The sequence below is a fragment of the Sporosarcina ureae DSM 2281 genome (genome assembly GCF_000425545.1).
GTDB lineage: Bacteria > Bacillota > Bacilli > Bacillales_A > Planococcaceae > Sporosarcina > Sporosarcina ureae.
In genome coordinates this window covers 1-57,671 of record NZ_AUDQ01000017.1, presented here as the reverse complement: position 1 = coordinate 57,671, position 57,671 = coordinate 1, and the positions used below count along the sequence as shown (strand labels likewise).

General features: G+C 41.1%; 57 protein-coding genes and 1 tRNA gene (1 of these 58 running past the window's edge). 4 read left to right on the top strand and 54 right to left on the bottom strand.

Features of this window, described 5'->3' with window-relative positions; all coding sequences use genetic code 11:
* The 7 genes from cysK to H605_RS18035 form a co-directional block, all read right to left on the bottom strand.
* Positions 1–355: the 5' end (the start) of a cysteine synthase A gene (gene cysK, locus H605_RS0114540; protein WP_029054893.1), read on the bottom strand. It extends 572 nt beyond the left edge of the window; only the first 355 of its 927 coding nucleotides appear in the window; it begins with the start codon at positions 353–355; the stop codon falls past the left edge of the window.
* Between the two features lie 299 nt (positions 356–654).
* A complete protein-coding gene (hslO, locus tag H605_RS0114535) occupies positions 655–1,524 on the bottom strand; it encodes an Hsp33 family molecular chaperone HslO (RefSeq protein WP_029054892.1) in 870 nt (289 codons plus the stop codon).
* 12 nt (positions 1,525–1,536) lie between these two features.
* Positions 1,537–2,301 (bottom strand): type III pantothenate kinase, encoded by a 765-nt coding sequence (locus tag H605_RS0114530; RefSeq protein ID WP_029054891.1) that lies wholly within the window; start codon positions 2,299–2,301, stop codon positions 1,537–1,539.
* 138 nt (positions 2,302–2,439) lie between these two features.
* Positions 2,440–4,452: an ATP-dependent zinc metalloprotease FtsH gene (ftsH, locus tag H605_RS0114525; protein WP_029054890.1), complete on the bottom strand. Its 2,013-nt coding sequence runs from the start codon at positions 4,450–4,452 to the stop codon at positions 2,440–2,442.
* Positions 4,453–4,583: 131 nt separating this feature from the next.
* Positions 4,584–5,126 carry a hypoxanthine phosphoribosyltransferase gene (gene hpt, locus H605_RS0114520; protein WP_029054889.1) on the bottom strand — a complete coding sequence of 181 codons (543 nt, stop codon included), beginning with the start codon at positions 5,124–5,126 and terminating at the stop codon, positions 4,584–4,586.
* Between the two features lie 19 nt (positions 5,127–5,145).
* Positions 5,146–6,555, bottom strand: coding sequence for a tRNA lysidine(34) synthetase TilS (tilS, locus tag H605_RS0114515; protein ID WP_029054888.1), 1,410 nt, complete (start codon positions 6,553–6,555; stop codon positions 5,146–5,148).
* Between the two features lie 35 nt (positions 6,556–6,590).
* On the bottom strand, positions 6,591–8,990 hold the full coding sequence (locus H605_RS18035; protein WP_051210614.1) for a SpoIIE family protein phosphatase: 2,400 nt from the start codon (positions 8,988–8,990) through the stop codon (positions 6,591–6,593).
* 208 nt (positions 8,991–9,198) lie between these two features.
* Here H605_RS18035 and H605_RS0114505 point away from each other — a divergent pair.
* A tRNA-Met gene (locus tag H605_RS0114505) sits at positions 9,199–9,272 on the top strand.
* Between the two features lie 533 nt (positions 9,273–9,805).
* Here the strand turns inward: H605_RS0114505 and H605_RS0114500 are convergent.
* The 32 genes from H605_RS0114500 to metG form a co-directional block, all read right to left on the bottom strand.
* Positions 9,806–10,231, bottom strand: a complete 426-nt coding sequence (locus H605_RS0114500) for a S1 domain-containing RNA-binding protein (RefSeq protein WP_029054887.1) — start codon at positions 10,229–10,231, stop codon at positions 9,806–9,808.
* 121 nt (positions 10,232–10,352) lie between these two features.
* The gene (locus tag H605_RS0114495) at positions 10,353–10,766 is read right to left on the bottom strand and encodes an FtsB family cell division protein (protein WP_029054886.1); all 414 of its coding nucleotides are present in this window, start codon (positions 10,764–10,766) and stop codon (positions 10,353–10,355) included.
* 29 nt (positions 10,767–10,795) lie between these two features.
* Positions 10,796–11,281, bottom strand: a complete 486-nt coding sequence (yabQ, locus tag H605_RS0114490) for a spore cortex biosynthesis protein YabQ (RefSeq protein WP_029054885.1) — start codon at positions 11,279–11,281, stop codon at positions 10,796–10,798.
* Positions 11,278–11,574 carry a sporulation protein YabP gene (yabP, locus tag H605_RS0114485; RefSeq protein WP_029054884.1) on the bottom strand — a complete coding sequence of 99 codons (297 nt, stop codon included), beginning with the start codon at positions 11,572–11,574 and terminating at the stop codon, positions 11,278–11,280. The genes yabQ and yabP overlap by 4 nt, the downstream gene beginning before the upstream one ends.
* A gap of 164 nt (positions 11,575–11,738) precedes the next feature.
* Positions 11,739–12,029 carry an RNA-binding S4 domain-containing protein gene (locus H605_RS0114480; protein ID WP_029054883.1) on the bottom strand — a complete coding sequence of 97 codons (291 nt, stop codon included), beginning with the start codon at positions 12,027–12,029 and terminating at the stop codon, positions 11,739–11,741.
* Positions 12,026–13,486, bottom strand: coding sequence for a bifunctional methyltransferase/pyrophosphohydrolase YabN (gene yabN / locus H605_RS0114475; RefSeq protein WP_029054882.1), 1,461 nt, complete (start codon positions 13,484–13,486; stop codon positions 12,026–12,028). The genes H605_RS0114480 and yabN overlap by 4 nt, the downstream gene beginning before the upstream one ends.
* Before the next feature lie 5 nt (positions 13,487–13,491).
* Positions 13,492–15,084, bottom strand: a complete 1,593-nt coding sequence (locus H605_RS0114470; RefSeq protein ID WP_029054881.1) for a putative polysaccharide biosynthesis protein — start codon at positions 15,082–15,084, stop codon at positions 13,492–13,494.
* A gap of 51 nt (positions 15,085–15,135) precedes the next feature.
* Complete coding sequence (ytaF, locus tag H605_RS0114465) at positions 15,136–15,729, bottom strand: sporulation membrane protein YtaF (RefSeq protein ID WP_029054880.1); 594 nt, start codon at positions 15,727–15,729, stop codon at positions 15,136–15,138.
* Between the two features lie 191 nt (positions 15,730–15,920).
* Positions 15,921–16,178: a hypothetical protein gene (locus H605_RS19255; RefSeq protein ID WP_029054879.1), complete on the bottom strand. Its 258-nt coding sequence runs from the start codon at positions 16,176–16,178 to the stop codon at positions 15,921–15,923.
* Positions 16,179–16,242: 64 nt separating this feature from the next.
* On the bottom strand, positions 16,243–17,448 hold the full coding sequence (locus tag H605_RS18030; RefSeq protein WP_037562171.1) for an NAD(P)-dependent malic enzyme: 1,206 nt from the start codon (positions 17,446–17,448) through the stop codon (positions 16,243–16,245).
* A 575-nt stretch (positions 17,449–18,023) separates the two neighbouring features.
* Complete coding sequence (gene spoVT / locus H605_RS0114450; RefSeq protein ID WP_029054878.1) at positions 18,024–18,560, bottom strand: stage V sporulation protein T; 537 nt, start codon at positions 18,558–18,560, stop codon at positions 18,024–18,026.
* Positions 18,561–18,643: 83 nt separating this feature from the next.
* The gene (gene mfd / locus H605_RS0114445; protein ID WP_029054877.1) at positions 18,644–22,177 is read right to left on the bottom strand and encodes a transcription-repair coupling factor; all 3,534 of its coding nucleotides are present in this window, start codon (positions 22,175–22,177) and stop codon (positions 18,644–18,646) included.
* Between the two features lie 103 nt (positions 22,178–22,280).
* The gene (locus H605_RS18730; RefSeq protein WP_081657957.1) at positions 22,281–22,499 is read right to left on the bottom strand and encodes an anti-sigma-F factor Fin; all 219 of its coding nucleotides are present in this window, start codon (positions 22,497–22,499) and stop codon (positions 22,281–22,283) included.
* A gap of 53 nt (positions 22,500–22,552) precedes the next feature.
* Entirely contained in the window at positions 22,553–23,119 is a 567-nt protein-coding gene (pth, locus tag H605_RS0114440; RefSeq protein ID WP_029054876.1) for an aminoacyl-tRNA hydrolase, read from the bottom strand.
* Positions 23,120–23,199: 80 nt separating this feature from the next.
* Positions 23,200–23,829, bottom strand: a complete 630-nt coding sequence (locus H605_RS0114435) for a 50S ribosomal protein L25/general stress protein Ctc (RefSeq protein ID WP_037562170.1) — start codon at positions 23,827–23,829, stop codon at positions 23,200–23,202.
* 81 nt (positions 23,830–23,910) lie between these two features.
* Positions 23,911–24,864 (bottom strand): ribose-phosphate diphosphokinase, encoded by a 954-nt coding sequence (locus tag H605_RS0114430; protein WP_029054874.1) that lies wholly within the window; start codon positions 24,862–24,864, stop codon positions 23,911–23,913.
* Positions 24,865–24,891: 27 nt separating this feature from the next.
* Positions 24,892–26,250 carry a bifunctional UDP-N-acetylglucosamine diphosphorylase/glucosamine-1-phosphate N-acetyltransferase GlmU gene (gene glmU, locus H605_RS0114425; RefSeq protein ID WP_029054873.1) on the bottom strand — a complete coding sequence of 453 codons (1,359 nt, stop codon included), beginning with the start codon at positions 26,248–26,250 and terminating at the stop codon, positions 24,892–24,894.
* A gap of 471 nt (positions 26,251–26,721) precedes the next feature.
* Complete coding sequence (gene spoVG / locus H605_RS0114420) at positions 26,722–27,009, bottom strand: septation regulator SpoVG (RefSeq protein WP_029054872.1); 288 nt, start codon at positions 27,007–27,009, stop codon at positions 26,722–26,724.
* 254 nt (positions 27,010–27,263) lie between these two features.
* Positions 27,264–27,638 (bottom strand): RidA family protein, encoded by a 375-nt coding sequence (locus H605_RS0114415; RefSeq protein ID WP_029054871.1) that lies wholly within the window; start codon positions 27,636–27,638, stop codon positions 27,264–27,266.
* A complete protein-coding gene (purR, locus tag H605_RS0114410) occupies positions 27,626–28,468 on the bottom strand; it encodes a pur operon repressor (RefSeq protein ID WP_029054870.1) in 843 nt (280 codons plus the stop codon). Before purR ends, H605_RS0114415 begins: the two co-directional genes overlap by 13 nt.
* A gap of 58 nt (positions 28,469–28,526) precedes the next feature.
* Positions 28,527–29,393 carry a 4-(cytidine 5'-diphospho)-2-C-methyl-D-erythritol kinase gene (gene ispE, locus H605_RS0114405; protein ID WP_029054869.1) on the bottom strand — a complete coding sequence of 289 codons (867 nt, stop codon included), beginning with the start codon at positions 29,391–29,393 and terminating at the stop codon, positions 28,527–28,529.
* A 191-nt stretch (positions 29,394–29,584) separates the two neighbouring features.
* Positions 29,585–29,935, bottom strand: a complete 351-nt coding sequence (locus H605_RS0114400; protein WP_029054868.1) for a DUF2200 domain-containing protein — start codon at positions 29,933–29,935, stop codon at positions 29,585–29,587.
* 14 nt (positions 29,936–29,949) lie between these two features.
* Entirely contained in the window at positions 29,950–31,017 is a 1,068-nt protein-coding gene (locus H605_RS0114395) for an NAD(P)H-dependent flavin oxidoreductase (RefSeq protein WP_029054867.1), read from the bottom strand.
* Between the two features lie 29 nt (positions 31,018–31,046).
* The gene (locus H605_RS0114390) at positions 31,047–31,250 is read right to left on the bottom strand and encodes a hypothetical protein (RefSeq protein WP_029054866.1); all 204 of its coding nucleotides are present in this window, start codon (positions 31,248–31,250) and stop codon (positions 31,047–31,049) included.
* Between the two features lie 175 nt (positions 31,251–31,425).
* Positions 31,426–32,472 (bottom strand): S-layer homology domain-containing protein, encoded by a 1,047-nt coding sequence (locus H605_RS18470; RefSeq protein ID WP_029054865.1) that lies wholly within the window; start codon positions 32,470–32,472, stop codon positions 31,426–31,428.
* A gap of 358 nt (positions 32,473–32,830) precedes the next feature.
* The gene (locus H605_RS0114380; RefSeq protein ID WP_029054864.1) at positions 32,831–33,004 is read right to left on the bottom strand and encodes a small, acid-soluble spore protein, alpha/beta type; all 174 of its coding nucleotides are present in this window, start codon (positions 33,002–33,004) and stop codon (positions 32,831–32,833) included.
* 141 nt (positions 33,005–33,145) lie between these two features.
* On the bottom strand, positions 33,146–33,412 hold the full coding sequence (gene veg, locus H605_RS0114375; protein WP_029054863.1) for a biofilm formation stimulator Veg: 267 nt from the start codon (positions 33,410–33,412) through the stop codon (positions 33,146–33,148).
* Positions 33,413–33,555: 143 nt separating this feature from the next.
* The gene (gene rsmA / locus H605_RS0114370) at positions 33,556–34,449 is read right to left on the bottom strand and encodes a 16S rRNA (adenine(1518)-N(6)/adenine(1519)-N(6))-dimethyltransferase RsmA (protein ID WP_029054862.1); all 894 of its coding nucleotides are present in this window, start codon (positions 34,447–34,449) and stop codon (positions 33,556–33,558) included.
* Complete coding sequence (rnmV, locus tag H605_RS0114365) at positions 34,442–35,008, bottom strand: ribonuclease M5 (RefSeq protein ID WP_029054861.1); 567 nt, start codon at positions 35,006–35,008, stop codon at positions 34,442–34,444. The genes rsmA and rnmV overlap by 8 nt, the downstream gene beginning before the upstream one ends.
* 133 nt (positions 35,009–35,141) lie before the next feature.
* Entirely contained in the window at positions 35,142–36,395 is a 1,254-nt protein-coding gene (locus tag H605_RS0114360) for a G5 and 3D domain-containing protein (RefSeq protein ID WP_037562166.1), read from the bottom strand.
* A 132-nt stretch (positions 36,396–36,527) separates the two neighbouring features.
* Positions 36,528–37,295 carry a TatD family hydrolase gene (locus H605_RS0114355; protein WP_029054859.1) on the bottom strand — a complete coding sequence of 256 codons (768 nt, stop codon included), beginning with the start codon at positions 37,293–37,295 and terminating at the stop codon, positions 36,528–36,530.
* Between the two features lie 455 nt (positions 37,296–37,750).
* Positions 37,751–39,745 (bottom strand): methionine--tRNA ligase, encoded by a 1,995-nt coding sequence (gene metG / locus H605_RS0114350; protein ID WP_051210612.1) that lies wholly within the window; start codon positions 39,743–39,745, stop codon positions 37,751–37,753.
* A 267-nt stretch (positions 39,746–40,012) separates the two neighbouring features.
* Here metG and H605_RS0114345 point away from each other — a divergent pair, with 267 nt between their 5' ends.
* Positions 40,013–40,288 carry an AbrB/MazE/SpoVT family DNA-binding domain-containing protein gene (locus H605_RS0114345; RefSeq protein WP_029054857.1) on the top strand — a complete coding sequence of 92 codons (276 nt, stop codon included), beginning with the start codon at positions 40,013–40,015 and terminating at the stop codon, positions 40,286–40,288.
* Positions 40,289–40,331: 43 nt separating this feature from the next.
* Here H605_RS0114345 and rsmI read toward each other — a convergent pair whose 3' ends face one another.
* The 15 genes from rsmI to H605_RS0114265 form a co-directional block, all read right to left on the bottom strand.
* Positions 40,332–41,207, bottom strand: a complete 876-nt coding sequence (gene rsmI / locus H605_RS0114340) for a 16S rRNA (cytidine(1402)-2'-O)-methyltransferase (protein ID WP_029054856.1) — start codon at positions 41,205–41,207, stop codon at positions 40,332–40,334.
* Positions 41,207–41,470 (bottom strand): GIY-YIG nuclease family protein, encoded by a 264-nt coding sequence (locus H605_RS0114335; RefSeq protein WP_029054855.1) that lies wholly within the window; start codon positions 41,468–41,470, stop codon positions 41,207–41,209. Before H605_RS0114335 ends, rsmI begins: the two co-directional genes overlap by 1 nt.
* The gene (locus tag H605_RS0114330; RefSeq protein WP_029054854.1) at positions 41,457–42,200 is read right to left on the bottom strand and encodes a tRNA1(Val) (adenine(37)-N6)-methyltransferase; all 744 of its coding nucleotides are present in this window, start codon (positions 42,198–42,200) and stop codon (positions 41,457–41,459) included. Before H605_RS0114330 ends, H605_RS0114335 begins: the two co-directional genes overlap by 14 nt.
* Positions 42,201–42,255: 55 nt before the next feature.
* Positions 42,256–42,615 carry a DNA replication initiation control protein YabA gene (gene yabA / locus H605_RS0114325; RefSeq protein ID WP_029054853.1) on the bottom strand — a complete coding sequence of 120 codons (360 nt, stop codon included), beginning with the start codon at positions 42,613–42,615 and terminating at the stop codon, positions 42,256–42,258.
* Positions 42,616–42,628: 13 nt separating this feature from the next.
* Positions 42,629–43,456 carry a PSP1 domain-containing protein gene (locus H605_RS0114320; protein ID WP_029054852.1) on the bottom strand — a complete coding sequence of 276 codons (828 nt, stop codon included), beginning with the start codon at positions 43,454–43,456 and terminating at the stop codon, positions 42,629–42,631.
* Positions 43,449–44,459 carry a DNA polymerase III subunit delta' gene (gene holB, locus H605_RS0114315; RefSeq protein WP_037562164.1) on the bottom strand — a complete coding sequence of 337 codons (1,011 nt, stop codon included), beginning with the start codon at positions 44,457–44,459 and terminating at the stop codon, positions 43,449–43,451. Before holB ends, H605_RS0114320 begins: the two co-directional genes overlap by 8 nt.
* Positions 44,460–44,527: 68 nt before the next feature.
* Positions 44,528–44,968, bottom strand: a complete 441-nt coding sequence (locus H605_RS0114310) for a YaaR family protein (protein ID WP_029054850.1) — start codon at positions 44,966–44,968, stop codon at positions 44,528–44,530.
* Between the two features lie 17 nt (positions 44,969–44,985).
* A complete protein-coding gene (locus H605_RS0114305) occupies positions 44,986–45,315 on the bottom strand; it encodes a cyclic-di-AMP receptor (RefSeq protein ID WP_029054849.1) in 330 nt (109 codons plus the stop codon).
* A gap of 53 nt (positions 45,316–45,368) precedes the next feature.
* The gene (gene tmk / locus H605_RS0114300; RefSeq protein WP_029054848.1) at positions 45,369–46,010 is read right to left on the bottom strand and encodes a dTMP kinase; all 642 of its coding nucleotides are present in this window, start codon (positions 46,008–46,010) and stop codon (positions 45,369–45,371) included.
* A gap of 15 nt (positions 46,011–46,025) precedes the next feature.
* A complete protein-coding gene (locus tag H605_RS0114295) occupies positions 46,026–47,450 on the bottom strand; it encodes an aminotransferase class I/II-fold pyridoxal phosphate-dependent enzyme (RefSeq protein ID WP_029054847.1) in 1,425 nt (474 codons plus the stop codon).
* 419 nt (positions 47,451–47,869) lie between these two features.
* Positions 47,870–49,144, bottom strand: coding sequence for a helix-turn-helix domain-containing protein (locus H605_RS18015; RefSeq protein ID WP_051210611.1), 1,275 nt, complete (start codon positions 49,142–49,144; stop codon positions 47,870–47,872).
* A gap of 34 nt (positions 49,145–49,178) precedes the next feature.
* The gene (locus H605_RS0114280; protein WP_029054846.1) at positions 49,179–50,897 is read right to left on the bottom strand and encodes a polysaccharide deacetylase family protein; all 1,719 of its coding nucleotides are present in this window, start codon (positions 50,895–50,897) and stop codon (positions 49,179–49,181) included.
* Positions 50,898–50,929: 32 nt separating this feature from the next.
* Positions 50,930–52,567: a glycosyltransferase family 2 protein gene (locus H605_RS18010; protein ID WP_248681217.1), complete on the bottom strand. Its 1,638-nt coding sequence runs from the start codon at positions 52,565–52,567 to the stop codon at positions 50,930–50,932.
* A gap of 174 nt (positions 52,568–52,741) precedes the next feature.
* Complete coding sequence (locus tag H605_RS0114270) at positions 52,742–54,061, bottom strand: nucleotide sugar dehydrogenase (RefSeq protein WP_029054845.1); 1,320 nt, start codon at positions 54,059–54,061, stop codon at positions 52,742–52,744.
* Between the two features lie 18 nt (positions 54,062–54,079).
* The gene (locus tag H605_RS0114265) at positions 54,080–55,450 is read right to left on the bottom strand and encodes a polysaccharide deacetylase family protein (protein WP_232321182.1); all 1,371 of its coding nucleotides are present in this window, start codon (positions 55,448–55,450) and stop codon (positions 54,080–54,082) included.
* Between the two features lie 931 nt (positions 55,451–56,381).
* Here H605_RS0114265 and H605_RS18005 point away from each other — a divergent pair.
* Together H605_RS18005 and H605_RS0114255 are read left to right on the top strand one after the other, a co-directional pair.
* Entirely contained in the window at positions 56,382–56,765 is a 384-nt protein-coding gene (locus tag H605_RS18005; RefSeq protein ID WP_051210609.1) for a helix-turn-helix domain-containing protein, read from the top strand.
* A 234-nt stretch (positions 56,766–56,999) separates the two neighbouring features.
* Positions 57,000–57,230 (top strand): hypothetical protein, encoded by a 231-nt coding sequence (locus H605_RS0114255; protein WP_029054843.1) that lies wholly within the window; start codon positions 57,000–57,002, stop codon positions 57,228–57,230.
* The last annotated feature ends 441 nt before the right edge of the window (positions 57,231–57,671 follow it).

Genomic DNA, 57,671 nt, shown 5'->3' with positions numbered 1-57,671 from the left:
CTGGAGTTAGTACTAAATCAGCTCCGTATGCGCGGAGTAAGTTGCGTCGCTCTAAACTCATCGTGTCAGGCATAACAAGTACAGATTTATACCCTTTAGCCGCTGCGATCATCGCAAGTCCAATTCCTGTGTTTCCGCTTGTCGGTTCAATGATTGTGCTACCTTCTTTTAATTTACCGTTTTTTTCCGCTGCCTCGATCATAGCAAGCGCGATACGGTCCTTGACGCTTGAGCCAGGATTGAAAAATTCTAGTTTCAAATACACATCTGCATCATCTGCACCTGTTAAACGATTTAATTTTACTAATGGTGTGTTACCTACTAAATCAATAACTGAATTTCCCACTCTACTCATTTGTCATCCGCTCCTAATACCCAGTATTTTAATATGTTTTATTGACTTAATGTTACTACCTTCTATTTCACTTGTCAATAATATCATTCAGAAGATTACAGTTTATCACTTTCTCACTAAACAGGTTGAACGCCAAGTCCTTTGTCGATGTATATATAAGTCTGTATTCATTTATGCTTACAATACTTGTGCGGATATTGGTAGCGCTTTCTATATTGAATTTATAAGTTTGCATAGATTATTAAATTACCCGCCACCGTAAAACACGAACGGTAACGGGTGAGTAATTTAGATTCTGATTAAAGTAATTCTTGTAGTTCTTGCTCAGAGAATTCATACTTTTCCAGACAGAAGTGGCATTGCGCTTCTGCACCATGATCTTCATCTATCATCGCTTGGATTTCTTCAGCCCCAAGTCCTTTAATCGCTTCGCTAAAGCGTTCTTTGGAACACTCACAATCAAATTTCACATCTACTTTAGAGAGGAATTCTACGTTTTCCTGACCTAGTACTTCTGTTAGGATTCCTTCAGGTGTCAGTCCATTGTCAATCATAGTGGAAATTGCCGTCATGTTTGCGATTCTTCCTTCCAGCAATTCAATTGTCTCTTCCGTAGCTCCTGGCATGACTTGCAGAATAAATCCGCCTGATGCTTTAACCGTGTTATCTGGATCCACGAGTACCCCTAAAGCAACAGCCGATGGCACTTGTTCAGATACTACCATATAGTGGGTGAAGTCTTCAGCAATTTCCCCGGAAATAATCGGTACTTGCCCTGTAAAGTAATCTTTCAACCCTAGATCCTTTACGATAGACAGCATACCTTCCGTACCCACTGCTCCACGAACGTCTAATTTCCCTTGTTCATTCAATGGCAAGTGCGTTTGTGGGTACGTTGCATAACCACGAACTTCTCCTTTTGCATTAGCATCCACAACAATCGGGCCTAGTGGACCATCGCCTTGGATTTTCACTGTAATGCTGTCATCACCTTTTAACATAGCACCCATCATGACCGCTGCTGAAATCGTACGCCCAAGAGCAGCAGTCGCTGTCGGCCACATTTGGTGACGACGTTGCACTTCTCCTACCGTTTCTGTTGAACGTACTGCATATGCACGAATTTGCCCCTCAAAGGCTAATGCTTTTACTAAATAATCTGTTGTCATTTTATTCTCTCCTTACAAATTTCTTTCATAAATCAGATGTAATCCTTTAAGCGTCAGGAAGTCATCCACAATATCAATCACTTTGGTTTCAGATGCAATTAAATCCGCCATCCCACCTGTTGCGATCACAGTAGGTTGTACTTCGCAATCTTCTTTTATACGGTTGACGATTCCTTCTACTTGGCCAACGTATCCAAATATTATACCCGACTGCATGGCAGCAACCGTATTTTTACCTACTACATGTTCCGGCCGAGCGAGTTGAACGCGCGGTAATTTAGAGGCACGATCAAACAATGCTTCCATAGATATCTTAATACCAGGCGCAATAGATCCGCCCATGTATTCGCCATGTTCATTAACATAGCAATACGTAGTCGCCGTTCCAAAATCTACGATAATGAGCGGGCTACCGTATTCCCTAATGGCTGCCACCGCATTAACAATTCGGTCCGCACCAACTTCGCGGGGATTTTCATATTTGATATTTAATCCTGTTTTCACACCCGGTCCAACGACCATCGGCTTTTGATTAAAGTACTTTTTACACATTTGCTCTAAAGGGAACATAACAGGCGGCACTACAGAAGAAATAATAATGCCTGTGATGTCAGTAAATGAAAGCCCCACATGCTGGAACATCGCCTTTACTTGCATAGCGTATTCGTCTTCTGTCTTATGTCGATAGGTTTCCATCCGCCAGTGGTGCTTCAATTGATCCCCTTCATATACACCTAACACAATATTCGTATTGCCTGTATCTAATACTAATAACATAGTCGCTGTCCCCTCTTACTTTGACTTTTTCCCGTACATCATATCATAATTTCACATGCAGATACTGTGAATGTGTACCGAACGCACTTCCCTTCATAAGAAAACAGCCGACTGTATACAGTCGGCTGTTGGGTTCGCTTAGTCTCTGCGTTCTTCGTCAATAGATGGCAGCGTCTTATCTACCGCTCCACCTTCACTTGGCAAGTCACCGATTGACGGGTCAGATGGTGCACCCGTGCTATCCGGAGTTGTAGTTTCCACAGGGGATTCTTCTACAACTTTCTTGTCAACATTACTACCCTCGTTGTTTTCGTATGGACGGTCAGGCAAGGTACCGTGATCTTTCAAGTGATTGATTTGTTCCGCATCCAACGTTTCGACTTCCAATAAAGTCGTAGCGATCAGATTAAGCAAATCTCGGTTTTCAGTTAAAATTTGTCTTGTGCGTTCGTATTGTTCTTTAATTATTGTTTGCATTTCAGAGTCAATCTCGTATGCGATCGCTTCAGAATAGTTTTGCTCAGAGTTGAAGTCACGTCCAAGGAATACTTGACCGCCTTGCGTCTGACCAAACTGCATCGGACCGATTTTATCGCTCATTCCGTATTCTGTAACCATCGAACGGGCAATACCTGTAGCACGTTGGAAGTCATTATGTGCACCGGTTGATACTTCGCCAAGGACGATTTCTTCTGATACACGCCCACCTAGAAGACCTGCAATTTTGTCGAGGAGTTCAGGTTTTGTCATAAAGTAGCGATCTTCTTTCGGAAGCATAACTGCGTATCCGCCAGCCTGCCCACGAGGTACAATAGTTACTTTATGGACGATTTCTGCGTCATCAAGCATTAAGCCCACGACTACGTGACCCGCTTCGTGGAACGCGACAATGTTTCGTTCCTTTTTCGAAATGACACGATTTGTTTTCGCAGGGCCTGCAATAACGCGATCCGTTGCTTCATCAATATCGGACATATCGATTTTCTGTTTATTTCTTCTCGCCGCTACAAGAGCCGCTTCGTTCAATAAGTTCTCAAGGTCTGCACCAGAGAATCCTGGAGTACGTTGAGCAAGAGCTTTCATATCAACTGTTTCATCAAGCGGTTTGTTACGCGCGTGAACTTTCAACACAGCTTCTCTTCCTTTAACATCTGGACGACCAACCGTAATTTGACGGTCAAAGCGTCCCGGACGAAGAAGTGCCGGGTCTAAAATATCCGGACGGTTTGTAGCAGCAACGATAATAATACCTTCGTTTCCTTCAAAGCCATCCATTTCTACTAGCAACTGGTTCAACGTTTGCTCACGCTCGTCGTGACCGCCGCCTAAGCCGGCTCCGCGTTGACGTCCAACCGCGTCAATTTCATCGATAAAGATAATACATGGTGAGTTTTTCTTGGCATTCTCGAACAAGTCACGCACTCGGGAAGCCCCTACACCTACGAACATCTCTACGAAATCAGAACCTGAAATCGAGAAGAATGGTACACCTGATTCACCTGCAACTGCACGCGCAAGCAATGTTTTACCTGTACCTGGAGGTCCTACTAGCAAAATCCCTTTTGGAATTCGTGCACCTAACTCCACAAACTTACTGGCATCTTTCAAGAAGTCCACGACTTCTTCGAGCTCAGCTTTTTCTTCATCTGCACCTGCAACATCATTGAAACGTACTTTCTTTCGATCGTCTGATTGCAGTTTCGCTTTACTTTTCCCGAAGTTCATCACCTTGCCGCCACCGCCGCCTTGTGATTGGTTCAGCAAGAAGAAGAAAAGGATAATAATAATTATGAATGGTACGAGTCCTGTAAAGAACGATACCCACGCGCTTGTTTCTTTTGGCGGTAGGATGTCAATCTCGGTACTTGTCGTTTTGACAATCTCACCAATACTGTCCATATCATTTTCTGGAATATTCGTTACGAAAGTTTCACCTTTTTCGTAGCCGGCCATTTCCCCTTTTACTTCATACACAAGCTGCAATGGCTGAAAAGTTGCATTTTCAACTTTCCCCTGTTCCAGCGCTGTGACGAATTCATCATACCGAATTGGTTTCATCTTCGGATTTGGATTGTTAAGCGAACTGAAAATCCCCATTATTGCTAGGAAGATTAATCCATATAAAAGAAAGTATCGAAGTATTCGATTCATCCCAAGCCTCCTCATCTCATTCAACAAAAACTAAACAGAAAACTATTGTAAATTTTAGCATAGATTGACACTACTTAACAAAAGAAATGCCTTTTAAAAAACAGCCTTCAATTCGGTTCATTACACTCCTGTTAGAAAGAGTAGATTTCCTTTTTCAATACGCCGATATACGGTAAGTTGCGGTATTTCTCCGCATAATCCAACCCATACCCCACTACGAATGCGTCTAGTACATCAAAACCTACATAATCTGCTTTTAAATCTACTTTACGTCCTGTCGGCTTATCCAACAACGTAACAATCTTGATGGAATTTGCTTTTCTGTATTTAAACAGTTCCACTAAGTAATTCAATGTTTTTCCGCTGTCGATAATATCTTCAATAATCAACACATCGCGGCCTTCTATGCTTGTGTTCAAATCTTTGATGATTTTCACTTCACCTGATGAAACTGTCGCATTTCCATAGCTAGAAACATCCATGAAATCTAATTCGATATACGTATCAATGCGTTTGATCAAGTCACTCATGAATGGTAATGCACCTTTAAGTACAACCACTGCTAATGGGAATTTTTCACGGTACTCTTCAGTCAATGTTGCTCCGAGTTCTCGGACTTTCTCTTCTAGTTGCTCTTCTGAAATTAAAACATGCTCGATATCTTGCGCGATCATCGGCCCGTCCCCCTCTATTTTATCTTGTCTCGCCTTCTCGCGTAATCCATATGTATGAATCGCCTTCTAGTTGGCGGTGTGAAAACATCTCACTGTACCGTACACCGGGTACTGCACACACAGTACCGCTTGCCGTCGTAATGACAGGCTGCTGTTGCCTTTGCCTAATTCCTATCTTTTCATCAATCAATATCCGCTTGACACGTTTTGTCTCGGACATTCCTTTGATCAACATTCTGTCTCCGGTCATCCGAAGCCGTACAGTTAACGGAAGTTCTGACTCAGGTAATTGGAAATACCTGACCTCATCTGATGGTAAGAGTTCTTCGATCATATGTGCGTTGGCATGATGCCAGTAAAACTGAATATTCCCCCACGTATGCCAAGTACCTTTCGCAAGTACTTTTGGACGAAGAGACGCTGTATCTATATCCATTTTTGTAATTAGCAGTTTATCATATTCCCTGACAAACCGATAGCCATACGCCAAATCAATTGTGATATTCCCAGCCGAGTTCGTAATGTGTTGTAACAGTTCATCCACTAATGCAAAATGCCACTCAGCGTTCTCTGTTGCTGGGTTAGTTAGACATTTTAATAGTAGTTGAATCACGCGCTTTTGTAAAGCGTAGGGAATAGCAAGAAATGCCTCCCGTTGAAAAGAGGGAAGCTGCTCATCCGTATACGTAACAATCGATCGCCAATGTTGATCGGCTAGCTCATTTAGCAAAAGTTCATCCGCTTGCTGTTGTTCTGTTTGTCTGACTGTATTGACCGCGACGGATGGATTTTCGTCTATCAAGATTGGTAGTATGTGATGCCGCATACGATTACGCAGATAATTATCTTGCTGGTTACTTGGATCTTCTCGGAAGTTTATTTTGTGATATGACGCATACGTGTACAATTCGCTCTTTTTTAATGGAAGGAATGGACGTATAATTTTCCCCGAATGAAACAACCGCTGGATCGGCATACCATTTAATGATTGCCCTTTACTTAATTGAATCAGCACTGTCTCCAGTTGGTCTTCCGCATGATGGGCCGTTGCGAGAACGGTAAACCGCTCACTTTCCATTGTTTGTTCGAAACACGCATAACGCTGTTGCCGACACACTTGTTGCATATTACCGCCCTGGCTTTCTAAGATAGCCGGAATAGGTACTTGTTCAGAATAAAAGGGTAGCCCGAATTCCTTGCACAGTTGCTTCACAACAGACGCATCTTCAGCAGATTCAACCCCACGTAACATATGATCTACATGGATGGCCGCCACTTCAATGACCAAAGATTGCTGGTGCGTCGCAAGAAAGTGAAGCAGTGCCATGGAATCCACACCACCCGAACACGCGACTAATACACGAGAGCCGGGAGGAATCAACGTTTGCTTGTCGATAAACTTCAATACCTTTTGCTGCAAACTTTTCATGATCCATCTCCCTCCTCTCTCTATTCTAACATTGTTTAGCTAGAAATGATTCGAGGTTGCTTATTAGCTTTTGACCACTTTGGCACAATATGGCCAACCTTCATTACAAGAATCGTACGATCATCTTCCACTGACTCAAATACACGCTCCATCTCCATCATTACTTGATCGGCAATCGTTCGGCAATCCATATCTTTAAAACGTTCTATCGTTTGATTCATCACGTCTTCCTGGATATCAAGCGGTATATCTCCATTAAATATTCCATCCGTTGTCATAACGACGATATCACCTGACTTTAGCTTTTCATTCTTTGCCTCTATTGAAAATGATGGCAAGAAGCCAAATGGTACGGTTTTGCTGTCTAACCGGATACACTCGTCACTTCTTTTAATGTAAGTACTCATCGAACCAGCTTTCCACGACCACAGTCGCCCTTCCTGTAAATCAATTAACGCCAAGTCGAGCGTTGCATACATATCATCCAGTCCATTCAATGCCATCATATAATGCAATGTGTGGATAGCAGTTTCAGGATCCATTTTTTGACCCAAGCATTCCCGCATCAGTCGGATTACCTTTCTACTTTCGTGGTATGCATTGATATCCTGTCCCATTCCGTCTGATAACAGTACAGCTGACAATCCGTCATGAATCTTGAATAACTCATACGCATCACCACCGTTGAACGATCCTTTTCCTGCCGTCGTGACGATATCATATTCGAGCGAAAAACGAACGGCAGAACTAAAGGTCAATTGTACGTGCGGAAATGGAAACGGCTGATAAGTCGATTTTGAAATATGCATCGGCTCTTCGTACATTTGCTCCAAGATCGGCAGTAATAAATACTCTCCAACAGTCGTTTCCGCTTCAAAATCCGCCTTTTTTTCCGGTACAGAAATTACAATTCTGCAGGCACCCCGTTCTTCCGATAAAATATCGATTTGGAAAAACTCTATTGCTTGTGATTGTAAACGATTCGCAAGCTCTTCTTCAGCCAACTTATACGTAGTTAGGTCTTCCTTTACCTCTCTCATAACTTTTTCAATATGAGTACTCATATCGCGCAATTGCAAGGCTAACATTTTTCGTCCATGTTGTAACTGCCCCATCAATAACTTATTGGCCCCTCTCTCTTCCAATTCATTCATTAGTCCCTTAAAACGTAGACATTTGTACTTCATCTGCTGTTCAACTCGTACACGAGCCGCCTTTTTCGTTGCTGAATAGGTTGTTTCCCATTCATCAATCAATGGTTCTATACCGTCCTCTTCGTTCTCCCAACACTTTCGGTAACGAAAACAGGATTGACAAATAGACGGCACTTGACTTGTCGCCGCAACTTCCTCTTCAGGAGACAGACGATCATTCACGAGCGTTGACATGAAATGAGCAAATTGCTGGAACTCCGCCAACTGACCATCTAGTTTATCCGCCAGCCATTGCTGTCGTTTTTCGGATATTCCTTCTTGTTTCGGCAATAAAACTTGTCGTATTTGGCTTAATTTGCGTGAAGGAATCAATATGAACAGTAAGGCCGCAGCACCAACCGTGGAAAAGTGAACGGTATCCAGAGGCAGTGTCGCATCATATAGAAGGAAGAAGAGCGAAACAAAGACACTGCCGGTGATGACTCCAAGCTTTCCAAAGCGTTTTAATGAACCCGCTAGTAATCCCGTCATACCATATAACGCCATCATGCCCGTAAAGGACAACTCTGATACACCTATTATCAATGCGATAATCATACCGACAGTTGTAGCGAACGGTACTCCCCCTACTACGGCGGCTACAAATATCGCTAAAAATAAGAAGACCCCCGCAACAGATACCGCACCAATTTGGAATCCTCCCATCCCGGTAGCTGCCAGCGCTCCCACAATACACATCGCACTGATCTGCTCAGGATTCCATGGTCCATACAGCATTCTTTCTATAGAAGGAAAAGCTAGTAACATGAAAATTGTCATGAACAATGCAAGCAATGCTTCTAACCCTATCGACAACTGAATCGCCAAAGGCAACATCCCGTCACCGTACTTTACAAGCTGCCAGACTAATTGCGGTATAATCATTGCTCCTGCCACAGCGATCGGAATGGATCTCTTCACGACTGGAATTTTAATGATTGAATGAAACAGTAACAATTGTGCTAAATGAATGACAGCTTGTCCCACCCCAAGAAACGCGCTGCCCGCCATGCCCCCTATAAATACATAGATCATGTGTTGACGGTAACGCATACTAGCCAACGCCCAAATCGGCAAGAAGAATGGTACTGCCATATCGAATACTACTGCTTGCGATAGAAAGAATGATCCTACTAAGAATAGAAGAGCAGTTAACAAGTATACTTTTCTATTCATCAGTTCTTGCCAGTAAGCCCTGAACATCTGCACAATTGGTCTCTCCATATTGTCAATCATTTTCATTTCCCATACCCCCTATGTTCTCTTACATAAAACTATACATGGGATTCGCGAGAAATTTTGTCTGTTCGTGGCGGCATATTCACAAAACATTTCGACGTATTCCGTATGTTTATTTTTAAGCAAAAGAGGTGTTGACAGTTGTTCAAATGCCTAGTATGATAAGAGACGTTGCGTTGGAAATTGTATAATATCAACGTGCGTATGTCTTGGCGGTGTAGCTCAGTTGGCTAGAGCATTCGGTTCATACCCGAAAGGTCGTGGGTTCGAATCCCTCCGCCGCTATAATAGAAATGCAAAAATCCTCTTGCCTAGGCAGAGGGTTTTTTGTTTGGAAGAATAGTCTGAGGAATGGATATGCACTAATTTTAACGTTGATGAAGTGCTTGTTGGATTACAATTCTGTTAAGCGTGTGTAAGATGCAGCTCCGGGTTGTGGTTCTTGCACGTGCTTTTTGTGTTTGATCTAGGTTTTGCTTGTAGCATAAGTGGTAATTTCACTGTCACCATTTATGCTCTAGCGGTTGGCCTTCGCGAGAGCCACAACTGCTGGGAGCCGTGGTCATGAGACAAATGGTAGCACTACCCACAGCTGGCTCATGGCTGGAGGCAATCCCCTGCGGAAGGGCGGGTCGAGAACATGAATACTCACTAATGTTAGTATTAAACGACCTGTCGAACGCTGAGCTATAACATTAATCAAAGATGCCTAACTTTCGCCTCTTAATTTTCGGCATACAAAAACGCATGCTCCATAGTGCGGAACATACGTATAGGATGTCATCTAATTTTAGTTTACAGTTGAATCAGTCAGCAAGTTATCCTCTTCTGGCTCCACGACCGCCACGCTTGGACTCTGTCGCTCTCTTTAAGGTAGTTAGACGTTCTTCGCTGTCCTTCATGAATTTTGCCATCTTCTGCTCAAAATTCTCTGGTCGTTCAAAGCTCGGTTTGCTTCCTTGACGAGGTCTAGTTGGACGTTGTGGACGCTGTGGACGTTGTTCTGACTCAGGTTTAGCCTTACGGATGGAAAGCCCGATTTTACCGTCAGATCCCACATTCATTACTTTGACTTCAACCATATCGCCGACTTTTAAATGATCATTAATATCTTTGACATAATTGTCAGCTACTTCACTAATATGGACTAATCCTGTGGATCCGCTTGGCAATTCAACAAATGCCCCAAAATTTGTGATCCCGGTTACTTTACCTTCTAACTTGCTGCCTACTTCAATTGACATAAAAAAAATGCTCCTCCTTAAGTTTTAAGCGGCTCGTAAGCCTATCAACCATATTGGCAGTGCCTGTATTTTACAGGCTCCTACCTATATTATAGCCAACAAAAAAAGAGTGTCAACATGACTACTCTTTTCTTATGTCTTTTTCTGACTCTTTTTTCTTATCAGGAATGGAAAAAATGATCTCATTGGACTCAGACAGAAAGTATTCTTTGCGTGCGAGTTTAGCAATGTACTCGTCATCATCCAAACGAATCAATTGCCTATTCAGTTGTTCTTGCTGTTCTTTCAAATCCTCTAGTGTAGCTGTTGCTTGGGCTTTTTCCTTATGTTTGGCGGCCAGGATTTCTTTCTGTCCTGCATTCATATTGAATAAACTTCCAGCAACCACACAGACGATAACAAAAAATACAGCCAACCGATTACGCAGACGTTTTTGTTGCGCTTTCTTAAAATTTTCTTTTTTTTGCATGGAGCGCACATAGTCTGTATCGATTGATGTCACATTCTTTGTTGAGGGCTTCTGTGTTTTTTTCATGGCGCACACACCTTTCTGACGTAATTCTACTAGTGCAATCTATTATATAGTACTCTGCCTTTATTTTGAAGGAATTTCCCTATGTTCTTTACTAATCTTATAAACGGCGACGTGATTAGTGACAGAATAGAGAAAATTAAATAGAAAATACGTTGAATCATTAGGTAGACAAGACGAATGATGAGCCAAATCGGCCTAAGCACCACAAGTAACAGTAGCCTACCTATGATTCTCACAGGGTGATGGAAGATTGCTGCATACAATAACAATCCACTAACCTGTGCAACAGGGTCATACATTCTCCATGCCCCGTCGCGCACCATGATTAATACCCAAAACGACACCATTCCCAACGCAATCCAGATAAGGCATTCCAACCAGAATGCCCATCTTCTAATGAACGAACGGTTATCGCACGCGGCGACAATGGTTCCGAATAAATCCATTACAATTCCAGCAGTAATCCCTGTCCCGATCATCGCCAATAGACTGAAGAACTGGACGGATAGACTCATCCGAATAATTTATGGAGGAAATTGCGCGAGCCTGCTTCTTCGTCATCGTATTGAAGTGTTTGGACAGTACCTTCAAGCGTAAGTAGGCCCTTGTCCACATCTAGATGTACAATACGCAGTTCCTCCCCACGGATTTGCAATACGCCCAGCGATGTTCTAACGAGAAATTCCTCCTGGTCAAAGCGGTCGATCGTTTTCACGGATGTGAGGTCCATTCTTTTGCGATTGCGCATCGTCACTACGTGGTCTCCTGATGGAATAGTATACATCGAGCTGTCTGTTTGAATCTGCATATGCGTCCCCCTTCTCTAGTACGTTCCCCATATCCTATGCAGAGGCTTGGCCAAACATGACAAGCTGTTTTTAAGTTGAAGTGCAAATCCTATATTCTAGCCCCCTTTGGCCTGTCTATTAAAAAAGACAACCTGATGTCAGGCTGCCTCTTCGTTACATAGCTTTACTCTTCGTCATCTACAAATTCAAGTTCCACTTTCTCTAAGCGTTCTTCGCTAGTGATCGTATACATACCTGCTGCATCTTCTTTTTTAGTCGATGCTTTCAGCTCATTTACCGTAGCATTGACAATCTTCTGGCCGAAGCGGATTGACAGCTCATCACCCGGCTTGACGACCGAGGACGCTTTGGCCACTTTCCCATTAATCGTAATTCTGCCTTGGTCAGCCACTTGCTTCGCCAGCGTCCGGCGTTTGATAAAGCGAGATACTTTTAGAAATTTATCGAGTCTCATTTGGATTCTTCCTTTCGTTTGGCCTGTTGCCAGAATTCTTCTAGTTCATCTAATGTATAGTCTTCAAATTTTCCGCTTCCTTGTTTCACAGATTGCTCTACGGACTGGAAACGAGATTTGAATTTTTCATTGGCGTGCCACATGGCCTCTTCTGGTGAGATCTTTAGGAATCTTGCAATGTTGACGATAGTGAACAGTACGTCACCAAGCTCATCTAGCTGTTGCTCCGGCCCGCCACTCTTCACTTCTTCTTGAAATTCTATCCACTCTTCTTGAAACTTGTCGAAAGCTCCTTCTATGGAAGGCCAGTCAAATCCCACTTTGGCTGCGGTATTTTGGTAATTATAAGATGTCAGCAAGGAAGATGCCAAACGTTCTTGTCCTTCTAACAGCGTAGACGGTTTCGGTTTTTCCAACTCCTTGATGGCTTGCCAGTTCGTCAACACTTCTTCGGTTGTGTCAGCTTGCGTTTGCGAAAATACGTGTGGATGACGTCGTATCATTTTGGACCCGACAGTTTCGAGTACGTCTTCCATTGAGAAGTACCCATTGTCTTCCCCGATTTGTGCATGGAGGAAGACTTGTAGTAAAACATCTCCTAGTTCTTCAATAATTGCGTCGTCATCTTCTTCATCGATGGCCTGAATTAACTCAAAGGACTCTTCGATTAAATAGCGCTTCAATGATTCATGCGTTTGCTCGCGGTCCCAAGGGCAACCGTCTGGTCCACGTAACGTGGCGATGATGTCCCTTAATGAACTCCACTCTTTCAGTCGTTGTTCGTGATCTAGTAGCGGTGGTACATAGACAGTCGTTAGATTATTCAACGTCACTGCACGGTCAAGCTCAAATAGCGGTATTTCTGTCAATTTTTCATCTCGGGAACCCGCCGACGTAACGATTGTGACGACGTGATGATCGGGATATTTCTCCATCAAAGACAATTTTACATCAGAAGCGACAAATGCATCATACACTTGTCCAATTAATACGTGCTGATCCATGCGCACGTCGTCCCGTTTTAAGTCCGTACCGTCTAGCAATTGGAAACCTTCAATCGGATCGATACGCAGCGCCGTAAAAATTGGATCCAAAAAGCTACTGCCGCCTGCGATATGAAGCTCAATCTCACCTGTTCGTTCTTTTTCAATCAATAATTGGACCGTACGTTCCGCTACAAGCGGGTGACCTGGCACAGCGTATGTAATTGGCTGTTGCGCACTCAGTTCAAGAAGTTTATCGACGATTTGCTGATAGACGTCTTCAAATGAATCATTTGCTTCATAAATCGAATCAAAGCTTTCCATTTTTAATCCTTCTAAACGTAATTCTGCAACGACGGGATGTTCTTCCGTACGAATATAGAGATGGTCCGCTTGTTTCAATAATCGGTACGTACCTAGTGACAGTTGTTCTAAATCACTCGCACCAAGGCCGATAACTGTTATTTTATTCACATAATTCACCTTCTATTTTTAGTTAGCCATAGTTGAGCGGTCGCCAATCGCTTTCCAAAAGGCAGTAAGTACCACTCTTTTTCCTTCATTATACGTGATTTCAAGATGACGAAAAGGAATATGATTGCTCCAATGGCGACAGCTGACAGTGCAGTTAACGTTGAACTTGCGCGTGAGGATAGACCGTCAAACAGCCAATAGTTCGCTAAAAGCATCCAAGGAATTAATACCCCCGCCATTGCAACGCCTGCGCTAATCAGCACGGTATAAAAACGTCGCGAAGCCAATGGAAACTTCCAAAATCTCTTAAAGTAAATAATCAATAATACAGCAACGAGCGCGAACGAAATAGCGCCTGATACAGCAGCGCCTTCAATACCATATTGTCGAACCATCAGTGGCGTAGTCGACAGTTTTATTACGACGCCAAGCAACATGAGTAGCAGCGGCTCACGCACTTTTCCGCTCCCTTGAAGGATAGCTGTCAGTGGTAAAATAATCGACAACCAGAAAATCTGGATACAGAAGATGATTAGCGCGACAGATCCTGTGCGTGTTTGAAACAACATTTCATTGACAAAAGGGAGTACGAGAACCAATCCTATCGTCGCAGCCCAGCCGAATAAAATAGATGTCCGGAACGTCAAACTAATGAACGGTAACGCGCCTCGTCCATCACCTTTGGATGCATGGTGCGCGATTAACGGCACGAGCGCCAACGCCAACGTAGATGCAAGCAAAATACCCATTTGCGCAAGCGGCTGTCCCCTATCATAGACGCCTTTCATTTCCATTGCAGCCTCACTCATTGCACCCGCTTCAACTAATGCGTTATAGACCGTGAAAGAATCCACCAATTGAAATACTAACAAAATTAATGAACTTGCACTAACGCCGATGCTAATTTTGGTCAGATCTTTGATCACACGCCACGGCTTTACAGTAGCTACCGGCATACTTTCCCGTTGTAGGAAAAACCACGTCAAGAGTAAGACACCTACCACTTCACCTGCGATCGCCGCCCACATTGTAATTTCCCCTATTTTATAAAGCGATATTCCCGCACGTATTGCAATCCACGTACCCGCCAGAACAATGATTACTCTGAACAACTGCTCTGAGACGTTTGAAATGGCTACAGGTATCATTTGCCCTTCCGATTGAAAGACACCCTTTAGTACAGCCAGGAACGGTAGTACGAGAACGATATACGCACCGGTTTGCAAAACAGGTGCCAGGGCGGTGTCTCCCATTAATTCAGCAAAAAAAGTTGAACCAGAACGCAATAGCAGAAAAATCCCTATAGATAAAACGAGAAGATAGGCGAGTGACACGCGTAAAATCCCACGTGACTCCCCAGGACCTTTGCTTTCCGCAAGCAGCTTAGACACCGCGACAGCAAAACCCGAAGACGTCCAAACGATAAATATCCCGATGAATGGATATACTTGCTGATAAATATAGAATCCTTTATCTCCAACTAAGTTTTGAAATGGCACACGATAAACCGCACTCAGCACTTTGACGATGATAGCGGCAATAGTTAAAATCGATGCACCTTTCATAAACGACTTCATATTCCATTTAGTCAACGCCATATACGCGCCTCTTTCACTCAATAATGATTTCTAGTATACCATCTCATCATGTCAGAGTAGGCGTGTGACCGCAATCAATAAAATTATGACACCACTCATGAATGTTCCGAACTGCCCTACTGACATCTTACCAATTTGTACACCTGCCAGTTTCGCACCCAATCCCACACCAATAGACAATGTTATATAACTGCCAACAGCCGCAGATAATGCGATTGCAATCGGCGACAATGCCAAAAGACCTGCTCCAACACCGTTCGTTAATGCATTCGCAGAAAGCGCAATACCGAGTAGCAATGCTTCCCCAAGACTAATATGTGAAGATCCGTCAAAATCCATCTTTTCCGGTTCACTGAACACATTCGCTTGATGTTTTCTTTGTTGACGAAAGGCGATTATCATGATGCGTATTCCAATGACGCTAAGTACAGCAAATGCTATGAGATCAGGTAGTATGCCGGGTAACATTTCGGCCAGCCACGCACCGGAGATGATGCCGATCAAACTAAAGATAAAACAAATTGCCGCAATGAGTGCATTTGACGTGAATGGAATGCGGACCCTCTGTACCCCGTATGAAAGTCCGACTCCAAAGTTGTCAATGCTAGATGAAATTGCAAACCCTGCGATCAGTAGCCAAGTCATTCCGCTCCCTCCAGCCTATTTGGTTTTATCATACTATACGTGCACTATGAGGGAGGCGTGTGTGCGCTAGGCGCATAAAAGAATCAGTTTTTTCCATAGGCTTGGGGAGGCTGGGTTGGGATTTGTGCCGCAGACTACAAGTAGCTTGAAACTTTATTGTAGGGATTGACTGAAGTTATGATGATTTTTACTTATTTAAGGTCAAGACCAGACGAGATCGTAAACGCTTTGAGCGGTTGCGCGGCAAGTATGAGCGGTTGCAGATTGTGATAGAGCGGTTGTGCATGTAGATAGAGCGGAAGCCGCGCATCATAGAGCGGATAAACATGAACTATGAGCGTTTGTGAGAATTTATGAGCGCCGTCACCCCCGCACACATCAATAATCCTCGAACCAATGACCAAGAGTCCATCTAAAACATCGAACCATGCTAATTTCTCCTCAACCACTTACTTTATAAAATAAAAAACGTCTTCCCTATGCTTGATAGGAAAGACGTTTCATCATTCATCTTCAACTGGGATTAGGTAAAATCAGTTCCTTTGCAACGGATACACCTGTGCGCATTGCAGCTTTTCCTACTGCATGTGCAACAATTGTTGGGATACGGTCATCAAATGGATCCGGAATGATGTAATCATCGCGTAGATCTTCATCGTTGATTAAATCTGCAATCGCATATGTCGCAGCAAGCTTCATCTCTTCATTGATCTCTGTCGCTCTAACATCCAGTGCTCCACGGAAGATTCCAGGGAATGCCAAGACATTGTTGACTTGGTTAGGATAATCAGAGCGACCCGTCGCAATAATACGCACTCCATATTCGTCTGCCAATTCAGGCTTCAACTCTGGCATTGGATTCGCCAGTCCAAATACGATTGGATCTGTATTCATCAGTGCAATCAATTCCTTCGTTAGCAAGTTCGCAACAGATACACCGACGAATACATCTGCACCCTTCATTGCTTCTGCTAAGGAACCTTCGACTTTCTCGAGGTTCGTGATGCGTGACATTTCATGCTTGATGTCATTCATCGCATTCTCACGGCCTTCATAAATAATGCCTTTTGAATCACACATAATAATGTTTTCGAAGCCCATACTCAATAATAGTTTAGTAATTGCAATTCCAGCAGCACCCGCACCGTTCAAAACGATTTTCACTTCTTCCTTTTCTTTTCCAACTACCTTTAATGCGTTTAGTAATCCTGCACCTACTACAATTGCTGTACCATGCTGATCATCGTGGAAGATCGGAATACTACATTCTTCACGTAGTCTCCGTTCAATTTCGAAACAGCGAGGAGCAGAGATATCCTCGAGGTTTACAGCCCCAAATGTCGGGCTTATCGCCTTTACTATATTTACAATTTCATCTACATCTTTTGTATCTAGGCAAATCGGGAATGCGTCGATCCCTGCGAATTGCTTCAGCAATAAAGCCTTCCCCTCCATTACCGGCAAAGATGCTTCAGGACCGATATCTCCGAGTCCAAGTACAGCCGTTCCATCTGTCACAACCGCAACCAAATTCCCTTTAATTGTATATTCAAATGCAAGAGATGGGTCTCGAGCGATTTCTACACAAGGTTCGGCAACTCCTGGTGAGTACGCCAAACTTAAATCCTCTTTATTCTCTAACGGCACTTTCGAAACGACTTCCATTTTTCCATTGTGAATTTGATGCATGTGTAAAGAAGATTTGTAATTCCTGTTCATAATATCGCTCTCCCTGTCTGGTTTTTTGTTGTTCATTCGTGTTGGTAGTGATTATAAGCGCAAACGCAAAGTAAACACAAGCATCAATTTTCTACCAACTCCCAAAATTGAAAATTCGTAAGCGGTTACATTACTTCTATCTCGGGTTTTTCATAGCTTTTAAATATTTTTAAAAAAGTTTTGACATTTATGATTTTTCGTAGTATGTGAAACCTTTCACTTTTCAATTTATGCCTTGTGAAGCCCTTCACTAAGGGCTTTTGTGAAATGCTTCACGTAAAGAAAAGCGATCCCAAAAAGCGATTTATGTATGTAGTATGTGAAATATTTCACTTTTTAATTGATGAAAAATATTGAAATCTTTTCTACCATACAACCGCTCGAATAGGTATTATATGTAAGATTATCGTGTGTGATTCTTACAATTTATAGGTCAAATAAATTTTCTCTACTTGTCATTCATCTGAAAACAGCATATCGAATTATATTTTTATTGAATTACACATCAAAAAACTCACAATAGATTCATCTACTGTGAGTTTTGGTTAAAAATTTAATACTTTTATTAAATCCGTTTAACTTTCCATCTGTTTTGCCAAGAAATTGGCTGCCATCTCTGCCGCTTTTTGCTCGACCTCTCCAACAAAATGAACTTTTGATAGCAAATAGACTGCACCGATTGCGTCGCCATTTGTAATAATTGGTACAACACAATAAGATTTAACCTGCTCCACTTGACCTGGCACCCATTCTACCGTCTTCTCATGCTTCTCTATGACAGTAGACCGGCCGTTAAGGATTTCTTCGCACATCGGGGCCAACTGTCGATTCATATAGTCTTTCTTGGCAAGACCTGCTACCGCTAGCATCTCGTCGCGGTCACTAATTAGCGCAGGAGTACCAATCGTTTCATAAAGTGATTCTGCATATTCCACCGCAAATTCGCCAAGCTCTGAAATAGGTGAATACTTCTTTAAAATGACTTCCCCTTCTCGATCAGTGAATATCTCCAAAGGGTCCCCCTCACGAATGCGAAGTGTCCTCCTAATTTCTTTTGGTATAACTACTCTTCCCAAGTCATCAATTCTGCGGACAATACCCGTTGCTTTCATGTATAATGCCTCACTTTCTCGAAATTAAATGTATTTCTGAGAACAGTATGCATCAACATTGGTCATTTTATGCAATCGAGGTGTTACAAGGCATCTGTAGATTCTACTTCCTTTGCTGTTTCTTGCATCGTGTGTACCATATCTTCTACCATATCGAATTCCGTAAACTGATTAGACTTCTTTTCATTCACGGTTACAATAATTTGACCGTTGTCAATTGTCAGTCCAACCGCATGGCCAAACTTCAACGAACGTTCCATCAGCTTTGCACCGTCAGCACGAGCAGTTCCTTCTGCTGACAAGCGGATTTCCACTATACCTTGTATATTTTTAATGGATAGTACGCCTGCGTCACGTCCCCACGCTTTCATACGTCCAACACGGAGTAATAAGTCCGCTTCGAATGGCATATCACCAAAACGGTCTATCATCTCGTCGACAAGTTCCAAATAATCCTCATCGCCCGTAATGGCTTTTACGCGTTTATACATTTGAATCTTTTGATAACCGTCTTGAATGTATGATTCTGGAAGGTAAGCATTAATAGGCAAGGAAATTTCGACATCCACCTTGTCTTCTTTCACGACACCCGTCTGCCTTTCTTCTATTGCTTCTTGTAATAACTGCGAATACAGATCAAACCCAACAGAATCAATGAATCCGTGTTGCTGCGAACCAAGTAAGTTTCCTGCACCCCGAATGGATAGATCACGCATAGCAATTTTAAAGCCTGAACCAAGCTCAGTAAATTCTTTAATTGCTTGCAAGCGATTTTCGGCAACTTCTGTCAACACTTTATCACGCTGATAAAGCATATAGCTGTACGCTACGCGATTAGAACGACCGACCCGGCCTCGTAATTGATAAAGTTGTGATAGTCCCATGCGGTCTGCATCATGGACAATCAACGTATTGACGTTCGGAATATCGATTCCGGTTTCAATAATGGTCGTTGTAACGAGCACATCAAATTCTCCTTCGAGGAAACTCAAAATTACCGCTTCGAGAGCCGCCTCACCCATCCGACCATGCGCAGAGGCGATACGCGCTTCTGGTACCAAGTCACGAATTTCTTGCACTTTACGATCCATATCTTCTACGCGATTATATAAATAGAAGACCTGTCCGCCGCGTCCCATTTCCCGCTCAATCGCTTCACGAACGAGCCCACCATTATGTTCCATGACATATGTTTGGACAGGGAAACGATTGGCTGGTGGTGTTTCAATTACAGATAAATCGCGCACTCCAACCATCGACATATGCAAAGTCCTTGGTATGGGTGTTGCAGTCAATGTCAGTACGTCCACGTTATTTTTTAATTGCTTTAACTTTTCTTTATGCGTTACACCAAAACGTTGCTCTTCATCAACTACGAGAAGCCCAAGGTCCTGATAAACTACGTCTTTTGACAATAAGCGATGTGTACCGATGACAATGTCGATAGTACCCGCTTTCACCCCTTTAATCGTTTCATCTTGCTCTTTCTTAGAACGGAAACGATTAAGAACTGAAACTGTCAGAGGATAATCTGCAAAACGTTCTTTCATCGTCTCGTAATGTTGCTGCGCCAGAATGGTAGTTGGCACTAAGAACGCCACTTGTTTACCGTTCGTCACAGCTTTAAATGCTGCACGGATCGCAACTTCCGTTTTTCCGTATCCTACATCTCCGCATAATAATCGGTCCATAGGTCGTACACTTTCCATATCTTTCTTAATTTCATTGATGGATTGTAACTGGTCCTGTGTTTCTTCGTAAGGGAAAGCGTTTTCGAATGAACGCTGCAAATCATCATCTTCACTGAATGCAAAGCCTCTTTCCGCTTCCCGTCTGGCATATAACTTGATCAAGTCATCCGCAATATCCTGAATGGCCGCTGTGACTTTTCGTTTTGTTTTGACCCAATCCGTACCGCCAAGTTTATGTAGCTTCGGCTCTTTCTCTCCGGAGGCAACATACTTTTGGATTAAATCAATCTGATCAGCTGGCACGAAGAGTTTATCCTCGCCGCGATAACGAATATCCAGGTAGTCTTTCTGGATGCCTTTAACGTCCAGTGTAACTACGCCATAGTATTTCCCAATACCATGATGAACATGGACAATATGGTCGCCCGGCTTGATCTCCGAATAACTTTTAATGCGTTCAGCATTCGTTAGTTTAGGCGGACGCGCTTTTCGTTTCGGCTTACCAGTAAATAATTCAGAGTCTGTAATAACTGCAAGTTTCTGAAACGGCAATTCAAACCCCGCAGACAAATCCCCTTCTATAATGGACAGCACACCTTCTTTACTAGGCTTGCCATCTATCGTTGCTTCTATATCATACTCTCGTAAAATCTCTTGAATTTTCTTCATTCTCTCAGTTGAAGAAGCCAATAGAAAGACATTATAGTTCCCTTGTTTCCAACGTTCTATTTCACTTTTCAACAGTGGCATCTGACTGTGGAACTGTTGCATTGGCTTACAGGAAATCGAAATAGACTTCTTGATAGTAAAGCCAGGTACTGTACGTGTAAACAGAGATAAGTAGAGTCGCTGTTGACTAATATCCGTAAGTACTTGCTCATATTTCCAAGCGAGTTTCGTGTCATGCAACATTTTTCCATCTTCAAGCATGGCAAGCTGGTATTCCTGTTCTTCGGATTCCAAAGTAGCCACAGATTCTTGTATTCGCCCTAGCTCGTCAAATAGTATGACACCATTTGCAGGGAAATAATCAGTCAGCATGGCGCTCGCTTCAGTAGAAAATGAAGCGTATTTCTTCATCGTGTCTGGCACAATTCCGTCTTTCATCATGCCGATGTCCTGCATGATTGTCATCAATAGTTGCTGCTGCAATTCTTCACTTTTGATTTTATTCAAACTATCACCAAGCGCTTGCTCCACTCTTTCTGAAACTTGCTGTAATTCATTAGGCGTCCAGATGAATTCGGTCGCTGGCAATAACGTAATGGAGTCCAATTTGCCTGTTGAACGCTGGTCTTCCGCTGAAAATGTCCGAATGGAATCAATCGTCGTATCGAATAACTCAATACGGACAGGTTCTGCCATCGTTAGCGGATAAATATCTAGTATTCCACCGCGTAACGCAAATTCACCCGGTGCGCTCACCATTTCTTTTCGTATATAGCCCATGGATACTAGGTTTTCTAGCCAGTTGCTTATATCAATCTCTTCATCTGTTGAAGCTGTTACGTAATGCGCCAACCACCGTTCCTTTGACGGCAACAATTTCCGCAATCCTGCAACCGGTGTAATATAAATACCACTGCCTGTACGCGCCATGTGATCCAGTGTATCAATCCTACCGGCACGCAGTTCATAACTTGCAAATGAAAAGTCTGCAGCAACAAGTTCTTCTGCGGTGTATAAGTGAATGTCTTTGTCGCCGACCAACTTGCTCAAGTCTTCATACGTTCGCTGTGCTTGAAGCATATTTGGCGAAACAATCAAGACAGGACGTGTCAGTGATTGTTGAATCAATTTAAAGAAAACTGCTTTGGATCCGCCCGAAAGACCTGTGATCAACTGCTGGTCCTGCCCGTCTTCCAAGTCGTTCAGCAAGCCTTGAATCTCTTTCTCTTCTAGAAAAAGCTGTTCTATTACTCCCACTCGACTATTCCTCCTTATCTCTTAAATTAGTCTATCTCTTTATATTGAACAGAATGTTTTATGCACAAAAAGCTTTGGCTATCAGCGCCAAAGCATCTGTTACTTATTGTAACCATTTTTTTAAGGTGTAATAATCCGGATACGTCTGCAAGGATTGCTCGCAGTGTTCACAAATACATCGTATATGCAGACCACCATCCGTATCTACGGTCAAAAATGAACTTTTATCTTCACCGTCTATTTGACTGAGGGTATCCTTGACCGATTCAAATGGAATGGAACCGATTTCCGTATGACAGTGATTACAAGAATAACGGATCATATTCACTTCACCTTCCTTTTTCAAAGTATAGGCAAAGTGCTGATATATTATGCTTACCCGTTAAATTTATTCATCACTTCAAGGAATGGTAGTTTTTTTGTCGTCCATTCTTCACAGGCATCTGCGCTTTTTTGAATTGAGTCCTCAATCAATGGTTGCTCGTCCTTGCTAAAAGGAGACAAGACGTAGTCAGCGACCTTCATCCCACCAATTGGACGATCAACGCCAATTCGAATGCGGTTGAATTCAGTAGTACCTAGATGTGCAATGAGTGACTTCATACCATTATGACCGCCCGCACTGCCTTTTTGACGAAGTCGGATTTTGCCGGCAGGTAAATCCAAATCATCGTATAACACGACCATTTCTTCATCGTCCACTTCAAAATAATCCGCCAAAGGACGGACACATTCTCCGGACAAGTTCATATAGGTCATCGGTTTCAATAGTATCACTTTGCCTTCAACTGTATGGACAGTCGTAAATTGACCATTAAATTTTTGCTGGAATGCTGGAGCTTGCCATCGTTTAGCCAATTCATCGATAACTTGAAAGCCAATATTATGACGCGTGTTTTCATAGTTCTTCCCGGGATTTCCGAGACCAATTAGTAATTTCATGTTCTTCTCTTCCTTTTCTAAATGATATATAAACATAGAAAAGGAGCGCACGGTTCAAACTCGTGCGCCCATTTTGTAACTTATTTCTCTTCTTTATCTTCACCGATTACTTCCGGCTCAGCTCCAGTGTTTTCTGTCGCTTCATCTAATGCTTCCAATTCTTCTTCAGTACGTGGTGCAGAAATAGTTACTAATCCTACTTCGTCTTCAGTTACGATTTCAAACTTCACTTTGTCGCGGATATCTCCAACAAGAATTGTTTCACCAATTTCAAGTTCTGAAACATCTATGTCGATATGATCAGGAATGTCAGAAGGCTTTACGCGAATTGTAACTTCCCATACCGGTTGTTGAATTGTTCCGCCTGCTTTTTCACCTGGCGCATCTCCAACAAGGTTGATCGCTACGTCTACTTCAAGCTCTTCTGTCATGTTGATCGCCAAGAAGTCAGCGTGTGTAAGGAAACCAGTCAATACGTCAGCCTGATAATCGTTTAATACGACGTTTACATCGTTGCCGTCTACAGTTAATTTGATTACACCGTTTCTTCCTGTTTCACGAAGTGTGTCTAGAAGATCGCGCTCTTTTACTGCGATTGGAGTGCTTTCCGTTTTATAGCCGTATACTACGGAAGGAATCCATCCGCTTTTTCTTAATTCGCTTACTGTCTTCTTGTCAGTTTCTCTTAAATTTGACTTAATTGTGCTCATTTGTATACTCACCTATCCTATCAAAAAGTTTTTTAAAAATCTTTTGGTTTTCAATATCAGAAGATATCAGTTAAATTATTATTACTCAAATAATGTACTTACAGACTTGTTCTCAAACACACGAATAATTGCAGATGCCAACAAAGGCGCAATCGATAGCTGTTTAATTTTTGGAGATTGTTTACTTTCCGGCAATTTAATAGAATTCGTAATCACTAACTGCTTGATTTTAGAATTATTAATGCGCTCAATCGCTGGTCCGGATAAAACAGGGTGTGAACAACAAGCATACACTTCTTTTGCTCCACTTTCAATTAGGGCGCTCGCAGCAATCGTGATAGTACCGGCTGTATCGATGATATCATCAATTAGAATAGCTGTTTTCCCTTCTACATTGCCAACGATATTCATCACTTCCGCTACGTTCGGACGCGGACGACGCTTATCGATAATGGCAATAGGTGCCTTCATACGATCCGCCATTTTACGTGCACGTGTTACACCACCATGGTCAGGTGAAACGATAACAAGATCTTCTAATCCTTGACCCTGGAAATACTCCGTTAGGATTGGCTCTGCAATCAAATGATCAATTGGAATATCGAAGAAACCTTGGATTTGTGGTGCATGCAAGTCTACTGCGATTACACGATCAGCACCTGCTTTTTCTAGTAAATTTGCAACTAATTTAGCCGTTATAGGTTCACGTGAACTCGCTTTACGGTCTTGACGTGCATACCCGTAGTATGGCATGACCACGTTAATCGTACGCGCAGATGCACGCATTAAGGCATCTAGCATAATGAGAAGTTCCATTAAGTTATCGTTGACCGGATTAGAAGTAGATTGAATAACGAATACTTCACAGCCACGGATGCTTTCATCGATATTGATTTGGATTTCTCCGTCACTAAAACGTTTGACTGAGAGCTTGCCGAGCGGAAGCCCGACTTGATCTGCTACTTCTTTTGCAAGTGGTTCGTTCGCGGTTAAAGAAAATATTTTCAGTTTGTCGTTTGGATATTGATTTGCCATGATGGCCCTCCTGTTGGTTGGGTAAGATTAGTTTTTTACGTATCCTTCTTTATTCTCTTGCCGAACGCGTCCAATTGCAAGTGAATTTTCCGGAACATTTTTTGTGACTGTGGATCCCGCTGCCACAATCGCATTTTTTCCTATCGTGACCGGTGCGACCAAATTGGCATTGCAGCCAATAAATGCATTGTCTTCTATCTCTGTTTTGTACTTGTTTTTTCCATCGTAATTCACAGTAATCGTACCACAGCCAACGTTAACATTCTTTCCAATTTCTGTATCCCCTATGTAGCTGAGGTGAGAAACTTTACTATCGTCACCAAGCTGAGATTTTTTCACCTCAACAAAGTTACCTACTTTGACATGATCACCGAGCTGTGTTTCAGGACGTAAGTGTGCAAAAGGACCAACTGCTGTCTGATTTCCAACTGTACTATCACGAACAACAGAAGAATGAATCGTTGTGTGGTCGCCCACCGTACTGTTTTGAATATGGCTGTTAGGACCAATGACACATTGTGAGCCGATTTTTGTAGCTCCTTCAATGAGGACACCAGGTTGGATGACAGTATCACGGCCAATCTCAGCTTCTGCACTGATCACTGTCTGCTCAGGGCTAATAATTGTGACACCGTTACGCATATGCTTTTCCGCAATCAGTTGGCGCATACTTTTTTCAGCTTGTGCTAGTGCCACGCGGTCGTTCACGCCTAGTGTTTCATGAAAATCCGGTGTCGTATAAGCTGATATTCGCTGTCCTTCAGATTTTAAAATTCCTAATACGTCTGGGAGATAATACTCGCCTTGTGCGTTATCATTGTTCACTTTTTTTAGTGTGTCGAATAACACCCGGTTGTCAAAGCAGTAAGTACCTGTATTAATCTCCTTAACAAGACGCTCTCCGTCGTTTGTGTCTTTATGTTCGACGTTTCGCACTACGTCACCGTTTTCGGCACGGATGATGCGACCGTAACCCGTTGGATCATCTGCAATTGCAGTAAGTATTGTCGCCTTGGCTTCTGTTTTATGATGATGCGCAAGGAGCGCTGCCATCGTTTCTGTGCTGATCAATGGTGTGTCGCCGCAGACAACCAGTGTTGTGCCATCAAGATCCGCAAGTACCTTCTCGGCTTGCTGCACGGCATGTGCAGTGCCTAGTTGCTCTGCCTGCAGAGCGTATTCACTTTTGCCGCCCAACGTTTGCTCTACCATCTCGGCACCGTGTCCGACAATCGTGACGATCCGATCTGAGTGGAGATCGCGAATGTGATCGATCACATGCTCAACCATCGGCTTGCCACAGACTGGATGAAGTACTTTATAAAGATCCGACTTCATTCGCGTGCCCTGTCCTGCAGCTAGGACAATCGCATATGTATTTGTCATCTGTCAGCCTCCATCCTTTTTTGATAAATTCATAATTGACTATATCGGAAACGATTGATTTTTTCAAGCATATCCCCTTGACAATTACATAACTTTATTTTATCATTATTGATCTTTTTGCGATTATATTGGTATAGGAATAAAAAGGCAGGTACATTTTGACGAAGTGTTCAAACTAACTGGTTATTGCAACGGTGAGTTAATTAGTAAGTAAGCGGGGATGGAAGCTCCAGTTGGCGGACGCTTTAATCCTAGTGAAAAAGTGAGGTTGCTTTTTTACTCACTGTAGGTAGTATTTGAATTATTGTTGTATTTTAACTTACGCAAGTTCAAGATCAACACCAATCCTTATCCCGATATCCATGCAGGCTTCTAAATTTCCATTTCAAAATGATAAAAAGGCCATCTAATCAAACAGATGGCCTTTTTAAGGATACGACGTATGGAAACGCTTACTCTAAGTTAATAAAATTATAGAACAACCTCTTGCAATTCCCCTCGCTGTTCATCTACTTGATGATAAGCCGCCAGGATGGACTCCTGTACTTTCGTCCGTGCATCCGAATTAATCGGATGCGCCACATCGCGGAACTCCCCATCCGGTGTGCGTTTGCTCGGCATTGCCACAAATAATCCGTCATTCCCCTCGATGACTCGAATATCATGGATGACAAACTGATCGTTAAGCGTAATGGAGGCTATTGCTCTCATTCTACCTTCCGTGTCTACCTTGCGTAATCTCACATCTGTGATCTCCATTTTCCCCACTCCCTTGTTGTCGTTTTCACACTGAACGTATTCTAGGTTAGTTGGCATGATTACTTTTTTAACCATAATACTGGTGCTGATTCTATAATACTAGTTTTCATACCAAATGAAAATAGAATCTTTTGTGAATTTTTTAATATTTGTATATTACTTCATATTTTCAGCTAGTTTCATCCTAATCACTTTCTATTAACAAGAAAAACCCGACACGATCTTGACTAGATCATGTCGGGCTTCGCATTCAATTACTCACAAATCGCAATTGCTTCGATTTCTACTCGTACGTCTTTTGGAAGACGGGCCACTTCTACTGTCGAGCGAGCTGGTTTATGCTCTCCGAAGTATTCTTCATAAATGGCATTTAACGCTCCAAATTCATTCATATCTTGAATAAACACTGTCGTTTTAATGACTTTTTGTAAACTTGAACCTGCTTCTTCCAGTACTTTGCTTAAATTTCGAAGAACTTGGTTCGTCTGTTCTTCTATCCCGCCACCTATCACTTCGCCTGCAAGTGTCAAAGGAATCTGTCCTGACGTGTACACTACACCGTTCACTTTTACTGCTTGTGAATACGGTCCAATTGCCTGTGGTGCTTGTTCTGTTTTTACATATTCCATAACTCATTACCGCCTCTCGTGAAATAATTTCCTTCTTCCAACTCGATCTTACGGTGTTTCTCATCGACTGCACGTAATTTTACTAATGAAAGATAATCATCTACCAGAACTTCTTCGAGGTGTTCGGCTTCTACCAAGACCGCCACGCCACCCAGTTCACAGTTGAATTCTTCAAGCAAGCTTTTCATGCCCTGCATCGTGCCGCCAACCTTCATAAAATCATCTGTCAACAATACTTTTTGACCACTCTGCATACTTCTCTTTGACAGCACCATTGTTTGGATCCTGCGTGCAGAGCCAGACACGTAATTAATGCTGACAGTAGGACCTTCCGTCACTTTGCTGTCTCGTCGCACCACGATGACAGGCACGTTCAAATGACGGGCAATCGCATGCGCAATCGGAATGCCTTTCGTTGCAACCGTCATAATTACGTCAATTTCTTTATCAAAGAAAGCTGTCGCAATTACCTTGCCAATTCGATCGAGAAAACGGGGATTTCCCAACAAGTCCGTCATATACAGATAACCGCCAGGAAGTAGTCGATCCGATTTTCTTAGTTCATTCATTAATGAATGAATGACTTCTTTTATTTCCTCACGACCGACTAACGGGATATATTTAATACCACCAGCAGCACCTGAAATCGTCACTAGACGACCCGTGCTGCTCTCTTCAAATGTCTCTTTCAAAATACCAAGATCTTCACTAATTGAGGACTTGGCGGCTGAATACCGGTTCGAAAAAAACGTCAAAGAAATGAGTGTGTGTGGATTTTCCAGCAAATGACGTGTCATATCAACAAGCCTTTCACTTCTTTTCCATTTCATATAATACCGACTCCTAAATCCGAATGATTTATAAGTAGATTATCATAATCGTCCGGCATTAATCAACTACAATAGGTTCCCCAAGCATACGCACGGCATGTACATCTTGGCAAAACCCTTTTAAGGCATTTACTATTTTCGGCACACGCGATTCATGTTTCACCAGCCCGAATACAGTTGGACCGCTACCGCTCATTAAAACAGCGTCTGCTCCAAAACGCTCCATTTGCTCCTTGAGTATGACAACTTCCTTATGAAGACCCATCGTCACAGGCTCTAGCACATTCCCTAGCGATGCGCACATCTTGTCATAATTACTTTCTTGCAATGCTTCCATCATACGCTCTGTTTGCGGATGCGTAATAGAAGACAAGTTTAACTGTCCATAAATATTGCCGGTCGATACACCGATTGTCGGTTTCGCCAGCACGACCCAGCAGTTAGGTGGAGCAGGTAGATGTGTGATGTCTTCCCCTCGCCCTCTTGCAATCGCAGTGCCACCATATACGCAAAATGATACATCTGATCCGATTTCTGCACCTAGGACAGCCAGCTCGTCCAAAGACAATCCGAGTTCCCATAGACGGTTTAATCCACGAAGAGTCGCGGCTGCATCTGAACTCCCACCAGCCAGTCCTGCAGCAATTGGGATATTCTTATCTAGAGTAATTTCAACTCCATAATCCAAGCGATAGCGTTTGCGCAATAAATCCGCTGCTTGGTACGCCAAGTTTTTGCGATCATTCGGCACAAATCGATGAGATGACTGAATCGTAATGGCATGGTCCATCGTTGGACGAAGCCAAATACGATCAGCTAAATCAACCGTTGTCATAATCATCTCGACATCATGATAGCCATCCGGCCGTTTGCTCAACACATCTAATGTTAAGTTGATCTTCGCAGGCGCCTTTTCGTAAATCATGATAAAAGCTCCCTCCCCACTGCATTGTTCTTGCTCATATATTACCACAGAATGAATAGAACATAAGGGGATTAAATAAAAAAAAGAACTGCAAAGGCTTCGTAATTCATTTTGTTACGTCAATTTTCGTTCCATAGTTCTGTAGCAGATGTTTTCCTACAGCTATTTTTGAACGAATAGAATTTCATTTGTTATTTGCGCAAGATCTTTTCCATTGCTTTCCCCTTTGCCAACTCATCAATCAGCTTATCCAAATAACGTATTTCCTGCATCGTTGATTCTTCTATTTCTTCCACTCTAACTCCACATATAACACCTTTGATTAGCGCCCGTGAAGAATTCAACTTCGGAGCTTCCGCAAAGAAAGTTTCAAAGTCTGTCTGTTTTTCCAACTGTACTTCCAGCTCTTCTTGGCTGTATCCCGTCAACCAACGAATGATTTCATCGACTTCTGATTTTGTGCGTCCTTTTTTCTCTACTTTTTTAATATAGAGCGGATAGACCTTGGCAAAACTCATCGTATAAATCTTATGTGTAGTCATCGTTCACCCTCCAATCATCTATTACTAATTATATTTTCTACTTGAAGAACGATGTCCGACAGCAAAGCCGCGGCATGTTGTCTAGTACTTAAGCGAGGAGACTGTCCGCTCCAAAGATGAATCCATTCGGGACGATTTTGCTTGGCAGCTTCACTACGAATCCCTGTTGTCAATGTGTTCATGATAGGATAATCCGGTAGATCTTCTTCATAAGGTTTTATTTCACGGATAAAATCATTTTGAATGCCTCTAGCTGGTTTACCACTAAATACGGATGTAATGACAGTTTGATCTTCCGTGCTTTCGAGAATGGCATCGATATGTTGTGTTTTCGCTCCGCTTTCAACAGCCGTCACGAATGCAGTCCCCATTTGAACCGCTTGTGCTCCGAGTGTAAGAGCTGCTAAGACACCTCTTCCGTCCATAATACCTCCTGCAGCAATTACTGGAATGTGTACATGATCTGCAGCTTGAGGAACAAGCGACATCGTTCCGATCATGGAATCACTGAAGCTTCCTGAAAATGTACCACGATGTCCCCCCGCTTCGCTTCCTTGCATGACAACCATATCAACCCCACACTCTTCATTGATAATTGCTTCTCTTACAGTTGTAGCAGTCCCCATCACGATGATGTTTTCTTTCTGTAATCGTTGGACAATATTTTTTGATGGTACGCCGAATGTGAAACTACAGACCGCTATCGCTTCTTGAATTATGACTTCCACTTGCTTATCAAAATTTGCCGTAGAGACTTCCTTTACTTCAGGCTCAACCACGTGTAACTCTTCACGATAAGGTCGTAATAATTCATTGGCCTTTTTAATCTTATCCTTGGATATCTCTGACACCTCAGGAATAAACAAATTGACCCCGAAAGGCTGATCCGTTAATTTCTTAATCTTTTTTATCACTTCTCTCATATCTTCTGCCCTCATATAACCTGCCCCGAGCGTACCCAGGCCCCCCGCATTGGATACTGCAGCTATTAATTCAGGTGTGGTCGTACCGCCAGCCATTCCCGCTTGAATAATTGGGTATGTAATTCCAAGTGATTTTGTTACCTTATTGTTATTCCACATCTTGTTGAACCCCCTCTTCAATGTGTACTTTACATAGTAGCGTTGTTGTTCTTCTCTCCCTTACGTCTCATCAATATTTTATTTCCCAGCCAATAACCGATTATTGCGGCCAGAAGCATGAGTAAAATCGATAACAGTGAATGCATGTCAGGATTAAGTAATTCCTTGAACAAGCTAACCATACCGACAAAGACACCCACGAATAATGCCCTGCCTACATTTCCTTTCATCACATTCCTACCTCCGTTTTCCGGATTTACCTAAAGCCCCTAGAGAATAGTCTTACGTATATGAATATTCTTTCCATCATAACGTAAATCATAGAAGATTGGTGCTGCCTTGTTCGTTCTAAGTAATAGAAAAGGAGCTGCAAATGTATTTCATTCTGCAACCCTGGTATTGTACATATTATTTTATCATTGAATTTGGTAGGTACACTAAATTCGCCGCTGTACTTACATTGTCATCATTCACTGTTAGTACCACCACATAACCAGTCTTTTCCCACCCTGAATTGAACGTAGTTTCATAGTCCGTGTCAGAGTAATAGTCCGCTCCAAACTCACGTTGTGCATGCTCGTTTAATTCATTATACATCGCAAACATTTCATCTGAAGTATGATAGGTATCTTCTCCACCCATAAAGTCATAGGTTATGAACTGTAACTTATTGTTTTCGAAGTAGTAAATTAAATCTGTATAGTAATTATACTTTGTTGTCCGATAGATCAATAATCGTTTATTTCCTTCACGTAAATTCGAAAGCAATATTGCAGGCGACTTCGATTCAACACGTATCACTTGAGCTGGATCCATTCCAAAGTGAATTCCTCTTGTCACCATAACTGGAGGCGCAGGTCGGAACGCAGGATCCATAGCTCTTGCTACGAATGCAGCAATATGCGAACGAGTTAATGTTTCATTCGGTTTAAATGTACCGTCAGGATAGCCTGAGGTGATATTTTCAAAAGCCAGTTTACGCACGGCACTATACGCCGTAGAACCCTTCGATACATCTTTAAATCGAATGTCTTTTTCTTTGGTCAGTTTAAACGCGTTCGCGATGAAGGCAGCCATATGACCACGTGTCACCTTTTGCGTAGGCTTGAACGTACCATCAGGATAGCCATTGATGATTTTTGCTTTCACAGCAGAGTTGATGTAACCAGAGGAATACCTGCTCGCAGGAACATCTTTAAATTTCGTCTTTGCTTTCTTTCCATCCAACCCTGTCGCTTTAGCCACCATGATGGCGACTTCTTCGCGTGTCACTTTATCATTCAACCCAAAGCGCGCACTTGGCTCAATCACTCTATTCTCCAATAAATACATAATAGCAGTATAGTTCGGATGATTTTTCGGTACGTCTGTAAATATTTTAGAAGAAGCTTGTGTTTTAGGAGCTACTGAAAACGTCAATACGAGTATTAAAATTATTGCAAAAACCTTTTTCATGCGTATTTATCCCCTTTTTCCATAAGATGTAATGACTATATCACGTTAATTAGCTAAAATGATAAATACGCGAAAACATATTGTATTACTACACAAATGGATTAAATTCGCTAAATAAATAATTGAAATTCATGCATATATACTAATACAAGTCACTTTTCTAGTGATCACAATGCTACATCTTTCTATTTGACTTGTTTCTAGACTAATCAAGTAGAAAGGTGATCAAGTACATTTTTTATTCAATTGTTTAAAAATCCCAAAAATTATAATTGAACATAAGAAATAACTGCAAAGCCATATTGCCTTTGCAGTTTCTTCTGTCAGCCTGTTTTGGATTCTACGGACATTAGTTGGATTATTTCTTCTCCTCCACTTGTCTACTCGCCATTTCAATTGCATGTTTTACCATGTTTCCTGCATCACGTGAGCGAATACCGCCCCAGCCTTCTTTCTGCACTACATCATAGAAGCCAAGCTCTTTCGCGATTTCTTCTTTCAATTGATCTGACATGACGCCTTTTCTCGCCATTATAGTTTCCTCCTTTTCGGCTGACATATGTAGTGTATGCCGTTAAGGGTAAATTACACTTCATTTATGTAACATAATAAAAAAACCCGCCAGAACATTCCGGCGGATTCACTAGAGAATAAATTAAAATAGCATAATAAATTATTTGATGATAAAGGCCGTTTGGTCCGAACCATCAAGGACTGTTATTTCAACCGCTTCGGTTAAAATATCAGCATAGCTGTAAGAAACTCTTTCAAACGCATTGTCATCCTGATCCAACTCTACTACGAAAACGGCACGATACGTATCGCGCAAAACTCCAGCATGTTCGATCGTCTTCTTACGACCACCATTTGCTTTCAAGTGGAGACGTTTCCCTAAATGAGCGTCCAGTGACTTTTTAATGTCTGCTAATGTTTTTGGCATGTTACTTACACCTCACTAAATACAAGCATAACATTTTTACATGCGTTTGTCAACAAAATTTTTATTTTAACAGTTTGTCTATGTCTTTGTCAATAACTTTATGATGAATTTCACTATTTTTTCATATGAAATTGTCATTAATTTTATTCCGGTTTTAGCTTGCCAAAGTGAGGGTATAGTGCATTAGCCAGTTTGATGAACTCGGGTATCGATAATGTTTCCCCTCTTCTGACCGGATCAATACCTGATTGAACAAACGCTTGCTGAATCAATTCCTTTTTTTCCTGTCCTTCAGGGAGTGAGGACTGGAGGTTGTTCCACAGTGTCTTGCGGCGATGCAAGAACGATCCTTGGGTTACTGTGAATAAGAAGTCTTCATCCGCTACAGGAGCGTGTGGCTCTTCTCTACGCGTCAAACTAAGAACAGCTGACTCTACATTCGGTTGCGGAATGAACACTGTCTTCGGTACAATCATAGATACTTCTGCATCCATATAGTACTGGACAGCGATTGATAACGAGCCATATGCCTTCGTGCTTGGTACTGCTGTAATTCGATCTGCTACTTCTTTTTGCATCATAATGACAAGCTGGCTTACGCGTGCTTTTTCCATTAGGAACTTCATGATGATCGGCGTTGTAATATAATACGGTAAGTTGGCCACGACTACGATGTCTTCATAGTCTGCGAACTGTTCTTCAATTACTTGATGAATATCCGCTTTGAGTACGTCTTGATGAATCACGGTGACATTTGGATATGGTGACATCGTATCTTCGAGTACAGGTAACAGGCGGTCGTCTATTTCAAATGCTACAACCTTCCCTGCCTGCCGTGCGAGATGCTCTGTTAACGCACCGATTCCTGGTCCTACTTCAATGACTCCTGTGTCTTTCGTAATCGCTGCGCAAGAGACGATATTATGCAGTACGTTCGAATCCACCAAGAAATTCTGACCTAAACTCTTCTTGAATGAAAATCCGTGTTTCTGTAAAATCTCTTTCGTTCTCACTGGCGTTGCTATGTCTTTATACATCTGTTTTCATTTCCTCCTCGTCGAGAACTTGTATCGCTTCATTTAACTTGGTGACAGAAATCCGAAACATCTCCAGTCGTTTCTTCAATCCTTTACCGTTTACCTGCCCAATATGCAATAACTCCGACAGACGTTCTCTTCGCTTTCTGGAGTCAGTGTGACCGATTAATCTGGCTTCTAGTAATGTCGCCATCGGAATCTCTTCTATTGTATGCTCACTCACCGTGTAAACAGAAGCCAATGCTTGACGAATCGCTTCGTCATTCGCATGTTCAATTCCTACTCCACGTCCATTTTTTGCTATAGTTTCTTTCTTCGGTAAAAATGCATGTTTTACATCGGGGATCTGTTCTTCGATAATTGCTCGAATACGGCGGCCTGGGAAGTCTGGATCGGTAAAGACAATAACTCCACGCGTCCGTTGTGCATGACGAATCCGCTCGATCGTCTTGTCTGAAATTGCCGATCCATTTGTTTCAATCGTATCCGCTCCTGTCGCGCGTTTGACAGCTACAGTATCAGACTTCCCTTCCACCACAACTACTTCTTCTATATTCACAATATTCCTCTTTTCTTACGATATCATTCTTTCTATTTTACTGTGTTTTTTCAATTCTGTACACCATACCGGTAGGAAACGGAAAAAAACCGATAAGAGGAAGAGTTTTCTTCCCCTTATCGGTACACTATTATTAGTTAATGACTTTAATTTTTACTTGACGACGACCAAATGAGTAAGCCGCTTCTTTTGTAGGCATGTGTAAATCGATACGGTTTCCTTTGATAGCGCCACCTGTATCTCCTGCGATTGCATAACCATAGCCTTCCACCCAAACTTTAGAGCCTAGTGGAATTACTCGTGGATCAACTGCGATTAATTTCATATTCGGATTCGCACGCAAGTTAATACCTGTCGCTGTGATTCCTGAACATCCATTACAATAAGCTGTATACGCACTTGCGTTCGCATAGAATTCTTTTCCACCGCTTGGCTCGCTACTAGTACCACGTGATACTGCTACTTGCGCTTTTGCTGGTGTACCGGAAGATTTTGCCGTTGCATTTGCTGGAGCTGCAGTCGCTACCTCTACTTTTGGTGCTTTAGCTCCTACATGGACAACTTTATGTGTAGGTTCTTCTACCATCGTCTTACCAACTAATTCACGAGAAACTACTTTTCCATTCTTTTTCGTAATTTGGAATTTCTTTTGTAGTTTACCCTTTTTACCGTTAGTGACAACTTTTTCTTTACCTTTAAGCATAGTCATATCTGTTTTTCTTTTAGTTTTGAAGTCTGCTGTTTCTTCAACTACATCCGTGATTTTTTCTACACGTGCAATTTTAACCACTGCATTAGATGCCGTCAACTTTGCACTTGTATCGCCTTCTACTTTATCCAAGTTTGCAAGTCGAATGTTTTGGTCTGTCAAAAACTTTCTTACTGTAGTTTGAGTTGACCATACTGTACGCTCTTTACCGCCGTCTTTGACAGTGACAGGGAATGCTTTAGCAATTGCAATGGGTTGGTTTTCTGTGATTTTTGTTTCTAGAGCCGGTTCGATTTCGTCATGTGTACCAACTTCAATCTCCGCTGTTTTAAGTACATCATTTACGGTAGCTTCTGTTGTCCAAAGTTCTTTAGTCTCGCCATCTACATCAATTATTACTTTGTTTGCTTTTTGCCATTTGATCTCTGTATCGTTTTCAAGCGGCGTGTTGACTGTCGGTTCTACTAGATCATGTTTTTGTACTTTTACGTCATTAGCTGCTAGTACTTCTCCCACTGTAGCTGCTGCTGTACGTAATTCTATTTGCTTGCCATTAAGGTCCATTGAGATGTTTTTCTTTTTTCCGTCAATCAATACGAGTGACGTTGTTGCTACGAATAATGCCATTGCCATAAATAAAATTCCAATGCGCATAAACTTAGTGTTCTTCTGAAACATGTTAAGAATTTCCCCTTTCGTTACTCGGCTGAGTATATAGCGTTTAATTTACACTGTCAAACTTCCAAACTACTAACCGTTCATAGCTAGAGACATTTCAGTTTTAATAGACAAATAATTGACATATGTCGTTCACTGAATCTTAAACAGTTGTAATGCATTTGCAGACGTTTGCTTTGCTACTTCCTCAACCGACACTTCTTTCAGCCGCGCAATTTCCTCCGCCACTAATGTGACATAAGACGGTTCATTGCGCTTCCCTCGATAAGGATGCGGTGCTAAGTACGGTGCATCCGTTTCGATCAGTAGCTTATCGAGTGAAATCTTTGTTGCTACTTCTTTCGGCATTCTAGCATTCTTAAACGTCACAGGTCCGCCTAGCGAGATCAGAAAATTCATTTCTATACATTGTTTAGCTGTTTCAACACTACCGCTGTAACAATGCATAATCCCACCGACTTTCGCTGCATTTTCTTCCTCTAGAATACGAACTACGTCGCCTGTTGCGTCGCGATTATGAATAATGATTGGCAACTCTACTTCCTTTGCCAGTCGTATCTGTTTACGGAATAACTCTTGCTGTATTTCTTTTGGTGATTTATCCCAGTGGTAATCGAGACCGGTTTCTCCAATGCCGACGACTTTCGGATGAGCCGACAACTCCTTGATCCAGTGCAGATCACTTTCTGTGCAATCTACTGCATCAACAGGATGCCAACCAATCACTCCATAGATGAACGGGTATTGTTCTACTAACTCCATGGCTTTGTTAATAGTTTTCGTATCAAACCCAACTACGACCATTTTTTCTACGTTTGCATCAATTGCACGTTGAATGACTTCTTCCACGTCTTCTTCGTATTGATCTGCATTTAAATGAACATGTGTATCAATAAACATAGTATCTCTCCTAACACTGTTTTCTATTCTAGTAGCTTTGATTATGTCTTTCATCTCATTTGTATTACAGTTGTGTAACAAAGAGTTTGTCTATTCTGTCTACAGTGTTCAAAATGCTTTACTACCAAACATGCGCAACTAGTAGGTGGTGCGTGGAAAACTTTTAGCTTTTATAGGTTTGATGTAACAATTGTGACATCAAATAAAAGTAAAGCTAAGTGGGTACGAAAACCTTCCGCGAGCACCAAAGTGAGGATAATTATTATACAGCCCTACTTTCCTTCTTACTCATCAACTGACCAAACCATTACACAACAAGCACTAATCACTCATGCGCAACAACAACATAACTCCGCATCCTACTCTTCAATCACTTACATGATGCCTAAAATAAAAAAACTGCCACGAGAAGTCGTTGATTCCAACTTCTAATGACAGCTTTATTACGTGATGTATTATTTTACTTGTGCACCATTCTCTAATGCAGGATCAACTGTCGCAAGTTTTAGCACGCCATCTTTTTCGCCTGCTAAAATCATACCTTCTGATAATTCTCCGCGCAGTTTAACCGGCTTCAAATTTGCTACGACGATTACTTTCATGCCTACTACGTCTTCAGCGCTGTAATGCTGCGCAATTCCAGACACTACTTGACGCTGCTCGTAGCCTAAGTCCACTTGTAGCTTTAACAACTTGTCGGCTTTTGGCATTTTTTCACACGCCGTGACAGTTGCTACACGCATGTCTACATTCATGAATGCGTCAAACGTAATTTCATTTGTTTCTTCTTTCACTTCTTCCACTTTCTCTTCTACTTCAGCAGGTGCTGTGATTGCCATTTGTTTACGGATGTACTCGACTTCTACTTCTGCCTCTAAACGCGGGAAGATCGGAACACCTTTGTTGATGACAGTCGTGCCTGCAGGAATCGCGTAGCCTTCATCTAATGTAACCCACCCCAATGACTCTTCAGATAGACCCAATTGTTCTACCATTTGTTTTGGTGCGTTTGTCATGAATGGCTGCAAAAGTACCGCTGTATGATGAAGAGATAGCGCCAAGTGGTACATAACCGACGCCAACTTCATGCGATCTTCTTCTGATTTTGCCAATACCCATGGAGATGTTTCGTCGATATATTTATTTGTACGAGAAATTAATGCCCACACATCGGAAAGTACGACACTGAATTGCATCTTTTCCATAGATGTCTCGTATTTTTTCACTGTGTGCTGAATCATGTCGCGTAACGGTGCATCAAATTCAGTTGGTACAAGACCTTCTGTAAGGACTTCACCATCGAAATATTTATTAATCATAGAGATTGTTCGATTCAATAAGTTTCCTAAGTCATTCGCCAAGTCATAGTTAATACGCTCAATAAATGCTTCCGGTGAAAATACACCGTCTTGACCAAATGGTAATTCACGAAGCAAGAAGTATCGTGTAGCATCAAGGCCATAGCGTTCAACGAGCATTTCTGGATAGACGACATTGCCTTTAGACTTCGACATTTTGCCATCTTTCATCATGATGAAACCATGTGCAAATACTTTCTTCGGCAACGGTAAATCGAGTGCCATTAAGAAGATTGGCCAATAAATCGTATGGAAACGAACGATATCTTTCCCAACCACATGAACATCCGCAGGCCAATATTTATTGAATAAAGACTCGTCATCGGACATGTAACCGAGTGCTGTAATGTAATTCGTCAATGCATCGACCCAAACGTAAATCACATGTTTTGGATCTCCAGGCACTTTAATTCCCCAGTCGAATGACATACGGGAAACAGATAAATCTTCAAGTCCTGGTTTGATGAAGTTATTGATCATTTCATTTTTACGTGATTCAGGTTCAATAAATGTAGGGTTTTCTTCATAATATGCTAGAAGACGGTCTGCATACTTTTTCATATTGAAGAAGTATGACTCTTCTTCTACGCGGTGAACCGGACGACCACAGTCTGGACAGTTTCCATCTACCAATTGAGACTCGGTAAAATACGATTCACACGGAACACATTTCCATCCTTCATACTGTCCTTTATAAATATCTCCATTATCAAGGAACTTGTTAAATATCTTTTCAACGATTGTCTTATGACGATCTTCCGTCGTACGGATCAAGTCATCATAAGAGATATCCATCAGTTTCCACAAATCTTTCGCGATGTCTGCAATGCCATCGACATATTTAATTGGAGGTAGGCCTTCTTCTTCCGCTTTTTCTTGAATTTTCTGGCCATGCTCGTCCATTCCAGTTAGAAATCTGACATCATAGCCACGTAAACGCTTATATCTCGCCATTGCGTCCGATGCGATTGTCGTGTATGCCGTTCCTATGTGAAATTTCCCACTTGGGTAATAAATAGGTGTAGTGATGTAAAATGTTTTAGATTGATTCTCCACGCGTAATTCCTCCAAATAATTAATGTATATATTCATTTTATAGGATGTTGCACAAAAGTGCCATGTTCTCCTCCGAACCCGTATGTTTTTATAACTTCTTTCAGCTTGCTCAATGACTGCAATCCTCATACCTTCAACATCTTTCATTTTTTGCCTGTCAAAAAGTTATTAAAAATTAATAGTGTTTATTTGAGTTATGATGATTGACGATTATTGGAAGAGTTGGTATGATATTTAACAGACAAGAGAAATATGTCGAATTTTGACGAATGCTAAATCAGGAGTGTAGGAGGAATTTTTTTCATGAAGTCTACTGGAATTGTAAGAAAAGTTGATGAGCTAGGCCGCGTTGTGATCCCGATTGAACTTCGTCGTACGCTCGGTATTGAGCAAAAAGACGCGCTAGAAATATACGTGGACGACGACAAAATTATCTTGAAAAAGTACATGCCGAATATGACATGCTCTATTACAGGAGAAGTGTCAGATGATAACCTTCGTCTGATCGACGGTAAGTTAATTTTGAGTCCTGAAGGCGCAAAACAATTGATGGATGAAATTCAAAATAAAATCAATTGATTTGTAAAAATCCTGATCGCTTACGCGTTCAGGATTTTTTGTCTTATTCTACGTGATATGCCTGATAAACATCCCGTTTACTCAAATCACGAATATCCGCTACTTCCTTGATCGCATCTTTCGAACGAATTTCTTTTTCTTCTATTACATGTTCGACATGCTCCTTAATCGATAAGTCTGTCCACCAAGCAGTCGCGATTTCGTGTTGCACATTCTGATTACCTTCCACAACCAAACAGAACTCGCCTCTAATTTCATTAGATTCTGCCCACTCAACTGCTTCTGCAATTGTCCCTCTCAACAACTCTTCAAATCGTTTCGTCAATTCGCGAGCCATCACAATCTTTCGTTCGTCCCCAAATTGTTCTGCTAGACTGCGCAATGTTTGTTTTAAACGATGTGGCGCCTCATAAAATAATAATGTTTCTTCATAGCGCTGTAATTTCTCCAGCTGTGTTTTTAGCTCTTTCTTTTGGCGCGATAGAAACCCAAAAAACAGAAATGGTTGTGGTGCAATGCCTGAAGCTACTAATGCTGTAACAGCTGCGTTCGGTCCCGGAACGGAAACGACAGCGATTCCCTGCTCAATCGCTAATTCCACAAGGTCTGCACCGGGGTCTGAAATACATGGCATTCCTGCATCACTGACAATAGCAATATCTTTCCCATCTTGAAGGAATTCTATAATTCTTTCTCCCGCCACACGTGTATTATGTTCGTGATAGCTGATCAATTGTGTAGTAATCTCAAAATGATTACATAATTTGATCGTATTACGCGTATCCTCGGCCGCAATATAATCTGCTTCCTGTAAGATGCGGACTGCACGGAATGTCATGTCTTCGAGGTTGCCGATTGGTGTGCCTACAATGAACAACTTCCCGAACTTTGTTGCTTCGGCACTCTTTTGTGACGTAATCATGTGGACCGCTCCTTTTTAATATATTGTTCTTTTTCTTTTCGGGTTAATTGTTTAAACTGATATTCTGCTTGCATCGCTTGTCGCTGCGTTTCAAATGATTCTTGATAAATATATTTTACAGGTAGGCGCCCTCTCGTATACTTTGCACCTTTTCCTTCATTATGTACACGCAAGCGTCGTTCTAAATCATTTGTATATCCAGCATAATATGATCCATCATTACATGTCAGAACATAGAAGAAGTGTTCATTCTGCTCCATACAATAACTGCCTCACTTCTTCTGTATACTCCTCATTTTCGCGGTAGACATATAAAGGAGGTAGGATTTTCAGATCAGGTTTTCCATCCTTAATGGCTTCGATTAATAGTGTATTCGCTTCTTTTCCTTCTTTCGGATAGACGAAACGAATGCGCTTTGGCTCTAGACGATACTGCCTCATCGATGTAATGATGTCCAGAAGTCTACCGGGACGGTGGACAAACGCTGCTTTTCCACCTTGTTTCAACAACTCACTTGCAGACTTCACCGCTTGATCCAATGTCAGCTCCACTTCATGCCTAGCAATCGTATAATACTCACTTTTATTTCTAGCACTTGCTTCATTTGCCGGGAAATAAGGCGGATTGCATGTAACGGCATCATACAACTCATAACCAATTTTTTTCGCAATACCTATGACGTTCCCATTTTCAATCGTAATCTGTTTTTCTAGGCCGTTAAGCGCTATACTTCTCTGCGCCATATCCGCTAAGCGTTCTTGTAATTCAATACCAATAATTTCGCCTTTTGTACGAGCACTCAAGAACAAAGGAATTACACCATTACCCGTACATAAATCTACAATCTTTCCACCACGGAACGGCATATAGGCAAAACGCGCCAACAGCACTGCATCTAATGAAAAGGAAAAAACAGAAGGACTTTGAATGATGCGCAAGTCCTCTGCTAATAAATAATCCAGCCGTTCATCACTTTGTAGGTTCACAATCTACACTCCTTCATTCAAAAGAAAAAGCCAATACCTAAAAATAGGAATTGACCTCTCAACCGTTCTGTTTATTTAAGAATGACAGGCAGAATAGACAATCTTCACCTTTACGGCTACTGCCGTAGTGTACATTGCACACATGAAAACCTTCATTGTACAAGCGAGCCAGATTGTCTACGCCTTCGCCCACATCAAGCTTCTTTGGACGTTCATCACGCGCGGCCTCTTCTATTTCTTGTGTAATCTTATCGATTTCATCGAGTCGCGTTCGCAGATGATGGTTTTCCAGACGAAGCGAGTGGTTTTCTTCAGTCATCTTTGCAACAAATCCAATGAGTTCCCTGAATTGTTTTTGCATAGAATCCAACTGTTGTTCAAACTCCATTACCCTGTCAAGAAAGTTCACTTCTTTCAACTGTTCCACCTCATCATTTAGTCAATTGAGCTGTTTCTTTCTGTAAGTCCTCAATCTCGCTCCACGCATATTCTACTACTCGTTCAAATGCTGGTATATTCACTTGAAGCACACGCTCCAATAAGTTCAGTCCGACTACTTTTCCTACTCCATCTTGTGTAATTACTTGTTTACCAAGATCAGGCATTAACGCTTTTGCTTCTTCATATGCGTCATTTTCATACTTCAGACAACACATCAAGCGACCGCATAGTCCGGAAATCTTCGATGGGTTCAGCGAAAGGTTTTGATCTTTTGCCATCTTAATGGATACCGGCTCAAAATCACCTAAAAATGTTGAACAGCAAAGCATTCTACCACACGGTCCAATACCGCCTAGCATTTTTGCCTCATCTCGTACACCAATTTGGCGCAATTCAATTCTTGTCCGGAAAATGGCGGCAAGATCCTTCACTAGATTACGAAAGTCCACGCGACCTTCAGCAGTGAAGTAAAACACAATTTTATTTCGGTCAAATGTATATTCTACATCTACTAAACGCATATCCAATTGATGTTCTGTAATTTTTTCTACGCAGACATCAAATGCTTCATTTGCTTCTTGCTCATTTTCTTTCACACGTTCACGATCACCCTCATCTGCAAGACGAATGATCTTTTTCAGTGGCAAGACGACATCTTCATCATCTATTTCATTACTTCGACTGGCTACTTTACCGTACTCTACGCCTCTTGCGGTTTCCACAATAACATAGTCGCCAATTTCAATCGGCATATCCAATGGGTCAAAATAATATAACTTTCCCGCTTTTTTAAAGCGGACGCCTACGACTTTAAACAAACAATAACCCCTCCTGCATAGTAAGCACCAATTGTTCTAGTAAAAGCGTACGATTCATATTTTGATGCAATCGTTTTTTCGCCTGCAAGACGGCATCTATTTTAACAGTTAAACTGCTATAAGTATTTTTGACAGAATGTCCTGTGAAGACTTCCAATTGATCGGGATAGGATATAGTCGACTGCAACCCTGCTTTGACCGCCACAATATCACGGTATGCAAAGAGAAGTAAATCGAGTCCTTGTTCACAATCACTTTTCTCCTTCATAAAAGGCATCCAATCTGTCTGAATGAACAACAATGCCTCACCTGGAGTTCGCTGTTCAATTGCCTCTACTAATTTTAACACTAATCTCCGTCTCTGTACAAAGGAATCTTCTTGAGCCATTTCATAAGCCGCTTCGACATTTGCTGTCATCATCGTTACAGTGGATGCCATAGAGGCTGTAACTCCTTTTTCTACGAGACTTTCAATACTACTTTGACGATTCATCGACTGTAGTGAAATCCGCTGACAACGTGATTGAATTGTCGGCAATATCGATGGATAGGAGTTTGTAAGCAAAATAGCTGTGACGTTTCCTTCAGGTTCTTCTAGAAACTTCAGCAATGTATTGGCTGCTGAAGAATTCATTCTTTCCGCATTCACAATCACATATACTTTCCGTCCTTCTTCATATCCTTTTTTCGTCATTTTCATAATCAACTCAGACATTTGATCCTTTTTGATGTCCTGTCCATCGGGTCTGATTAGTACTACGTTTGGATGATTACCCGATTCTATACGTTTACACGAGTTACATGTTTCACATGGAACATTTTCTTTTGGATCCATACATAATAATAATTTCGTAAAATATTGCGCAACCGCTTCTTTTCCTGCACCATTTGAACCATCAAATATATAGGCATGTCCAATACGCTGTCTTTTGTGAATCATAGTTAGTCTATCAATAACTTGCTTCTGAGACTGCAATGCATGGTCGTGCAACTTCTGTGACATGCAAGCCCCTCCTTAGTTGGTAAAGATGTTGCAAAAAACCCCGTGCTACATATGATTGCGGCACGGGATCACGTATATAAATTGACAAGAAGACCTTTGATTTCACCTATTTTGGCAAGTAAATCAATGGATGATTCTTCTTCATCCAACAGCGCTTCCGTCAACGCGATTAGTTTTTCATCTATTGTTTGGACAAGATTCAACCGGCGACCTTCACCGAATTGGTTCCATGTATGAGATTGTGTTAACTCAATACCTGAATCTACTGCTTCTTTCAAGAAACGTTTGATTAGCATCTTGTACTTCGCCATATCACGTAAATTCCGAGATCTTGCAAGTCGATCCCCGGCACTTGAGATGTCCCCAAACAACCGTGTAATCTGTTCTCCTTGCAGACGCAATCCTTGTTTTTCTACCATTTGTCCAAATTTGGCATTACCTTGTGTATGCCGAAGGGGATCAGGAGGTAACTTATCCAATCCTGTACGGTATTCACCATTGACTTTCATCAGCATTCACCTCTAGATTAAAAGTGGTGGAACTGTTCAATTGGCAAGACAAATACAGTAGCTCCCCCTACTTCAACTTCGATTGGGTACGGAATATATGAATCAGCATTACCACCCATTGGTGAAACTGGTGCGACCATTTGATCGCGAGAACGACAATTATCACGAATTAAATCCAATGCCTTGGAGACTAAGTCATCCTCCACACCCATTAGAAACGTTGTGTTACCTGCGCGAAGAAATCCACCTGTACTGGCTAATTTTGTATTCCGAAAATCACTTTTAGTCAATGCAGAAGATAATCGGTTACTATCCTGGTCCTGTACCACTGCTACAATCAGTTTCAAAGTACTCTCCCCTTTTCCGATTTCTTAAAAAAATATATTTCTTCTTTATTATATCATGGATTCTTATGTAAGTTGACTTCTGAACTTACAATTTGCCAAACATTTTCAATTACTTGTGCTGGTAATAGTTGTGCATCCACCACCTGGATTCGCCCTTCATTCCCTAGTATCACTTCCTGATAGCCTTTGTACACTTTCTCATGAAACTCCAGCGTTTCCAAGTCCAGACGGTTCTGTTCACGATCTTTGTCTTTCCATATCCGAGTTAATCCTACTTCAGGTGGCACATCGAAGAATATTGTGCAATCGGGCATATATTCCTCAATCGCGAACAAGTTGATTGCTAGTACTTCATCTATGCCTAGTCCACGTGCAAACCCTTGATATGCTAATGAACTGTCAATAAAACGATCACATAATACAATTTTATTTTGTTTCAGAGCAGGTATAATTTTCTCTACTAAATGTTGTCTACGCGCAGCCGCATACAGCAACGCTTCCGTCTTGCCGTCCATCGCACTGTGAGTTGAATCCAAGATGACTTCTCGAATTTTTTCTGCAATAGGAATTCCACCCGGTTCTCGTGTCATGACCACATCTTCTCCATGTGCCTTTAAGCGCTCTGCTACTTTTTGCAATACGGTAGTTTTACCAGCCCCTTCCGGCCCTTCAAAACTAATGAATAATCCTGTCATCTTCTTTTCCCCTATCTATTCAAAAACTACTTTTATTTGTTTCTTCTCTCGATTGATGGCTCCTTGAAATCTACAACCGGCCATTAATAGATCGTATATTTGTACCATGTGTTCTTGGTTAATACGCTCTCCAGCACATAAAAGTGGAATGCCTGGCGGGTACGGAATAATTGCGGCCGCTGCCACTTTTCCAATTGCACTCTGCATACTTACCCATTCTATATCCATCGTATGAAGCTGGTTTGCTGTATATACTACCGACGATGGAGAACTGTTTGACGTAAAGTTGTTGAACCGCATTGAAGTAGTTTCTTTCTCTGCTAAGCAGTCCATCGCTACCTTAAATTGATCCACCAGGTCAACGCAGCTTTCTTCATCCCCTGCTTTCAACAAAGGTAGTACAAGCAACACTTGGTATAGATCCGCCAACTCAGGATAAATGCCCTGCTGCTCCAATGCCTCTTGCAAGACGTATCCCGTATGACCTGCCGCGCGTATGAGCAACTTCAGTTGATCGTCTGTCCTCACTACTTCAACGCGCGCTATGTTGCATAGACCTTGAATTAAATTATTTCTGTATATTTGAAAACTCTCATAGTCTTTTTCATCGTACGTCTCTGCATAATACCTTGCATCATCCAAAGATGCCATCATTAAATAAGATGGACTGCTTGACTGTAACATTTGGAGGTAATGTGCTACTCTTTCTACCTTTACGAATTTTGAACGTATATGTAAAAACGATGCCATCGTCATCGCCGGTAATGTTTTATGCGCAGACTGAACGACCAGATCTGCTCCGAGTTCAAGTGCACTCTTTGGAAATGCGTCATGCACTATAAAGTGTGCTCCATGCGCTTCATCAACGAGAATCGGTATACTATAGCTATGACATACTTCTATAATCTGTCTAAGATCTCTATTTATTATTCCGTAATAAGTAGGCGTGGTAAAAACGGCTGCTTTTACGTCGGGATACTGTGCAAGTGCTTCTTTTACAGTCTTCAAGGAAACCGTTCCAGCGGTTTGCGTCTGTTCATCCCAATCCGGCGATAGAAACACTGGATTCGCACCTGTCAGTTCCAGTGCATTGAATATAGATTTATGTGCATTACGTTGTACCATTACCAAGTCTCCAGGCTGAACTGTTGCATACAGCATAGCCAGGTTTCCTACTGTCGAACCATTCACCAGAAAGAAACTCTGTTCACTTCCATAAAGACATGCCAACTTGTCTTCCGCTTCTTTAATCGCTCCTGTCGCTTCATGCAAGTCATCTAGTCCTGTCAGTTCCGTCAAATCATATGCAAGGGCTTGACGCACAGCAACTGGCAAATCGGATAATGCACCACCTTTATGTCCAGGCACATGGAATGACACCGGACTCCGGTCATGGAAATTCTGCAAAGCTTGCACAAGTGGACGATCTTGATACTTCATCTATTACGCACTCCTTTACTTTCATTCAGTATAGCAAAAAGCGACACTCCTGAGTAAAGGAGAATCGCTATTTGTATGAACCCATACTTACAGCTGTAATTGCTGTAAGTGTATTTCGGTTATTTTTTATGTAGTACTACTGCAGACTTCTCTGAATGTGTTTTCTGTAATATTGCTTGTAACACGACAGCGACAAGGAAGGATGGTGATAATGTATATCACCTTCTATATCACTCTCTATAAAAAATCCCCTTCAGATTCTTCAATCGAACGAGACTTTCCTAATTCACTAGAAATGTGTCGTATATTCTTTGATTCGTTGTATCTAGGATCGATGCCGCCATAATAAAAGATATATGGTGCTTGAAAAGTTGCTCCACATATCTTTTGTTAAAGCATTCATAGCGATCTGCGTGTCCTCACGAAATATTTGTATTAAAAAATATTTCTCCGATTGGTTTATTGAGTACATCCGAGATTTTCTTCATTGTTTTAGCGCTTGGATAGTAAGCTCCATTCTCTATTTTGGATAATGCTGTACGCCCGATGCCTACCCGCTCAGCCAGTTCAGCCTGCGTCAGGTTCATTTCTTTCCTGAGTTCTTTTATATGATTGGCAAACATCCCGTTTTCTCCTCTCACTCTCGCTTTGTAATTGACTGCTTTATTCAGGAACTCCAATGTGGATGTTTCCATTCCACCCATTCGCCATAAAGAAACCCTCATTTGCCCCTCTTCGGCTGCAATTTTCATCCATTGGTACAAAGTCTGCTGATCTCCGTACCAAACAGTGAACGTTTCACCATGTTTATCCTGGTAATCAAAGTACATACCGCCACTGGATGGATCTCTCATAGGTATAACTTTACTTTTCTCAGCAAGATCTTCTGCCTCTGATTCAGTTAGGGTTTTCATCTCATCTTTTCCGTGCAGCCAACTAAAACCGCCAGTTGATAGGGCGATAACCGGTTGCCCAGGTAGAGTTTTCATTTTATTCACTACTATTCGGATGAATTCGTCATCTGCTTTCGGACCCGGCTCCGAATGGCCCCCATATAAATTATATGCCATCATGACGTAGACTGGTCCTACCGGAAAATTATATTGTTCCACGTGTAAATTTGGTTCCAATAGAATGCGTAACGGTTTTCCTTGTGCTTGAAGAACGTCATATAGCTCTTTATAAAATTGAAGCAAGTTGGGTAGGTCTTCTTTACTTATATTTTCATAGTCTATTTCTAGACCTTCAAATTGATAGGCATCGACATATTCCAAAATATTATCAATATGTCTTTTGCGACTTTCTGGTGTTTCTACCAAGCGTCCAATTAACTCAGAATCTTTGTGCACGACTGTTCCATCAGGTAGAAACTGGTCATTTACAATCGTTAAATCGAGAGGTATATTACGTTCCTTTGATAGTTTCTTCATAGCGTCAATAGCATCGTCCATTTCGTCTCGCAAGTACACGTGATCCTCTTCATCAAAATAGGCTGCAAAAACCTGTGCCCTATCTACACCTTGAACTTGTCGGAGGTCTTCCACACCACTTTGCCATTGCCATTCCGTCACCCAAGCTGAAAATTCCAATTCATCTAGAACTGATACATCCATAGTTTGCTGCTTTTTTTCCTGGCATCCACTAACAAAGAAACAGGAAATTACAATGAGTAATATTTTTTTATTAGTAAGCAATGAAATCTCCGCCTTTTTTAGTTCATGCTAGTTGTTAGAAATTATCAACTACCCAGTTCATTGCCGACTTAATTGATCCAACAAACGTATACATTAGTTGCTGTGGCTTTTGTATTTCATTTGTAAATAATATCGTCTTCGCAACATCACTGTTAGCCAAGGAAGCAATCGTCACATCACTGAACTGTGCATCATGAATTGGATCATTAAATTCTCCTGGTATCCATGTAGAACCTAGTGCTAGTTTTCCAGCTTGAATCTCTCGATTGACGACTAGCTTATTGACGACCTTTCTATCATTCAGCCAGACGTTTAATTTATTATCTTGAAGTTCAATTTTAAATTTCTTTTCATTAAATATCTTTTGTCGTTGTGCTTTTTCTGAGGCAGTTTTATCTTGATCCGTTATTTGCTCCATTGTGGCTTTCGGAATCGGCTTTGTTTCAAGTAACTCTTTCAACTGCCCTGCCACCTTTTCTTCAATCACTAGTTCATCGTTTTCAAATGCAATTTTTACATATGAATTGCCATTATCACTACGTCGTAAGTATATGGATTGTTGGCCTTCAGCAGTACCTCCCACTTTTCCTGTGAACTGTATATCCTTGTTAGTACTTTCTGTCAGTATCAATTTTCCATGCTTTTTTGCTTTTGAAGTAAGAGTGATTGTATTATCATGAAACTCCGCTGCGCTTTCAATTGTCTTCCACTGTTTGGCTTGTTTCTCATTACCTTTCACGAAATCTACCTTTTGATTTGTATCACTTAGAATCTTCATGAGTAAATGATTCGTTGACCAAGATGTCTTTGGCTGCACGCGGCTTAGATTATATAGTTCTTTAGCTCTTGTGTTGTATGCATCCCCTTCTTGATTGAAGTGCATATCAAATGTCTTTCTAATCTCTTTGTCATTGACTTCTGTAACCAATTTATTTGCTGTATTATACAGACCATTTGCATGCATAATCATGTAGACGCCAGGCATAGTACCCAATTGTTTTTGATACACATTGCGCATCTCTTCATAGTCATTTGTAATGCGCTTCTCCATTTCCACTCGGTTCTCACTCGGAATCAAGTTCTGATCGCGAATGAAGTCCATTGAAAAGTGATTGTACGAATTGATTTCGTCTTTACTCAGTATTTCTTCGTCATCTCGAATATTCAAGAATGTCCCCTCTTTATTGAAGATATTAATGTATGTTAAACGGTTACCATTACTACCTAATTCCCAAAAGCCACTTTTTTGCATCTGTTTTAGATGTGAAGGTTGAAGAAAACGCTTATCGTTCTCGTCTAATTTGTTGGCAAAAGAGAGCAATGTCGCTTTGTAGTTATACTTCTTCAACAGTGGGTTGACGAATACACTCGTATCCGTACGTCCATCTTCGAAGGCAAGGAACAATGCTTTTTCAGGCAACGGTTTCTTGTTATTGTAGAAATTCAAAATATCTTGTTGAGAGATTGTCTCGTATCCTTGTTCCATCAATGCTTCCAGTTGTTGTTGCAATTGTTTTTTTGCAAATAGAGAGTCTGACCCATCCCTTGATACTCCTGGATACGAAAGAGCAATAAAACCTCGCTTGTTCTTCCACTCTTTAGTGTCTGATGCATCATAACGATTCATTTCGACAAACGTTTGGAACACAAGGAAAACAATAACCAATAAAATACACAATTGAAAAATTGATCGTCTGACTTTCCGTCTATTCTTCTTTTCATAATCTAATATTTCATTACTGTTTCGTTTCATATGTCATTCTCCTTGTCTACAAATTCATATAGTTATGATTTGATAGTTAGAGGATCCTTTTTCTGCTTCTTCCCCAACTTCTTCTCACGCGCTTCAATATCCTGTGGTGTATCGCGCGTTCCCCAAGTTGACTTCCAGAATGTCACCCATGCAACAGGCATCTGCCACAATAGAACAGCCTCATACATCAAAACAAATACAAATCCGAAGACCCACAGACTGCTTTTCTTAAAGAACAAGTAGGTGGCGCTCAGCATAAAGGCCATAAGAAATAGTCCCATCAGGAAAGTTGTGGGGACTATTCCATGAAACAGCGGCACATAGACTAAGTTGTATAGTACGACAACCGGTGCTGCAATTGGTACAATCAGACCCACATAAAAGAACAGAGCCATCAATACTTCCTTCTTCCAAATAAATGTTCCTGCTCGTAGTGATTCACGCAACCAAGAGCGTTTCCAGCGCATTTGCTGCTTTAAAAACACACCAAATTTATCAGGTACAACTGTTGAACAAATTGCCTTATCTTGGTATGCCGTGCGGTGTGTTTGTAGAATATAGTTGGTCATACTGCGGTCATCACCAAATGTTGCTGGCTGTCCTAAGAAAGTTTGATTTAGCCAATTCTCTTGGTTCTCGATAACTAAAGACTTTCTATAGCAAGACAGTGGACCCGATAAACAAGTGACACAGTCAAAGTATGATTCGGCTGCTTTCATGACGCGGAAAGCAATGTAATAACGTACGACTTGTAATTTAGTAATACTGTTTGTATATTTATTTTCAACATCTGTCCTCCCTGCGACTCCCCCCATTTTAGGATCTTGAAACGGCTGGACTAAATTCAAAATAGCATTAGGTTTCAAGATACTATCCGAATCGACAAAAACGACGAGATCATGTTTGGCCATTGCGACACCATCTACTAATGCCTTCCGTTTCCCACCATTTTTCGGCATCACGTATACATGTAAGCGTTCTTTAATTCTGTATATTGCGTCTTCACTTTCTAACTTTTCTACTGCCTTCCAAATATTTTCTACCGTGAGATCCGTAGACTGATCATCGACGACGATTACTTCTAGTTTATCGATTGGATAGTTTTGATTCAGACAACCGTATATCGTTTTTTTGATCCACTCTTCTTCATTAAAAACCGGAATAATAATAGAAACACCTGGACGATAAGTAGAGTTAATTGGTACATTCCTATAGAAAGCACCAAATATATACCGGGTTAGCAAAAATGTAGCTGCAATCAGACTATAGAAATAAATGAACTTATTAAACTTGAAATAGACTAGACTTTCAAAGCGCATTAATACAATAAAGAATGAGACAAGTAAAAGACTGGCAAGTGTGAAGGTAGTAATAAATCTCCACTTTACTCGCTGGAAGTAAGAATCCAGTGACTGAACGAATTTGAAGACCAGATTCCAAGTGATTTCGTCATTCGGCATCTTCACTTCCCGCCAACTAACTGTTCCTCGAATTCTCACCGTCGACTCGTATTCTTCCTCCATCGTTCCTTTAGGCATTTTAAAACGTAAGTTTACGACATCGCCGGCCTTCAGTGAATTCATGGACGAGTCGAAGTCCACAATCAGCTCTTTTTTGGATATTTCAATAGCTTTCATTTTCATTTTGCTACCGACTTTTTTATTTTTCATTATTACGTTGAAATCACATGAGTAGGAATCCTTCAACAGTCGATTTGTTTGGATTATTTTTCCTTCTTCACCTCTCTGCAGTATTGGAATGTTTGGAAGAAGGGTCGATTCACTAGTGTATCTACCTGTTGTTTTGGCATTAGATTTTTCTTTCACCATAATTCCACACCTTTCTTATAGACTCCAATACCGAATATTCTGGTCTTCAAATTGTTTTTTATTAAAGACACCTTTTATATCTACCAGTAATTGAGTAGATTCTGTTTTGAACATTTGTTGAAAATCTACCAACATTAGCCCCCTGTATATTTCATGTGGTACTGCCACGATCACTGCGTGCAAGTCTTTGAATTCATCAATGGAGACAAGTGTGATGTCACATTGTTCTTTGACCGCCTTGGGATCCGCCAATGGATCTGCGACAATTGGTTCGATTCCGTACTCCTTTAATTCCTTGATAATATCGAGTACTTTTGTGTTACGGAAGTCAGGACAATCTTCTTTAAAAGTAAGACCTAGTACACCTACCCTGATAGTATTCATATTCACTTTCTGCTGTACAAGCGTCTTGAGAATTTGCTGGGAAATATACGCAGCCATAGAATCATTGATATGGCGCCCTGCTAGTAGTATTTTAGATCGATATCCACAGTCCTCTGCTTTATACGTTAAATAATAAGGATCGATTCCTATGCAGTGACCGCCTACTAATCCGGGAGAAAACGGTAGGAAGTTCCACTTCGTTTTTGCTGCACGCAATACCGCCTGCGTATCGATTTTCATTTGATTGAACAACATGGAGAGTTCATTCATAAAAGCGATGTTAATATCCCGCTGTGCATTTTCGATAACTTTTGCAGCTTCCGCTACTTTGATGCATTCCGCACGATATACGCCAGCATCTATAATCATTTCATATACACTTGCTACAGTATTTAGTGTTTCCTCATCACTGCCAGAGACAATTTTAATAATGTTTTCAAGTCGATGGACTTGATCACCTGGATTTATGCGCTCTGGTGAATATCCTACTGTGAAATCCGTACCAAATTTCAGGTTGGATGCAGCTTCAAGTTCAAGTATGCACACTTCCTCTGTAACTCCGGGATATACAGTTGACTCATAGACCACGACTGATCCCTTCCTCATATTTCTTCCTACCACCTGGCTGGCCAACTGAAGAGCTTTCAAGTCGGGAAGATTTCCAGCCTGAATAGGTGTTGGAACTGCCACGACGAAAAACTTGGCGTCTTGCAAGTCCTTTTCATTTGATGTAAATAACATGCTCGTATCACGGACTCGTTCATCTCCAACATCACCTGTTACGTCAATTCCAGCAAGTAACTGATCAATCTTCTTTTCACTGACATCGAATCCTATTACATCTGCCACTTCCGAAAATGAGATAGCTACTGGCAGTCCGACGTAACCTAAACCAACGACAGCAATCTTTTCTTGTTTATACATGATTTGCTCGTATAATGAATTGGCCATTCATACCATCTCCATCTTTTAGTTATTCTTCATTCGCATTAATTCTGTCATGTGTTTAAATGTGTAGCCTTGTTCGCGTAATGTATGGATAACTTTAGGAAGGGCTTCAATCGTCTGCGTGCCATCCAAGATGTGAAGTACAATGACACTTCCATCTCCCCGTTTGTTGACAATACGTTTGACAATTTCATCGGCATCGTTTGCTGTATCCCAGTCAAATGGTGTGACATCGTATAATGCAATGCTTTTATAACCTGTCGCCATTGCAATTTTCGCTGTATTTTCATCTATTTCACCAGTAGCAGGACGGAACAGCATAGTCGGTTTCGCTTGAATCGCTTCCGTAATCACTTTATGCGCTTTAACCAAATCCTCTTGTAGTTCTTCAGGTGTCATCCCTGTTACTACCTCATGGCCGTAAGAGTGACTTGCAACTTCATGGCCTTGCTCATAAATAGCGCGTGCTAAGTTTGGGTTCTTCTCTACACCTTTACCAATCAAGAAGAACGTGGAAGGCACTTTCTCCTCTTTCAAAATATCGAGAATCTTTGTTACTGTGTAATCGCTTGCCCAGTCGTCAAATGTCAGCGCGATCACTTTTTCTTCCGTAGGGGCATCGTAGAAGATATTTGGTTTAACAGCTCTATAATTTGGATTAATTTTAATTTCATCATAGCCTGTGACTTGTTCAAGTGGCTTACGCTTAGTACCTCTATCAACTAGTTCTTTTAGTGGAATTAATTTATAGCCTGTTTTTTCAACGGCTTTCGCGATATACGGAATAGCACCAACAACCTCAGGATTAATATCCGTATGCATGGAAATGATCGACCCGCGTGTTATATACCTTTCAATATATTCGCCGATTGATTTAGCACTCTGCATATCCCCTTCCCGTGGGTTGATCGTGTAATTGATAACCGCATCCATGCCAAGCTGTGCTGTTATGGCTTGAAGGTCCTCATTGTATTCACCTGATCTCGTTCTGACATAACGAGGTGTTATACCGGTTTCCTTCTGAATTACTTCATTACTGAGCTTGACTTCTCTATACAGTTGCTCATAACTTATATTGCGAAGATCCTTTTGATTTAATGTGTTGTTTTCAATTTCATGGCCACGATCCAAAATCATTTTGGCGATTTCAGGCTCTTCTGCTACCCGAATGCCCGGCAAAAAGAATGTGGCTGGAATATTGTTTTGCTCTAGTGCATCCAAAAGTGAAACCATCGTCTTTTTGTCAGCCATTCCGTTAAATGTAAGAGATAATTCCTTCCTAGTAGTCCATACATAAGAAAGAACTTCACTTTTTTCACCCACATACGGATCTATCTTTTCACTGGCTAGCGATACCGCTGCTGAATCACCGCTCTTTTCACCCCCAAACAATGGTGAACATCCTCCTACCACTAATAAGGAACTGAGAAGTAACAGTAGCGAAGTAGATTTTAATTTGCTAAGCCTATGAGATTTCCAATTTTCATAACGCATTCTCAACACCTACACTTTCCGTATCATCATCATTTTGATACTTTTATACGTAAGACTTGAATATATAGTTCAGAGTTTGTAGGAAGTATACTAATCGACTCATATTAATAGGAAATTCAGAGCTGCTAATATAATATTTTATTAGTACATTTGATTTATGTTACAGATCTTATAACTATCTTTTCATTGCAATACCTATCGTTCATGCCTTAGACCACTAGCTCTTCATTGGAACTGAACTGTGAACTTAGTACATTCAGATGGATGTAAGAATAGACATTCACATAGTACAAGGTTGTTTTCAATTTTAATAAGGTTATTTATTACCCCCTCTCCAGTAATTCATTATGTGTTGTTTTTCTAAACAAATTGAGCAAAAAAACTTTTGTTCAGCCTCACAACACATAATATGTTGTTTTGTACTTTTTGTCAACACATTTATTAGTTAATTGCACCAATTATTTTAGTATGAAATGAACAGAGAAGTTTGTTATTCTTTTATTTCGGTTAATATGTTGGATATTACTCTATAAATTATTAAACTGAGGGACATGGAGTATAGAAGTACATATAGAAATTGTGTAAAATGGTTATATAGCATAAAATACGGTTTGTTAGTAGTGAATTATTCAACTTCTTTTCTACTTAGTTTTTTTGGTAGTATAGTCTTTCAAATTTATTTTTTACAACGTTTTGTACATTCTCAAGTGAAGTCTTTTTACCTAAAAATATTCATACCAGTATTTTCTGTTATTTATCAATAAATAGGTTATGATAGTAGTACATACTCTTCAATATTAAATTACAAATGGCTAAGGAGAGGATCTATTTGAACGAATTTGGAAAACGCCTACGAAAATTACGTGAACAGAGACAAATGACTTTACGTTATTTGGCAGACCTAGCTGATCTGAGCTACTCTTTCATCGCTTCATTGGAAAAAGGTAGATACAACCCTTCTCGTGAAACGATTTGTGCACTAGCAGCAGCGTTAGAAGCAGATAAAAATGAGTTATTAATATTGGCAGGTTACCTGCCTAATGGAACAGTAGATCAAGCTATCTCTTCATCTAAAAATAATAAGCCGTCTAAAGAACTTGAACTAGAGAATTTATTGCAAGAACAAATATCCTTCAACGGTATAAGGTTATCTGACACAGATAAAAATGCATTGTTAGCATTCATGCAAACTATGTACAATTTAAAAAAATAATCTATTTTACCATTTTAAATTTTCCGACAATACTCAATAGTATTTTATATAAACCTACTATATAATAACTGTAGAATGATTTTTCTATTCACATGTATAGTTGTTGATTCATATAGTATACTTCGGGCTTTATACTTTGAAGTCAACGCTCTAGTACTTGCTGAATAGATAATTATTTACTTTTCCTTTCCCGTCGCTCGTGTCTTCATTCTATTTATTTAGGAGATGAGCAGTATGCCGGCATATATGGTCAATGAGTATTATATTTTTACATCGTACGAAGAAATGTCTTCTCTCATCCATGATATTATCCACTATTCTCTTCTACCCTCCCAACAAGATCGACATTCGTTTTCTATACTTACTGGTGACCTAGACACTACCGCACTTAAATTCCAATCAGACAATGGGCATTCCATTGCTGTACGCTACGAAAGTGAAGACGATATATACTATTCCGTATGATTAGTGAGCCAGCTTCAATCTAATTGAATAGAGATTATTACCATCTAATCCATGGGCTTTATGACATGGATTCTATTATTATTGTTTCAATTCTCTAGCCAGTTGTAAACGTTAAACTAGATTCAACAGCTTTCAACAAATAAGAATCAACAGTTTTCCACAAAAAAATCTACTTTCTATATACTGAAGCTAGTCTATAGAAAGAGAGGTATAGGAAGTGGAAAAGTGGATGGTTTACAATGAAATACATAGATTGCGTAAAGAAGGATTCTCTAACAGTGCAATCTCCAGAAAGCTCAAAATTTCTAGAAATAGGGTGATTGATTATGGGAAAATGAAACCAGATGAATTCTTCAAATTCACATTGTCTTTACAGACTAGAAGTAAGAAGTTAGATCCCTATCGAGATCAAATACTTGAATGGTTAAAGGAGCATCCGGA

What these genes read in the sequence shown, in the direction of transcription:
- H605_RS0114360 (WP_037562166.1), bottom strand. Translation starts at nt 36,395, where the DNA reads ATGTTTCAGAAGAACACTAAGTTTATGCGCATTGGAATTTTATTTATG.
- H605_RS18010 (WP_248681217.1), bottom strand. Translation starts at nt 52,567, where the DNA reads ATGAAAAATAAAAAAGTCGGTAGCAAAATGAAAATGAAAGCTATTGAA.
- H605_RS0114335 (WP_029054855.1), bottom strand. Translation starts at nt 41,470, where the DNA reads ATGGAGCAGAATGAACACTTCTTCTATGTTCTGACATGTAATGATGGA.
- hslO (WP_029054892.1), bottom strand. Translation starts at nt 1,524, where the DNA reads ATGACAACAGATTATTTAGTAAAAGCATTAGCCTTTGAGGGGCAAATT.
- H605_RS0114355 (WP_029054859.1), bottom strand. Translation starts at nt 37,295, where the DNA reads ATGTTTATTGATACACATGTTCATTTAAATGCAGATCAATACGAAGAA.
- H605_RS0114470 (WP_029054881.1), bottom strand. Translation starts at nt 15,084, where the DNA reads ATGGCGTTGACTAAATGGAATATGAAGTCGTTTATGAAAGGTGCATCG.
- veg (WP_029054863.1), bottom strand. Translation starts at nt 33,412, where the DNA reads ATGCCAAAAACATTAGCAGACATTAAAAAGTCACTGGACGCTCATTTA.
- H605_RS18730 (WP_081657957.1), bottom strand. Translation starts at nt 22,499, where the DNA reads ATGATCCGTTATTCTTGTAATCACTGTCATACGGAAATCGGTTCCATT.
- glmU (WP_029054873.1), bottom strand. Translation starts at nt 26,250, where the DNA reads ATGACAAATACATATGCGATTGTCCTAGCTGCAGGACAGGGCACGCGA.
- H605_RS0114380 (WP_029054864.1), bottom strand. Translation starts at nt 33,004, where the DNA reads ATGGCGAGAAAAGGCGTCATGTCAGATCAATTGAAAGAAGAAATCGCG.
- spoVG (WP_029054872.1), bottom strand. Translation starts at nt 27,009, where the DNA reads ATGGAGATCACAGATGTGAGATTACGCAAGGTAGACACGGAAGGTAGA.
- spoVT (WP_029054878.1), bottom strand. Translation starts at nt 18,560, where the DNA reads ATGAAAGCAACGGGTATTGTCCGCAGAATTGATGACTTGGGAAGAGTA.
- ytaF (WP_029054880.1), bottom strand. Translation starts at nt 15,729, where the DNA reads ATGACTTGGCTACTGATCGCAGGGTTTGCAATTTCATCTAGCATTGAC.
- H605_RS0114435 (WP_037562170.1), bottom strand. Translation starts at nt 23,829, where the DNA reads ATGAGCACAATTAAGTCAAATTTAAGAGAAACTGACAAGAAGACAGTA.
- H605_RS18035 (WP_051210614.1), bottom strand. Translation starts at nt 8,990, where the DNA reads ATGAAAATGATTGACAATATGGAGAGACCAATTGTGCAGATGTTCAGG.
- hpt (WP_029054889.1), bottom strand. Translation starts at nt 5,126, where the DNA reads ATGATCGCGCAAGATATCGAGCATGTTTTAATTTCAGAAGAGCAACTA.
- purR (WP_029054870.1), bottom strand. Translation starts at nt 28,468, where the DNA reads ATGAAATGGAAAAGAAGTGAAAGGCTTGTTGATATGACACGTCATTTG.
- H605_RS18030 (WP_037562171.1), bottom strand. Translation starts at nt 17,448, where the DNA reads ATGAACAGGAATTACAAATCTTCTTTACACATGCATCAAATTCACAAT.
- metG (WP_051210612.1), bottom strand. Translation starts at nt 39,745, where the DNA reads ATGAATATATACATTAATTATTTGGAGGAATTACGCGTGGAGAATCAA.
- tmk (WP_029054848.1), bottom strand. Translation starts at nt 46,010, where the DNA reads ATGACAGGATTATTCATTAGTTTTGAAGGGCCGGAAGGGGCTGGTAAA.
- H605_RS0114310 (WP_029054850.1), bottom strand. Translation starts at nt 44,968, where the DNA reads ATGAAAGTCAATGGTGAATACCGTACAGGATTGGATAAGTTACCTCCT.
- tilS (WP_029054888.1), bottom strand. Translation starts at nt 6,555, where the DNA reads ATGAAAAGTTTGCAGCAAAAGGTATTGAAGTTTATCGACAAGCAAACG.
- yabQ (WP_029054885.1), bottom strand. Translation starts at nt 11,281, where the DNA reads ATGAGTCTATCCGTCCAGTTCTTCAGTCTATTGGCGATGATCGGGACA.
- H605_RS0114415 (WP_029054871.1), bottom strand. Translation starts at nt 27,638, where the DNA reads ATGGAATATGTAAAAACAGAACAAGCACCACAGGCAATTGGACCGTAT.
- ftsH (WP_029054890.1), bottom strand. Translation starts at nt 4,452, where the DNA reads ATGAATCGAATACTTCGATACTTTCTTTTATATGGATTAATCTTCCTA.
- H605_RS0114395 (WP_029054867.1), bottom strand. Translation starts at nt 31,017, where the DNA reads ATGTGGAATAACAATAAGGTAACAAAATCACTTGGAATTACATACCCA.
- H605_RS0114270 (WP_029054845.1), bottom strand. Translation starts at nt 54,061, where the DNA reads ATGGCCAATTCATTATACGAGCAAATCATGTATAAACAAGAAAAGATT.
- H605_RS0114280 (WP_029054846.1), bottom strand. Translation starts at nt 50,897, where the DNA reads ATGAAACGAAACAGTAATGAAATATTAGATTATGAAAAGAAGAATAGA.
- pth (WP_029054876.1), bottom strand. Translation starts at nt 23,119, where the DNA reads ATGAAATTACTAATTGGTCTCGGAAATCCCGGGAAGAACTATGAAAAC.
- H605_RS0114295 (WP_029054847.1), bottom strand. Translation starts at nt 47,450, where the DNA reads ATGAAGTATCAAGATCGTCCACTTGTGCAAGCTTTGCAGAATTTCCAT.
- H605_RS0114495 (WP_029054886.1), bottom strand. Translation starts at nt 10,766, where the DNA reads ATGAAAAAAACACAGAAGCCCTCAACAAAGAATGTGACATCAATCGAT.
- H605_RS0114345 (WP_029054857.1), top strand. Translation starts at nt 40,013, where the DNA reads ATGAAGTCTACTGGAATTGTAAGAAAAGTTGATGAGCTAGGCCGCGTT.
- H605_RS18470 (WP_029054865.1), bottom strand. Translation starts at nt 32,472, where the DNA reads ATGAAAAAGGTTTTTGCAATAATTTTAATACTCGTATTGACGTTTTCA.
- H605_RS0114530 (WP_029054891.1), bottom strand. Translation starts at nt 2,301, where the DNA reads ATGTTATTAGTATTAGATACAGGCAATACGAATATTGTGTTAGGTGTA.
- H605_RS0114430 (WP_029054874.1), bottom strand. Translation starts at nt 24,864, where the DNA reads ATGGCAAATCAATATCCAAACGACAAACTGAAAATATTTTCTTTAACC.
- H605_RS0114480 (WP_029054883.1), bottom strand. Translation starts at nt 12,029, where the DNA reads ATGAGACTCGATAAATTTCTAAAAGTATCTCGCTTTATCAAACGCCGG.
- H605_RS0114400 (WP_029054868.1), bottom strand. Translation starts at nt 29,935, where the DNA reads ATGACTACACATAAGATTTATACGATGAGTTTTGCCAAGGTCTATCCG.
- rsmA (WP_029054862.1), bottom strand. Translation starts at nt 34,449, where the DNA reads ATGTATAAAGACATAGCAACGCCAGTGAGAACGAAAGAGATTTTACAG.
- ispE (WP_029054869.1), bottom strand. Translation starts at nt 29,393, where the DNA reads ATGATTTACGAAAAGGCGCCTGCGAAGATCAACTTAACATTAGATGTG.
- yabP (WP_029054884.1), bottom strand. Translation starts at nt 11,574, where the DNA reads ATGCAGATTCAAACAGACAGCTCGATGTATACTATTCCATCAGGAGAC.
- H605_RS0114255 (WP_029054843.1), top strand. Translation starts at nt 57,000, where the DNA reads ATGCCGGCATATATGGTCAATGAGTATTATATTTTTACATCGTACGAA.
- holB (WP_037562164.1), bottom strand. Translation starts at nt 44,459, where the DNA reads ATGTCACAGAAGTTGCACGACCATGCATTGCAGTCTCAGAAGCAAGTT.
- H605_RS0114500 (WP_029054887.1), bottom strand. Translation starts at nt 10,231, where the DNA reads ATGTCAATTGAAGTAGGCAGCAAGTTAGAAGGTAAAGTAACCGGGATC.